Annotated in this window: 52 protein-coding genes and 9 pseudogenes (1 of these 61 only partly in view); 39 read left to right on the top strand and 22 right to left on the bottom strand. The window is 67.5% G+C overall.

The genetic code is table 11. From position 1 onward, the window contains the following. Positions 1 to 388, top strand: partial view of a hypothetical protein gene (locus BEK98_RS00675; protein WP_244201684.1) — the 3' portion only. The gene continues 284 nt to the left of window position 1, outside the view; only the last 388 of its 672 coding nucleotides appear in the window; its start codon lies off the left edge, out of view; the stop codon is at positions 386 to 388. A gap of 306 nt (positions 389 to 694) precedes the next feature. Then, on the top strand, positions 695 to 1168 hold the full coding sequence (locus BEK98_RS00670) for a hypothetical protein (protein WP_143684060.1): 474 nt from the start codon (positions 695 to 697) through the stop codon (positions 1166 to 1168). A 162-nt stretch (positions 1169 to 1330) separates the two neighbouring features. On the opposite strand, the pseudogene BEK98_RS00665 reads toward BEK98_RS00670, so the two are convergent. Continuing rightward, a pseudogene (locus tag BEK98_RS00665) lies at positions 1331 to 2205 on the bottom strand (IS701 family transposase); the annotation flags it as partial. Between the two features lie 155 nt (positions 2206 to 2360). Here BEK98_RS00665 and BEK98_RS48495 point away from each other — a divergent pair. Together BEK98_RS48495 and BEK98_RS00660 are read left to right on the top strand one after the other, a co-directional pair. Further along, positions 2361 to 2819, top strand: a complete 459-nt coding sequence (locus tag BEK98_RS48495) for a hypothetical protein (protein WP_143684059.1) — start codon at positions 2361 to 2363, stop codon at positions 2817 to 2819. 366 nt (positions 2820 to 3185) lie between these two features. Then, positions 3186 to 3947, top strand: coding sequence for a hypothetical protein (locus BEK98_RS00660; RefSeq protein WP_094214317.1), 762 nt, complete (start codon positions 3186 to 3188; stop codon positions 3945 to 3947). On the opposite strand, the gene BEK98_RS00655 is transcribed toward BEK98_RS00660, so the two are convergent. Next, a protein-coding gene (locus tag BEK98_RS00655; protein ID WP_244201683.1) for an IS5 family transposase occupies positions 3918 to 4756 on the bottom strand; the annotation gives its coding sequence in 2 pieces (ribosomal slippage) (positions 3918 to 4436 and positions 4439 to 4756; 837 coding nt in all). The two genes, BEK98_RS00660 and BEK98_RS00655, sit on opposite strands and share 30 nt — an antisense overlap. A gap of 931 nt (positions 4757 to 5687) precedes the next feature. Between BEK98_RS00655 and BEK98_RS48490 the strand changes: the two genes are divergently transcribed. Next, entirely contained in the window at positions 5688 to 5978 is a 291-nt protein-coding gene (locus tag BEK98_RS48490) for a hypothetical protein (protein WP_143684058.1), read from the top strand. A 38-nt stretch (positions 5979 to 6016) separates the two neighbouring features. Continuing rightward, positions 6017 to 6830, top strand: a protein-coding gene (locus BEK98_RS00650; RefSeq protein WP_094214315.1) for an IS5 family transposase whose coding sequence is annotated in 2 segments (ribosomal slippage) — positions 6017 to 6366 and positions 6365 to 6830 — 816 coding nt in all. Because the reading frame shifts where the segments join, the coding sequence is not laid out codon by codon here. 278 nt (positions 6831 to 7108) lie between these two features. Here the strand turns inward: BEK98_RS00650 and BEK98_RS00645 are convergent. Further along, a pseudogene (locus tag BEK98_RS00645) lies at positions 7109 to 8108 on the bottom strand (IS481 family transposase). Continuing rightward, positions 8108 to 8905, bottom strand: a complete 798-nt coding sequence (locus tag BEK98_RS00640) for an alpha/beta fold hydrolase (RefSeq protein ID WP_094214314.1) — start codon at positions 8903 to 8905, stop codon at positions 8108 to 8110. Before BEK98_RS00640 ends, BEK98_RS00645 begins: the two are co-directional and overlap by 1 nt. A 36-nt stretch (positions 8906 to 8941) precedes the next feature. On the opposite strand from BEK98_RS00640, the gene BEK98_RS00635 reads away from it, so the two are divergent. The 12 genes and pseudogenes from BEK98_RS00635 to BEK98_RS00585 all read left to right on the top strand — a co-directional run bounded on the left by BEK98_RS00635 (position 8942) and on the right by BEK98_RS00585 (position 15804). After that, on the top strand, positions 8942 to 9562 hold the full coding sequence (locus BEK98_RS00635; protein WP_094214313.1) for a TetR/AcrR family transcriptional regulator: 621 nt from the start codon (positions 8942 to 8944) through the stop codon (positions 9560 to 9562). A gap of 305 nt (positions 9563 to 9867) precedes the next feature. Continuing rightward, positions 9868 to 10062, top strand: coding sequence for a hypothetical protein (locus BEK98_RS00630; RefSeq protein ID WP_094214343.1), 195 nt, complete (start codon positions 9868 to 9870; stop codon positions 10060 to 10062). Positions 10063 to 10235: 173 nt separating this feature from the next. Further along, positions 10236 to 10403: pseudogene (locus BEK98_RS51220) on the top strand (DUF4158 domain-containing protein); the annotation flags it as partial. A 31-nt stretch (positions 10404 to 10434) separates the two neighbouring features. Next, positions 10435 to 10632: pseudogene (locus BEK98_RS50780) on the top strand (DUF4158 domain-containing protein); the annotation flags it as partial. Between the two features lie 414 nt (positions 10633 to 11046). Beyond that, positions 11047 to 11265, top strand: coding sequence for a hypothetical protein (locus BEK98_RS48485; RefSeq protein ID WP_143684056.1), 219 nt, complete (start codon positions 11047 to 11049; stop codon positions 11263 to 11265). A 159-nt stretch (positions 11266 to 11424) separates the two neighbouring features. After that, positions 11425 to 11766, top strand: a complete 342-nt coding sequence (locus BEK98_RS00615; RefSeq protein WP_094214310.1) for an ArsR/SmtB family transcription factor — start codon at positions 11425 to 11427, stop codon at positions 11764 to 11766. Continuing rightward, entirely contained in the window at positions 11763 to 13502 is a 1740-nt protein-coding gene (locus BEK98_RS00610; protein ID WP_094214309.1) for a SulP family inorganic anion transporter, read from the top strand. Before BEK98_RS00615 ends, BEK98_RS00610 begins: the two co-directional genes overlap by 4 nt. Beyond that, complete coding sequence (locus tag BEK98_RS00605) at positions 13499 to 13912, top strand: pyridoxamine 5'-phosphate oxidase family protein (RefSeq protein ID WP_094214308.1); 414 nt, start codon at positions 13499 to 13501, stop codon at positions 13910 to 13912. Before BEK98_RS00610 ends, BEK98_RS00605 begins: the two co-directional genes overlap by 4 nt. Further along, positions 13909 to 14340, top strand: coding sequence for an ATP-binding protein (locus BEK98_RS00600; RefSeq protein ID WP_094214307.1), 432 nt, complete (start codon positions 13909 to 13911; stop codon positions 14338 to 14340). Before BEK98_RS00605 ends, BEK98_RS00600 begins: the two co-directional genes overlap by 4 nt. Before the next feature lie 47 nt (positions 14341 to 14387). Further along, a complete protein-coding gene (locus BEK98_RS00595) occupies positions 14388 to 14789 on the top strand; it encodes an STAS domain-containing protein (protein WP_094214306.1) in 402 nt (133 codons plus the stop codon). 38 nt (positions 14790 to 14827) lie between these two features. Then, on the top strand, positions 14828 to 15178 hold the full coding sequence (locus BEK98_RS00590; protein ID WP_094214305.1) for a zinc ribbon domain-containing protein YjdM: 351 nt from the start codon (positions 14828 to 14830) through the stop codon (positions 15176 to 15178). A gap of 275 nt (positions 15179 to 15453) precedes the next feature. Continuing rightward, a complete protein-coding gene (locus BEK98_RS00585; protein WP_094214304.1) occupies positions 15454 to 15804 on the top strand; it encodes an ArsR/SmtB family transcription factor in 351 nt (116 codons plus the stop codon). Positions 15805 to 16180: 376 nt separating this feature from the next. Here the strand turns inward: BEK98_RS00585 and BEK98_RS49770 are convergent, their stop codons facing one another. Further along, entirely contained in the window at positions 16181 to 16402 is a 222-nt protein-coding gene (locus tag BEK98_RS49770) for a hypothetical protein (RefSeq protein WP_244201682.1), read from the bottom strand. On the opposite strand from BEK98_RS49770, the gene BEK98_RS49765 reads away from it, so the two are divergent. After that, the gene (locus BEK98_RS49765) at positions 16401 to 16607 is read left to right on the top strand and encodes a hypothetical protein (protein ID WP_244201681.1); all 207 of its coding nucleotides are present in this window, start codon (positions 16401 to 16403) and stop codon (positions 16605 to 16607) included. The two genes, BEK98_RS49770 and BEK98_RS49765, sit on opposite strands and share 2 nt — an antisense overlap. A 248-nt stretch (positions 16608 to 16855) precedes the next feature. On the opposite strand, the gene BEK98_RS48840 is transcribed toward BEK98_RS49765, so the two are convergent. Both BEK98_RS48840 and BEK98_RS00570 read right to left on the bottom strand, forming a co-directional pair. Further along, positions 16856 to 17005, bottom strand: coding sequence for a hypothetical protein (locus BEK98_RS48840; protein WP_167444063.1), 150 nt, complete (start codon positions 17003 to 17005; stop codon positions 16856 to 16858). 364 nt (positions 17006 to 17369) lie between these two features. Beyond that, positions 17370 to 17822, bottom strand: a complete 453-nt coding sequence (locus tag BEK98_RS00570) for a YbhB/YbcL family Raf kinase inhibitor-like protein (RefSeq protein WP_094214342.1) — start codon at positions 17820 to 17822, stop codon at positions 17370 to 17372. A 172-nt stretch (positions 17823 to 17994) separates the two neighbouring features. Here BEK98_RS00570 and BEK98_RS00565 point away from each other — a divergent pair. After that, positions 17995 to 18243: pseudogene (locus BEK98_RS00565) on the top strand (IS982 family transposase); the annotation flags it as partial. A gap of 17 nt (positions 18244 to 18260) precedes the next feature. On the opposite strand, the gene BEK98_RS00560 reads toward BEK98_RS00565, so the two are convergent. Together BEK98_RS00560 and BEK98_RS00555 are read right to left on the bottom strand one after the other, a co-directional pair. Continuing rightward, a complete protein-coding gene (locus BEK98_RS00560; RefSeq protein WP_094214303.1) occupies positions 18261 to 18656 on the bottom strand; it encodes a VOC family protein in 396 nt (131 codons plus the stop codon). A 122-nt stretch (positions 18657 to 18778) separates the two neighbouring features. Next, positions 18779 to 19270, bottom strand: a pseudogene (locus BEK98_RS00555) (transposase); the annotation flags it as partial. A 528-nt stretch (positions 19271 to 19798) separates the two neighbouring features. Between BEK98_RS00555 and BEK98_RS48480 the strand changes: the two are divergent. After that, positions 19799 to 20278 (top strand): DUF6193 family natural product biosynthesis protein, encoded by a 480-nt coding sequence (locus BEK98_RS48480; RefSeq protein ID WP_143684055.1) that lies wholly within the window; start codon positions 19799 to 19801, stop codon positions 20276 to 20278. A 338-nt stretch (positions 20279 to 20616) separates the two neighbouring features. Here the strand turns inward: BEK98_RS48480 and BEK98_RS00550 are convergent, their stop codons facing one another. The 3 genes and pseudogenes from BEK98_RS00550 to BEK98_RS00540 form a co-directional block, all read right to left on the bottom strand. Next, a complete protein-coding gene (locus BEK98_RS00550) occupies positions 20617 to 21969 on the bottom strand; it encodes a hypothetical protein (protein ID WP_244201680.1) in 1353 nt (450 codons plus the stop codon). Between the two features lie 121 nt (positions 21970 to 22090). After that, a pseudogene (locus tag BEK98_RS00545) lies at positions 22091 to 22537 on the bottom strand (phosphotransferase); the annotation flags it as partial. 219 nt (positions 22538 to 22756) lie between these two features. Beyond that, a complete protein-coding gene (locus tag BEK98_RS00540) occupies positions 22757 to 23353 on the bottom strand; it encodes a TetR family transcriptional regulator (protein WP_094214301.1) in 597 nt (198 codons plus the stop codon). A gap of 224 nt (positions 23354 to 23577) precedes the next feature. On the opposite strand from BEK98_RS00540, the gene BEK98_RS00535 reads away from it, so the two are divergent. The 5 genes from BEK98_RS00535 to BEK98_RS00515 all read left to right on the top strand — a co-directional run bounded on the left by BEK98_RS00535 (position 23578) and on the right by BEK98_RS00515 (position 28518). Then, entirely contained in the window at positions 23578 to 24549 is a 972-nt protein-coding gene (locus BEK98_RS00535; RefSeq protein WP_244201679.1) for an alpha/beta fold hydrolase, read from the top strand. A gap of 485 nt (positions 24550 to 25034) precedes the next feature. After that, positions 25035 to 25622: a TetR/AcrR family transcriptional regulator gene (locus BEK98_RS00530; RefSeq protein ID WP_244201678.1), complete on the top strand. Its 588-nt coding sequence runs from the start codon at positions 25035 to 25037 to the stop codon at positions 25620 to 25622. Positions 25623 to 25919: 297 nt separating this feature from the next. Beyond that, positions 25920 to 26741, top strand: a complete 822-nt coding sequence (locus BEK98_RS00525; protein ID WP_094214299.1) for an alpha/beta hydrolase — start codon at positions 25920 to 25922, stop codon at positions 26739 to 26741. 277 nt (positions 26742 to 27018) lie between these two features. After that, positions 27019 to 27699: an alpha/beta hydrolase gene (locus tag BEK98_RS00520; protein ID WP_094214298.1), complete on the top strand. Its 681-nt coding sequence runs from the start codon at positions 27019 to 27021 to the stop codon at positions 27697 to 27699. A 165-nt stretch (positions 27700 to 27864) separates the two neighbouring features. Next, a complete protein-coding gene (locus tag BEK98_RS00515; RefSeq protein WP_094214297.1) occupies positions 27865 to 28518 on the top strand; it encodes an FMN-dependent NADH-azoreductase in 654 nt (217 codons plus the stop codon). 26 nt (positions 28519 to 28544) lie between these two features. On the opposite strand, the gene BEK98_RS49760 is transcribed toward BEK98_RS00515, so the two are convergent. From BEK98_RS49760 to BEK98_RS00495, 4 genes are read right to left on the bottom strand one after another with little or no spacing between them, the layout of a single operon-like run. Then, positions 28545 to 28853, bottom strand: a complete 309-nt coding sequence (locus tag BEK98_RS49760; protein ID WP_279635436.1) for a fumarylacetoacetate hydrolase family protein — start codon at positions 28851 to 28853, stop codon at positions 28545 to 28547. Between the two features lie 50 nt (positions 28854 to 28903). After that, positions 28904 to 30085 (bottom strand): NAD(P)/FAD-dependent oxidoreductase, encoded by a 1182-nt coding sequence (locus tag BEK98_RS00505; protein WP_094214296.1) that lies wholly within the window; start codon positions 30083 to 30085, stop codon positions 28904 to 28906. Further along, positions 30082 to 30420, bottom strand: a complete 339-nt coding sequence (locus BEK98_RS00500; protein ID WP_094214295.1) for a bifunctional 3-phenylpropionate/cinnamic acid dioxygenase ferredoxin subunit — start codon at positions 30418 to 30420, stop codon at positions 30082 to 30084. The genes BEK98_RS00505 and BEK98_RS00500 overlap by 4 nt, the downstream gene beginning before the upstream one ends. After that, complete coding sequence (locus BEK98_RS00495) at positions 30417 to 31610, bottom strand: cytochrome P450 (RefSeq protein WP_094214294.1); 1194 nt, start codon at positions 31608 to 31610, stop codon at positions 30417 to 30419. The genes BEK98_RS00500 and BEK98_RS00495 overlap by 4 nt, the downstream gene beginning before the upstream one ends. 127 nt (positions 31611 to 31737) lie before the next feature. On the opposite strand from BEK98_RS00495, the gene BEK98_RS00490 reads away from it, so the two are divergent. The 3 genes from BEK98_RS00490 to BEK98_RS00480 all read left to right on the top strand — a co-directional run bounded on the left by BEK98_RS00490 (position 31738) and on the right by BEK98_RS00480 (position 35350). After that, positions 31738 to 32658, top strand: a complete 921-nt coding sequence (locus BEK98_RS00490) for a LysR family transcriptional regulator (protein ID WP_167444062.1) — start codon at positions 31738 to 31740, stop codon at positions 32656 to 32658. A gap of 343 nt (positions 32659 to 33001) precedes the next feature. Beyond that, the gene (locus BEK98_RS00485; protein ID WP_094214293.1) at positions 33002 to 33772 is read left to right on the top strand and encodes an SDR family NAD(P)-dependent oxidoreductase; all 771 of its coding nucleotides are present in this window, start codon (positions 33002 to 33004) and stop codon (positions 33770 to 33772) included. Positions 33773 to 33871: 99 nt separating this feature from the next. Then, positions 33872 to 35350, top strand: coding sequence for an APC family permease (locus BEK98_RS00480; RefSeq protein WP_094214292.1), 1479 nt, complete (start codon positions 33872 to 33874; stop codon positions 35348 to 35350). Positions 35351 to 35366: 16 nt separating this feature from the next. Here BEK98_RS00480 and dmpG read toward each other — a convergent pair. Next, a pseudogene (gene dmpG / locus BEK98_RS00475) lies at positions 35367 to 36242 on the bottom strand (4-hydroxy-2-oxovalerate aldolase); the annotation flags it as partial. A 26-nt stretch (positions 36243 to 36268) separates the two neighbouring features. On the opposite strand from dmpG, the gene BEK98_RS48835 reads away from it, so the two are divergent. Beyond that, positions 36269 to 36421, top strand: coding sequence for a hypothetical protein (locus BEK98_RS48835; RefSeq protein ID WP_167444054.1), 153 nt, complete (start codon positions 36269 to 36271; stop codon positions 36419 to 36421). A gap of 227 nt (positions 36422 to 36648) precedes the next feature. Here the strand turns inward: BEK98_RS48835 and BEK98_RS00470 are convergent, their stop codons facing one another. Then, positions 36649 to 37263, bottom strand: coding sequence for a TetR family transcriptional regulator (locus BEK98_RS00470; protein ID WP_208642963.1), 615 nt, complete (start codon positions 37261 to 37263; stop codon positions 36649 to 36651). Between the two features lie 96 nt (positions 37264 to 37359). Between BEK98_RS00470 and BEK98_RS00465 the strand changes: the two genes are divergently transcribed. Beyond that, positions 37360 to 38184, top strand: coding sequence for an SDR family oxidoreductase (locus tag BEK98_RS00465; protein WP_208642962.1), 825 nt, complete (start codon positions 37360 to 37362; stop codon positions 38182 to 38184). 378 nt (positions 38185 to 38562) lie between these two features. On the opposite strand, the gene BEK98_RS00460 is transcribed toward BEK98_RS00465, so the two are convergent. Beyond that, positions 38563 to 39525, bottom strand: coding sequence for an NAD-dependent epimerase/dehydratase family protein (locus BEK98_RS00460; protein ID WP_094214290.1), 963 nt, complete (start codon positions 39523 to 39525; stop codon positions 38563 to 38565). Positions 39526 to 39663: 138 nt separating this feature from the next. Here BEK98_RS00460 and BEK98_RS00455 point away from each other — a divergent pair, with 138 nt between their 5' ends. Both BEK98_RS00455 and BEK98_RS47800 read left to right on the top strand, forming a co-directional pair. Further along, a complete protein-coding gene (locus BEK98_RS00455; RefSeq protein ID WP_094214289.1) occupies positions 39664 to 40398 on the top strand; it encodes a TetR/AcrR family transcriptional regulator in 735 nt (244 codons plus the stop codon). Positions 40399 to 40448: 50 nt separating this feature from the next. After that, positions 40449 to 40571 (top strand): annotated as a pseudogene (locus tag BEK98_RS47800) (hypothetical protein); the annotation flags it as partial. A 231-nt stretch (positions 40572 to 40802) separates the two neighbouring features. On the opposite strand, the gene BEK98_RS00450 reads toward BEK98_RS47800, so the two are convergent. Continuing rightward, positions 40803 to 42524: an amidohydrolase gene (locus BEK98_RS00450; RefSeq protein WP_167444061.1), complete on the bottom strand. Its 1722-nt coding sequence runs from the start codon at positions 42522 to 42524 to the stop codon at positions 40803 to 40805. 203 nt (positions 42525 to 42727) lie between these two features. Then, positions 42728 to 44470 carry an amidohydrolase gene (locus tag BEK98_RS00445; protein WP_094214287.1) on the bottom strand — a complete coding sequence of 581 codons (1743 nt, stop codon included), beginning with the start codon at positions 44468 to 44470 and terminating at the stop codon, positions 42728 to 42730. A gap of 389 nt (positions 44471 to 44859) precedes the next feature. Here BEK98_RS00445 and BEK98_RS00440 point away from each other — a divergent pair, with 389 nt between their 5' ends. From BEK98_RS00440 to BEK98_RS00415, 6 genes are all read left to right on the top strand, one after another. Beyond that, on the top strand, positions 44860 to 46146 hold the full coding sequence (locus tag BEK98_RS00440) for an aspartate aminotransferase family protein (protein ID WP_208642961.1): 1287 nt from the start codon (positions 44860 to 44862) through the stop codon (positions 46144 to 46146). A gap of 308 nt (positions 46147 to 46454) precedes the next feature. Continuing rightward, positions 46455 to 47072: a TetR/AcrR family transcriptional regulator gene (locus tag BEK98_RS00435; protein ID WP_167444060.1), complete on the top strand. Its 618-nt coding sequence runs from the start codon at positions 46455 to 46457 to the stop codon at positions 47070 to 47072. A gap of 241 nt (positions 47073 to 47313) precedes the next feature. Continuing rightward, entirely contained in the window at positions 47314 to 48324 is a 1011-nt protein-coding gene (locus BEK98_RS00430; protein WP_094214285.1) for a phosphotransferase enzyme family protein, read from the top strand. A 76-nt stretch (positions 48325 to 48400) separates the two neighbouring features. Beyond that, on the top strand, positions 48401 to 50059 hold the full coding sequence (locus tag BEK98_RS00425; protein ID WP_094214284.1) for an amidohydrolase: 1659 nt from the start codon (positions 48401 to 48403) through the stop codon (positions 50057 to 50059). 173 nt (positions 50060 to 50232) lie between these two features. Then, the gene (locus BEK98_RS00420; protein WP_094214283.1) at positions 50233 to 52647 is read left to right on the top strand and encodes a SpoIIE family protein phosphatase; all 2415 of its coding nucleotides are present in this window, start codon (positions 50233 to 50235) and stop codon (positions 52645 to 52647) included. Further along, entirely contained in the window at positions 52644 to 55520 is a 2877-nt protein-coding gene (locus BEK98_RS00415; protein WP_244201677.1) for a helix-turn-helix transcriptional regulator, read from the top strand. The genes BEK98_RS00420 and BEK98_RS00415 overlap by 4 nt, the downstream gene beginning before the upstream one ends. A 257-nt stretch (positions 55521 to 55777) precedes the next feature. Here BEK98_RS00415 and BEK98_RS49755 read toward each other — a convergent pair. Continuing rightward, the coding region (locus tag BEK98_RS49755) for a class I SAM-dependent methyltransferase (RefSeq protein ID WP_244201676.1) at positions 55778 to 55972 on the bottom strand (195 nt) is incomplete at its 5' end.

The raw sequence follows: 55972 nt of genomic DNA, 5'->3' as shown, positions 1-55972 counted from the left end.
GGACATGCAGCTCCGCCCAGACCTGGCCGACCTCTGGCCGCTGCCCGAAGGCATGACCTTCCATCTGAACCTGACCCCGCCCTTCGGCGGCCCGGAAAGCGAGCCTGAGGATGACTGCACCGAGGAGGAACTGGACCGGATGGTCTCCGTACTCGGGCCACTGACCATGAACGTTAGCTGGGGTTGCAGCTGGCGGGGCGTGCCCGACTTCAAGAACTGCGGCATCCAACTCTGTCTGAACAGCGTCTGGACCGAGCAACACCCCGAGCCGGCCCCCGGTGAATTCGGGGTCTGGGTCGCCCTCGGCTCCCGTGCCGACTGGAGCCCGGCGGGCAAGGCATGGCTGCGCGACTCCGGACTGATCCTGGGCAAACCCCAGGCGGGCTGATGACGCCAATGGAGCGGCCGCCCTCTACCGAACAACGCCAACTGCGGTAGGCGGTGGTCCGGCCACTCAACCTTCGCTGAGAATGTTCAACCTTCGCTGCGAGAGATCACGAGAGTCTGCATGCGAGCATCCTTCCAGGGCGTTCTGACAATGGGGCTACCGACGGAACTCGCCGACCTGGGTCCTGTGGCGTTTCCTCGTGTGGCGATCCCGTGATGGGATCGTCAAGTTCCCGGCAAGCCGGTCCGACGATGTCGGCGACGTCAAATCATGGGAACGCCGTTCGCAATCCCGCATTATCACCATGTGAGACGTGTACCGAAATGGGTTGGACTGCTGTATGTAGTCATGGTCGGGGCGTTCCTGGCGTGGTACATCGCACGCGGCCGCCAGGTCGAAGATCTGGTCACCGTGGCGTCCGCCTTCACCGTCCTGCTGGCGCTACCTGCCGCAGTGATCGCCGTGCTTCACCGCGACAAAAGCAGGCTGGCACCCTCCCGGCTGAATGAAGTGGCCGACCAACTCGCCCAGGGGGTGCGCCGACAGTGGGAGGCCGAGGCACAGGTGCGCCGCCTCAATGACCCCTTTCCGCTGTCGGTCGAATGGGTCGCGGCCGACGCGGACCTGGTGGAGTCGTGGCCGCACTTGAAGGAGCTCGCCGAAGGCTGGCCTGGCCAGTCCTCTGAAGCCGCCTCCGCGTGGGCTGTGAGCCCAGAGGACTGGCCGGTCAGGGGGGTGAGATCGCCAAGACCTTCGAGCGCGTTCCCACCCGCCGTCTAGTACTGCAACGGTGCTTGTTCTGATCGCTGGGCAGCTTTGAGGGGCTGTGTCCGCGTTGTTTGTAATGGCTGATGCGGGCTTGGTGTTGGCGTCGTCGCCGCCAGTGTGACCAGTGCAGGATGTGGTCGACGGTCATAGTCCGGCGGTCGGTGAGGCGGGTGATCAGTCGTCTGATCTCGGCGAGGCTGAGATGGATGAGCTGGGAGGATCCGTTTCTGCATTGTCGGCATCCAGTTTCGTAGGACGGTCAGGCAGGCGTGGGCGGCCATGGCCAGGGTCATGTGGCGGTGCCGGCCGGGATAGCGTCGGACCTGGTAGTCGTCCAGGCCGCATTCCTGCTTCGCGCTATGGAAGCATTCCTCGATGGCCCACCTGCTGCCCGCGATGCGGATCAGGTCGTCCAGGGTGGTGTCGACCGGGCACTAGGCGATGTAGTGGGAGATCTCCCCGGGTCGGCGACGCTGCGGCGGGCGATGACCCAGTGGCGGCGATCGGGCCGGTGCCAGGGCCGGACCGCGATGCGTGCCCAGTCGTAGATCCGCAGGCCGTGAGACCCGGTGTCGCAGGAACGGCGCTTCCACTTCTGCCGCGGCAGGCCGTTGAACAGGTCGTGGACGGGATGGTCGATCGCCCAGCGGGTGACGACGGGATCGTGGCGGGTGGTGGCCATGACGCGGAAGACATCGGCCTGCTCCAGCTCGAACCGCCAGCCCTTGGAAAAGCCGTAGGCGGCATCCGCGGTCACCCACCGAAACGGGATCCGGTCCGCGATTGCGCGGCGGATCATTGCCTTCGCCATGGCGACCTTCGTCTCGAAGGCGACGTTGTCACCGATGCAGGCCCGGCGGCACCGCTCGCGGTGCTCCATCCAGGAGGTGGGCACATACAGCCGTCGGTCGATCAGTGTCCGTCCACGCGGGGTGGCATATGCGAGGAAGGCGCCGATCTGGCAGTTCCCCGTCCGTCCTGCCGTGCCGGAGTACTGCCCGCTGCACCCCGGCCGACCGCAGCCCGAGGCGTAGCCCCGATGGGTCGACGTCGACAGCCCCTCATGATCGACCTGATAAGGATGAGGCCAGATCGCAAGGTCGGGGATACCTGCAGACGCTGTCTTCACCTGACGGGCGGCGCCTGCTGCCGTGCCTCGGTCATTGGGACTCCACCGACCGGTCCGACGTGCTAAACCGTTGTCATGGACCAGGGGTTAGCAGCGTTGATCGCGGCACTGGCGAGCCTGATCGGTGGCCTAGTGGGTGCTCTCATCGCCAGAGGTGCAGCAGTACGAGCGGCAAGAATCAACGCGGAGGCATCGGTCGCCACAAAACGCTACGAGGCCCAGCTTCTTGCATACCAGGCCTTTCAGACCTCACTGAATCTACTGCGACGCTCCATTACAGCTACCGACGTTGTTCTAGCAGATCTCGAAGCAGCCGATCAGGTAGTCCACGACAACATTAACGTGGTCTCGAGTCTGGCGCCCAAGGACGTGGCTGACATCGCGATCGACATCGGCTGGACGTGCAGGACTATCAGAGAAGGCATCCAATATGGAGATATCGCCTCTCCCGATGAACGAAATGATGCGTGGCGAACACGGATCCAGCCGAAGCGAGAGGCTCTGAACGTGGCCATCCGTGAGCATAGTGTCTAACAGCACGAGCCCCCTTTCGGGCCGCCCTGAGGCCGGGGAAGGGCACTGAGCAATGACAGAATCTGACATCTGGTCACCGTCTGTCTCAGTTTGCGTCTCATTTGGCGGCGTTCGCGGTCGTTCAAGCGGGACTCCGATCCCAAAACCGCGCAGCGCCGGCATGAACGCAGGAGAACGCCCTGGCACGAGGCCCTTAGAGCTCGTAACACGATCTTGGTCGTGTCGTCGAGGCATCACGTTCGCCGGATCAACGCTGGGCTGCTCTGGCGAGCTGCCAAGCTACGGATTGGTCCTGGAGGGCGGCGCTCTCTGGCGGACTGGTGGTCTCTTGGCGATGCGGCTCGGGCTTCCGATACGTTCTGTGGCATGAGTGGCAGCTTCGACGTAGCCCATGCTCTGGATGGCGGGATTTCCGATCGGGAGCGGGCCTGGCGATTCATCCGCACCTTTGCTGCCGCTTGGGGCGATGCGCTGGCCGAGGACGACGGCACGCCCAGGGCGGGGCTGGCGCAGGCGGAGGCGATGCTCGGCCGCTCCCTGCCGACTGCGCTGCACGAGTTCCATGCGCTCGTGGGTGGCCGGCCCGACATGGTCGCCAACCAGGACCCGCTGTTGCCTCCTCACGAGGTGTTCGTGCATGACGAGGGTGGCGGTGTCCTCGTCTTTCGCAGTGAGAACCAGGGCTGTGCCTTCTGGGGTGTGCGCCTTACCGACCTTGACCGGGACGATCCTCCGGTGCTGGTTCAGGCGCGGCACGGCTGGGTGCCGTTCTTGGACCGGGTGGCCTTGGCCTGTGTCGAACTCGTACTGAGCGAGGCACTGTTCGGCGGTGGGGGACGGCTGTACAACGCGTGCGAGCTGCCCGTGGATCTGCTTGGTGCGGTGCCCGAACACTTTCAGCGGGTCCAGTTGCCGGACTACGCAATGTGGACGGGTCCGGAGGAATTCCCTGTGCGTTGGTTCTCTGCCCCGGGCAAGCTGCTGCGCCAGGATGGCCTGGGCGTCCACAGCTGGCTTCACGTCCGGGGCCGGACCCGCGCCGATTTGGATGCGATCTGCGCCGCCGTTCCTGGGCGGTGGTCCCTGGGATATACCGAGTCACTCAGCTCGGAGCCGCTGCCCTTCTGATCTGCTGCTGACCTTCTTGAGGCGTCTCCAGCAGATGAGGCCGCAGGCGAGGGAGACGAGAGCGTCGTGCAGGTCGAGGCGCCGTTCCCAGCGGACAGCCAGGCGCTTGAAGTGGTGCAGGAGCGAGAAGGTCTGCTCGACGACGTAGCGGAGCTTGCCCAGGCCCTTGATGTTGGGGGCGCCCTTGCGGGAGATCACCGGCAGGATCCGGCGCTTGCGCAGCTCGCGCCGGTTGGGGTTGCTGTCGTAGCCCTTGTCGCCCAGAAGCGCGTCGGGGCGCCTACGCGGCCGGCCGGGCTTTCCGGCCACGGGCGGGATGCCGTCGACCAGCGCCAGGGTCTGAGTGACGTCGTTGACGTTGGCCGCGGTGGTGATGACCTTGAACGGGGTGCCCTTCCCGTCGCAGATCAGATGGTGTTTACTGCCCGTCTTCCCGCGGTCGACCGGTGACGGGCCGGTCGCCTCGCCCCCTTTTTCGCGCGGATGTGGGAGGCATCCACGCAGGCCCGGGTCCAGTCCAGGGCGTCGGCCGCATGCAACTCAGCGAGCAGGATGCCGTGCAGCGTCTCGAAGACGCCGGCCTCATGCCGCCGACCTAGCCGACGCCAGCACGTCTGTCCGGAGCCGAACCCCAGCTCCAGCGGCAGCAGTTGCCAACTGACGTCGTTGTAGAGCACGTGCAGGATGCCCTGCAGGCACCGCCGGTCATCCACCGGCCTCGGGCCGGGAGCCTTCCGCGGCCACGGCGGCAGCAACGGCTCGATCAGCTCCCACAGTTCATCCTCCACGTTCCACGGCCGATTCCCCACGCCTCACGAACGGTGGAATCGTCGTACCGGTCACGCCCGACCAGCACCCATCCGCAAGATCGTGTTACGAGTTCTTAGCTCATCAACACAGTTGGAAAGCGCGCACCGCGAAGAGCGCGCCTGACGTGCTGACCCGCGTGCGATGGATGGTCTGTTACCGCCAGCCACGCGCCCTGCCCCGTGCCTGCGAGGTGGCCCACACTGGATGCCCGAACGCGAAGGAGTTCACGGAAGGGGGAGGGGGATCGTGGGTGAGTAGAAGCAAGGGAAGTGCGGTTGGCCTACGACGGTGGGAGGCCGCTGTCGCAACAAGACGCTGAAGGGCACGTCACGGTGCTACCTCCATCAAGGTGAGTGGACGAAACGCGGCCAGGCCGAACTGAAGACGAGGGCGAGCAGGCGTGGCAAGAAGTGAGCCGGCTCCGGCCCCGGAGACCTCAGCAGCTTTGGAGGGGCGCCTGTCGAACTTCACGAGCTCCCGGACCGACGTGGCTCGGGGATCTCTTCTGAGCCACGCCCCTTGGTCGCGCTCTCCTCTTACCGAGACAGCAGACCGCCCCAATGCTCCGTAGAGTACGGGCAACCACTGACACCTCCCGTGCCCCACAAGCCGCACCAGATCGGGCGGGGAACAGCGGGGAGCCACCGTGAATGCCACGGTGCCGCCCCAGGCAGGGAGCCAGTCGTTCACCCAGGTCAGACGTTAGATCGGCCCCGATATTGCAGTTTCCCAAGCTGATGTTCGCCACCGCGCACCCCTGTTGCACTCCCGCTCGATCGGCATGGCGCCTTCACCAGCGCCAAGACCCGCGCCACAGTGTCTAGAGCCGCGGACTCAGTATCAAGCCGAAGGTGAGAAGTTCCTATGCCAAATGGTGACCACATCGTACGTGGGTACTTCGGTCTCGGCGATAACGAGAGCGTCGTTCATGTGACCAGCGATGAAGGCTTTCTCCTGCACATCTGGGCCAGGAATATCGAAACCTCGCAAGGTGGCGTACAAGTGCTGACGCCCCCAAGTCAGTTTCGAGGAAGTGGGGCGACGGGACCTCAAGATGGGTTGGTCCTTGACGTCCCTGCCCAGACTGGCATGACCCTCGGATGCATTGGGGCACAGGCCGGCGAGACCATCGATCTCTCGAATGCTTTTGGCGCCAGAGTGACTGTATTTCTAACAGTTGTCACGGCACGCGGTGCAGCGGTGACGATGACCAGTGAATGACACCGTGCCCTACATGGTCAGTAGGTCGTTGGCCGAGCATGGGGAGTGCGCGGTGGGGATGGATCGTGCCCGATGGGCTCTGGGAGATCGCCAGACCGTTGCTGCCGCCGGCGCGAGTACGGCCGCAGAGCGGCGGGGTGGCCAACATCGATGACGAGGCGGTGTTCGCGGCCATCATCTACGTCCTGGTCAGCGGCTGTGCCTGGCGGGCTCTGCCGCCGTGTTTCGGGGCGTCGAAGTCGACGGTGCACCGCCGGTTCCTGATCTGGTCGCGGGCAGGTGCCTGCGGACGGCTGCACCAGAAAGTAATCGAGATGCTCGCCGGCCAGGGCCTGGTCGACCTCTCCCGGGCAGTACTCGACTCCGCTCACGTCCGCGCCAAAAAGGGGCGAACTTGCAGGTCCGTCGCCTGTGGACCGGGTCAAGCCAGGTTCGAAGATGCACGTCCTGTCCGACGCGAACGGACTGCCCCTACGCGTCGGCCCCTCTGCGGCCAACACCCATGAAAGCCTCGGACTGAAGCCGATGGTCGCCCATTTCCACATAGGACACGAATCCCACAGCGACCAATCCAAGCCCCAACGGCTCCAGGCCGACAAAGCCTACGCCCTCCCCGACCTGCGGCAATGGCTGCACCACCAACACATTGGCGTCCGCATCGCTCGCAAGGGAATCGACTCAAGCGAACGGCTGGGCCGCCGGCGGTGGGTCATCGAGCGCACGATCTCCTGGCTGACCGGCTACGGCCGCCTGTCACCCCGCTACGAGCGTCATCTCCGCAACTATCTGGCCTTCCTCGGCCTCGCCGCGACCCTCTGCTGTTACAAACGCCTCCTCAAACTGACCATGTAGGACACGGTGTAAGTCATGCTGGGGCAAGGCCATCGCGTCACCTCTCGCTTCAACGAGCTTCGCTACTCGGCGAGTTGCGCGATGGTCACCCCATGACCAGGGGCTATGCGGTGATCGCTGCTACGCCACTCGTCGGGAGGCCATCCCTGTAGTGGTGGAACGCCGGTGTGCTGACTGTCCGTCGGGGCGGGGAGTTGGGCCAGGGATCGCTGTTGCCGGGCCTGATCCACGCGTAAGTAATTCCGTCGATCGCTCAGGCGGCGGCCCGTAGGGTGCCCCTAATTGTATGAGGCCATGACGTTGGTGACGGTCTGCCCGAGTGTTGCTGCGAGTGGTTGTCCGTCGAGGGCGGTGTGGGGTCGGTGGTAGTTGTAGTGGATGTTCCACACCGCCAGCGCCTGGGCACGCTGTGTTTCGGAGGTCCAGGTACGCGCGTACAGCTTCTGCCAGGGTCCGGTTGTACCGTTCCACTTTCCCGTTGTGCCGGGGTGTGTACGGTCGGATCCGTTGGTGCCGTGAGCCGAGTAGGGCGCGGGTGAACACGTCGGCGTGGTAGCAGGCGCCATTGTCGGTGACGAGCCGTTCGATGCGGGTGATGCCGTGTGCGGCAAATCACGCCCTGGCTCGGTGCAGGAACGCGATCGCCGTCGAGGCTTTCTCATCCGGCAAGGGCTCGGTGTAGGCGAGGCGGGTGTGCCCGTCGATCGCGGAGTGCAGGTATACGTACCCTCCGCGGCCGGTCTTCTTCTTGTTCCGGCTGACTGCCCGCGAGTAGTCGCTGTTTCGGCCGTGGGCTCGCCATCCGCCGCCGTCAGGTATCCGTCCGACCTTCTTCACGTCGATGTGCACCATGTGTCCTGGCCGGCGAGCGGTGATTGTGCGTGGTTTCCGAGTGGTGTGGCCGTCGGGGTCGATGAATCGTCGTCTGCTCAGACCGAGATGGGCGAGGTGCCGGGTGACAGTGCGTCGGCTCACGGCGTGCGCGGTTTGACTGAGTTCGAAGGCGATCCGTCCTGCGGACCACTTGTGGTTTCGGTGCATCTGCTCGATCCGCTCCACTGCCTCGCCCGGTGTGGCTGTGGGTTGGTGGTGGGGTGTGGATGATCGGTCGTGTAGGCCGAGCTCACCGTGACGACGGTACCGGTTGACCCACTTGGAGGCGCATGCCCTGGAGATGCCCATCTCTGCAGCAACGTGGGCGATCGGACGTGACTTGCATCGCTCGACGAGTCGCCTGCGGCCCTCAATGGAGAGCGGCGCATTGGCAGGGATGCCCATCAGGTGGCGGCGAGGTTGTTGAGCAGGTGACCAAGCCCTGCCGGCGCCTGAATGTGGGCCAGGTGACCCTGGCCGGGGAGTTCGTGGATTCTGGCGTGAGCGACGTGCTGCCGTACGTTGTCGAACGACGTTCCGTAGGGGGCTGCTCCACGGTTGCACTGGCCGATGATCAGGTCGACTTGATCTGCCTGTCGCGCCATCACATCCAGAGGCGGCGCCGTGTTGAGCGCGTCGAGTTCGGCGTACAGCGGTCCGCTCAAGCGGCGCAAGACCGCCCAACCGTGCTGATCGGCCCGAAGATCCTCGACATGCGCAGCGGAGAAGCCGGAGATCTGACGATTGACGATCTCGACGCAGCGATCCCAGTCCGTCGTCTCCGCCGCGCTCTTCAGATCCGGCAGCGCATGGCGTCCGAACGGCTGCATCACCGGCTCGTAGGCGATCACCTGGGGAATGGGGCGATCGTTGGCGGTCAGCAAGGTGATCAAGCCGCCGTAGCTCCAGCCGAAGAGCGCCCTCGCGTTGTCGAACTCGTCAAGGACCACGCCGAGGTCCTCGACCTCTGTCCGCAGCGAGTAGGAATCGGTCAATGGTCCCGAGGAGGCACGTCCCCGGCGGTTTACGACTATCACTGAGGGCCAGGCCGCGATGGCGCCCGCAACGCGGCGCCACGTATGTGCATCGCTCATCACGCCCGGGACGACGACGAGGCCCGGGGCATCCGGCTCCCCGTACACATCAACCGTGACCCAACTGTCCCCGCCGACTGCAAGCTTCTTCTGAATCGTTCGCTCCATAAATCTATTATGGAGCGAGCGATCTACAATGCAAGCGTGACCGAACGCCACCGTGGACGCCCCCGAGCCTTCGACCGCGACCGCGCGGTCCTCGAAGCCGCTCGCCTCTTCTGGCGACGCGGCTACTCCGGCACCTCGACCCGCACCCTGACCGCAGCCCTCGGGCTCTCCACCTCCAGCCTCTACGCCGCCTTCGGCAGCAAGGCCGGACTGTTCGAGGAAGCGGTACGGGCCTACGCCGAGCGTTACCGCGAGATCTACCAGCAGGCTGTCGCCGAGAAGGACATCCAGACCGTCATCGGACGCATCCTGACCGACTCGGTCCACGAGTTCACCCAGCCAAGCGACACACACCCGGGGTGTCTCATCAGCAGCGCCGTGATGACCGACAGCACAAGCACGCTCGATACCAGCGCCTACGTCGCCGAACTGCACAGCTCGAACGAGCAGGCCCTCCTCGTGCGCATCGAGCGAGCGGTCCAGGACGGGGAACTAGCCGCAGGCACCAACGCAGCGGTCCTGGCCGGGCTCATCCAATCCGTCTGGCACGGATTGTCAGTGCGGTCCAACGTCGACACGGCTCGCGAGAACCTGCTCGCGACGGCGCAACTTGCTCACCAGCTGATCTGCCAACAACTCACGTCACCAACGTCCTGACCCGCAACACCTAATGCTTTCGCCAGGTTGCCCGGAGGGACAGCTGGCGCGGCGTGAATTCGCGGACCGGTGTTCGAAGACCGGCTGGCCGGGTCGAGGGGAGTGGACGGATGACGGCTTTTGAGTGTGCGGAGTGCGGTCGGAGCCTCAGCCGAGACGTCGAACTGCTCGCGCAACTGGCGACGCATCACGCCGATGGGGTGGGGCTGGGCGAGATGCCGGAGCCTACGATCCCTCGCGGCCGCTACGCGATTGACCCCAAGCCGTTTACTCACGCGCGGGTGCCGGGTCCCCCTGGTGACATCGTGCTTCACCCTGAGGACTCAGTGGGGCTACGGGAGCACCCGGACGAGCGCCGGTCGGAAGGCTGTTGCGGCCCGGAGGGCCTGTTCGGCATCAACCGCATCTGCCCCTGCGGGGCCGAGGTGGGCACGCTCCTGGCCGACTGCTGGACGGCCTCCGAGCTGCACCTGCACCCGACGCGCGTCCGGGCCGCCTGAGCAGCGTGCAGCACCCGAGCTGCCAGGAGCGGGCGGCCGTCTCGGCGCGGACGAGAGTGTGGGGCCCGACCTGCCGCCAAGCGCGAGTCAGGGTGCCTACACTCGGGCGGCCCGGAGCGCCGGCGGCCTGGCCCCCTCAGCTTTCTGGATCCAGTCCCGAGTAGGTGGCCCTGATGGTGACGGCCATGTCTGTGAACTCCCGCGCGAGCTCACGGGAGGCCGTGGAGCTCTCCAGCGCGATGGCCGCGCTTGTCGCGCGGAACAGAATCGGCTGGGCCGTCCAACTCGGTACCGTCCGCTACCTGGGCACCTTCCTGAACGACCCCGAGAAGGTGCCCGCCGTGGCGGTCGCCTGTCGCCGAGCAGCTCGAGGCCCGCTGGGACCACCAGGAGCAGATCTGCGCCGGCTACGGGTACACCAAGTTCGAGTTCGACCGGTGGTTCGCGCTCGCCCGCTGGCTCTATCAGCGGGCCTGGATCGGCAACGAACGCCGCACCCTGCTGTTCGACCTCGCGATCAGGCGCCTGGTGGACAAGAAGGTGGTGCTGCCCGGGGTGGCCGTGCTGGAGCGGCTGGTCTCCGGCACCCGCGAGCGGGCCGAGAAATGCCTGTGGACCTCCCTCGCCGCGGCGCCGGCCGCCGAGCAGGCCGAGCGATTGCGGCAGCTGGTCGGAGGTCTCCACCAGGAGTCACTCAGGGTGGTAGTTGATACCTTCGGCCTCACTTTGGTGGATTCGAGGTTCCTGAACTTGCTGCTGCGGATTCACCACATGACTGATCTGCGTGTGGCCGGACCCAGAGGCCGCAGCTGCAGCACGTGCTGGAGATCACCGGGGCTGGTGCGGTCCTGGACGTGCGGGCGACAGTGGAGGACGCTGTGGCATGCCCCCGCGTGGTGTCACGGTGAAGCCGGCGCCGTCTCCAAGCCCGTGCGGTGCTTGGCGAAGCTATCTGTCGGCATGTTTCCGGCGCATGCTGGTGGCATGGATGGGCGCCCTCCGGTGGTTGTGCTCCCGCCCGCGCAGGACGGCGGACGGCGGGTGACGATCCGCGGTGAGCACATGGGCAGTGCCTACAGCTTGTTCGACGTTCTCGAGTTCCTGCACCGCGCTGGTCTGCCGACCGCGGACATGGCGATCGACGATCCCGAGCTGATCGAGTGGCGCGGCGGCGGGCCGTACGACTGGCCCGACAGCGTGTAGGCGGCCCCTCATCCATGCAAAACGGAGCAAGTCGGATATCGGAATTGCGAAATTTCGCAATTGGTTAGATGCTGTGTTTGCTGTGCTCGCAGGTGGCCAGGGGCACAGCTTCTATGCGTTCGCCCCTGGCCGGGGGCTTTGCGAAGAAGTCGAGGTGTCGTGTCGGTTCCGCTGTATCAGGCCAAGGCCGAGTTCTTCCGGATGCTGGGGCATCCCGTGCGGATCCGGGTACTGGAGCTGTTGCAGGATGGGCCGACGCCGGTGCGGGATCTGCTGGCCGCCATCGAGGTGGAGCCGTCCAGCCTGTCCCAGCAGCTGGGGGTGCTGCGCCGCTCGGGGATCGTCACGTCCACCCGCGAGGGTTCGACCGTCGTCTACGAGCTGGCCGGTGGTGACGTCGCCGATCTGATGAAGGCCGCGCGCCGAATCCTGACTGAGATGCTCGCCGGGCAGGGCGAGCTGCTGGCCGAGCTGCGGGAAGCTGAGGTCGCCGCCGGATGAGCACGATTCTCGTCCGGGAGGCCCTGGCTCGGATCACCTCGCTGCTGCCCTCCCGCTCCGACCTGGCGGAGGTGCGGCGTGATCCGCGTCGGGACCTGCTCGCCGGCCTCACGGTGGCGATCGTCGCGCTGCCCCTCGCCCTCGGGTTCGGCGTGTCTTCCGGACTGGGTGCTGAGGCGGGCCTGGCGACTGCTGTGGTCGCCGGCGCGCTCGCAGCCCTGTTCGGCGGTTCGAACCTCCAGGTGTCCGGGCCGACCGGGGCCATGACCGTCGTCCTCGTACCAATCGTCGGCCAGTACGGGCCCGGCGGTGTGCTCACTGTCGGCCTGATGGCGGGTGTCATGCTGGTCGCCCTGGCTGCACTGCGGGCCGGGAAGTACATGCAGTACGTGCCCGCGCCCGTGGTCGAGGGCTTCACGCTCGGCATCGCCTGCGTGATCGGGTTGCAGCAGGTCCCGAACGCACTCGGCGTGCCCAAGCCCGAGGGCGACCGCGTCGTCGTCGTCACCTGGCGCGCGGTGGAGGAGTTCGCGAAGGGGCCGAACTGGACCGCCGTCGGGTTCGCCGTGGCGGTGGCCGCGGTCATGCTGGTCGGTGCCCGGTGGCGGCCGACGGTCCCCTTCTCCATCGTCGCCGTGATCGCCGCCACCCTCGTTGCGCAGGTAGCCCACCTGGACGCGGCCAAGCCGATCGGCGACCTCCCTGCCGGCCTGCCTGTCCCCTCGCTGTCCTTCCTCGACCTCGGCTCGTTGGGCACTTTGCTCGCCCCGGCGGTGGCCGTCGCGGCTCTCGCCGCCCTGGAGTCCTTGCTGTCCGCGTCGGTCGCCGACGGCATGACGGTCGGGCAGAAGTATGACCCGGACCGTGAGCTGTTCGGCCAGGGGCTGGCCAACATCGCCGCCCCGCTGTTCGGCGGCGTACCGGCCACCGGAGCGATAGCACGCACCGCGGTCAACGTACGGACCGGAGCGAACTCCCGGCTGGCCGCGTTCATGCACGCCGCGGTCCTCGCGGTGATCGTCTTCGCCGCGGCACCCCTGGTGGCGAAGATCCCGCTGGCGGCGCTGGCGGGCGTCCTGTTGGCCACCGCCATCCGCATGGTCGAGGTCGGCTCGCTGAAGGCCATGACCAAGGCCACTCGCTCGGACGCGCTGATACTCGTCCTGACCGCTGCCGCGACCCTCGCCCTCGACCTCGTCTACGCCGTCATCATCGGCCTGGTCGTCGCGGGCGCCCTTGCCCTGCGCGCCGTCGCCAGGGAGGCCCGCTTCGACCAGGTGCCGCTCGACCGGGGCGACCACACCGCCGAGGAGCACGCCCTGCTCGCCGAGCACATCGTGGCGTACCGGATCGACGGGCCGCTGTTCTTCGCCGCCGCCCACCGCTTCCTGCTGGAGCTGACCGAGGTCGCGGACGTACGGGTCGTCATCCTGCGGATGTCCCGGGTGTCCACGATGGACGCGACCGGCGCCCTGGTCCTGAAAGACGCGGTCGAGAAGCTGAAGCGGCGCGGCATCCTCGTTCTGGCCTCCGGTATTCGCCCCGGTCAGCGCCAGGTCCTCGACTCCGTCGGCGCGCTGGACCTGCTGCGCCACGAGGGCCGGGAGTACGCCACCACGCCCGAGGCGATCCGGGGCGCCCGCGACCACCTGGGGATGGCCGGAGTACTGCCCGCCATCCCCGCCCAGAAGACGAGCCCGAAGACCACAGACGCCAAGGAGGAACCAGTCCGATGAGCACGCCCTCCAGCACCCCGCGCATGGTCGAGGTATCCGGCGCGGAGGCGCTGTGGCTGCTGGAGGGGGCGGCGCTGGGACGGCTGGTGTTTGTGCAGCGTGAAGTGACCGTCGTACGGCCCGCACGGCACGTGTGGGAGTACGGCCGGCTGATCGTGCGCACCCCGGTCCAGCCGACTGTGGTCCCCGAGGCCGTGACGTACCACCTGGACGAGGTCCGGGCCGCCACCGGCACCGGCTGGACGGTGACCGTCGCCGGCCCCGCCGAGGTGATCGCCGATCCCGACGAGGCCGCCCACTATCGCCGCACACTCGCGGGCTGGACGCACGGCCCGCACGACACGATCCTGCGCGTGCACCCCAAGACGGTGACGGGTTTCCGCCTCGCCCACGGGGTGGAGAGCCGATGACCACGCAACTCGAGGCGCTGCCGCACCGCCACGTCCTCACTCTCCCCGCCGAGCCGTCGGCGGTTCGCGTGGCCCGCGAGACTGCCGAACAGGTCCTGGTGGAATGGGGCATCGGGCTGCGCCACCCCGCCGTGGGTCCCGCCCTGCTGATCCTGAGCGAGCTGGTCACCAACAGCGTCCGGCACGCCACCATCCTGTCCCCGCAGCTCACCGTGTTCTACGCCGCGGGCAGGGACTGCCTGGCCTTAGCCGTCCACGACCGTCACCCCTACCAGCCCCCGCTGTACGCGTCGGTCAGCGGCACGGGCAACGGTGCCGGGGGCCTCGGCACCGTCATGGAACTCACGCTCGGTCTGGGCGGCACCGCAGTCGTGCGCGGCGACGGCGACGGCAAGGGCAAGAGCATCTGGATCACCCTGCCCCTCTGACCCGGCACACGGGGCCGACGGGCTGACTGCACAAGGAAATTGACGACATGACCATCGATTGGCACTACGCCCTCGTCGAGGGGGACCTGGGCATTCTCTCCGTCGCCGGATACCTGGGCCCGGAGGCGGCCCGTCGCTTCGGCGGCGCGATCGGCTGGGTCGTCGCCCGCGGCACCGGGCCGGTCATCGTCGACCTCAGCGAACTGCGCAGCTGGTCCGCCGAAGGCCAGCTGGCCATCGCCGAGGCCGCGCGCCGCCTAGCCCAGGCGGGCCGGAGTCTGGAGCTGGCCGCCATCCCAGCCGACGGCTCCCTCGTCCCAGCCGGCGACTGCCCCGACATCCCCGTCCACAGCGACCTGGCCGCCGCCCTCGCCACCCACGCTCAGCCAACGTCGGCTCCCGAGGACGGGCAGCAGCAGGCGTGGCGCACTGACGGCTGGCCCAGCTGACGTCCGTCTCGACCCTTCGACTGAAATAGGATCGCGTAATGAGTGAAAATCTTCCTCCTTGCCCCGAATGCTACGGTGTGTACGCCTACGAGATGGGTGTGCTCCTCGTCTGCCCGGAATGCGGCCATGAGTGGTCGCCCTCCGACGAGCCGGCCGGCGAGGGCGGGGACAAGGTGATCAAGGATGCGGTCGGCAACGTGCTCGCCGACGGCGACACCGTGACGGTGGTCAAGACACTCAAGGTCAAGGGCAGCCCGACCGGAATCAAGGCAGGCACCAAGGTGCGCAACATCCGCCTCGTCGACGGGGTGGACGGCCACGACATCGACTGCAAGGTCGACGGGTTCGGCGCCATGCAGCTCAAATCCAGCGTGGTCAAGAAGGTGTGATCTGCCGAGCGGGACGGCCCACCGAACGACAGCCTCGCCGTACAGACGTTACTGAAGCGCGCAAACCTCCCTCCCCCCGACCTCAGTAATTGCTAATGTCCGCAATTACTGAGGTCCTCACCGCTGGATTCAGCGGCTCCGCTCCTCGGTGCGGATCCGGTCCTGCCGGTGCCGCACGGGAGGATGGGCCGCATGTTGCTGACAAGTGGGTGGTTCCGATGCGCAGAGGCCCGGCCGATGCGGCTGTGCCGTTGTGTCGGGGAGGTGACGGGTCGGTGAGTACGCCGCTGTACCAACTGAAGGCCGAGTTCTTCAAGACCCTCGGCCACCCGGCCCGCATCCGCGTGCTGGAGCTGTTGAGCGAGCGTGAGCATGCGGTCGCCGAGATGTTGCCCGAGGTGGGCATCGAGCCTGCCCATCTGTCCCAGCAGCTCGCCGTGCTGCGGCGGGCGAACCTGGTCCGGACTCGCAAAGAGGGTTCAAACGTGTACTACTCGCTGACCAGTCCGGAGGTGGCGGAGCTGTTGCGAGTGGCGCGCACGATCCTGTCGGGCGTGCTGGCGGGACAGGCGGAGCTGCTCGCCGACCTGCAGGCGGCCCAGACGGAGGGGAAGCCGCCGTCGTAGCGACGGCCCTCGACCGGCGCTTCCGCGAGCTGGACAGCGCTCTGCGGCACCGGGAGGCGGTCGACTGCGGGGAGTTCAGCGGCGGGTACGGCGTCGAGGGCGCGGTCTCCGATGTCGTGCCGGTGGATCTGGCCGTGCCTGAGTGCCCGCCGGAGCCGGAAGCGATCGTGGCGGCGCTCAGGAGAGTGACCGGAGGGTGAGCGCGATTCCGGCCCCCCTCGCGACGGCCACAGGGCTGGGCGGCGCGGGCGCGCTGGCTGGACTCGGACTGCCGCACAGGGTACGCATCCCGGTCGTCGGAGTTCTGACGTCAGGTGGGGGGAGCGGGTGGTATGGCGGGCGTGGCTGCACTGGGCGGAAGCCGGTAGGCGGCCGTCTACTCCAAGCTGTTGCCGCTGGTGGGGCGCATGTGGCGGTGGATGCGCTGGCGGGGCTGTTCATGGCGGTGACGGGAGTCGTCGTAGCCGCGGTCGCGGTGTACGGCATCGGCTACGCGGCCGGGCACGGCGCGCACCATCGGGTCACGGTCGGCGCAGATGGTGCTGCCATTGTTCGTGCTCAGCCTCGTGCTCGTGCCCGTGGCGGCATCGTTGTCCATGATCCTGATGCTGTGGGAGCTGATGGCGCTCGGTTCGCTGCTGCTGGTGCTCGCCGAGCACAGGGAGCGCCCTTCGATACGGCAGGCCGGCGCCCGGGGCGCCGTGATGACCCACCTCGGCCTGGTCCTGCTGCTGGCCGGGCTCGCGCTGCTCGCCGCCTACAAGGCGGTGGACCTGCGCGCCGACGCCTCGGGCGCGCTGTGACTGGCGGCCGGCGGGCGGCCTCAGACAAATACGGGCACCCGGCGGCGCCGGGAACGCAACTCCTTGGCCCGGGTTGAGGAAATACGGGGGCAGCCATCACGTATGGGCCCCAAGCCGCCGGTCGCACTCTCGCCGATTTGAGCAGGGTCTGACCGGCGACGGCACCCATGCCGGGTCAGGGCACGGGACATTCTTCGGGACTCGCGGGCCATGGAGACCGTGATGGGGACGTCCGGGCATCGGCTCCGTTACGTCGGCCGCATGTCGAGGCCGAACTGGTTCAGCAGTCCTTCGGCGAGATCGGTGGCACCAGCGATGAGGGCCTCATCGTCGGCGAAGGGGGCCAGATCGCTGTGGGCGGGTTGAACGGTGCGCGGCTGCCGTGCCCACTCGGCCACCTCGGGGCGCCCGTGATCGAGGACGACGGGGGTGAACCGGAGTCCGCTGCTGGGCTGGGTCTGCAGGACGGCCCGGAGCTCGATGGGAGTGTCCGCGCAGAGCCAGGCGGTGCTCGTGGACCAGGGCGACGGTCTCGAAGACCGCGCTGATGAGTACCGGTGAGGACACCGGTAGTGGGACTGCCGGGTGACTGGGCGGCAGGGCGAGGTGGGAGAGGTCGACGGCGGTGACGACGGTGCCGTCGTGATGCAGCTCTACCAGCAGGCCGCGCCGACGTGTGGCGCGGGCCGGGACGAGCATGTTGGTGTCCACCCAGCGCCGCAGGCCCTTGCGCGGATTGTTGTCGAGCAGATCGGGGAAGAGTCAGCGCTGATAGGTCCCGACCAGAGTGCCGGAGGCCAGCTCCCTGCCCTTCAGGGCACGGTGCACGTCCTCGACGCCCGGGCGGTCGTGCAGCGGCAGCGGCTCGGACAGGGCGTACAGGCGGAAGAAGTACCGGTGCGGCCCGTGCCCCGGTGGAGGCATCGGCCCTCCCCAGCCCACGCGCCCGAAGCCGTTGGGCCACGGCAGGCCGCTCTGGGGCTCCTGGCCCTCCGCCACCCCGGTCGTCCCCGGATCGACGCCGGTCACCAGCCAGTGCAGGAAGGTCGTCCCCGGCGCGTCCGGGTCCTCGCACAGGAGCACAAGCTCCGCGGCCTCCTGCGGCACCCCCGACCAGGTCAGGGGAGGCGAGATGTTCTCCCCCTCCCCGCTGTACCGGCGCGGGATCACCGCTTTGTCGTCGAACGCAGTGCTGCTGAGTTCAATTCCGCTCATGCGCGCCGCCATACCCGAACAACAGTGGCGCCCACACCGGTCCGCACGCCAAAACCCCCGTTCGGCCGAGACCACCCGGCCGCCCTCAGGAGCGGCGTTGAAGATGGCAGCATGCCGACGAGGATCCTGCTCGAGGGCCGCCCCGGCGCGGGCAAGACGACCGTCAGCTCATTTGGGGCCGACCCGCAAGGGCGAACCGGAGCGGCCCGGAGCCGAGCTGTTCAAACCACTGCGGCAGGTCATCGAGTCGGTCAACGAGACCTTCAAGGGCCAGCTCGACCTCGAACAGCACCATGGCCGCACACCTGCCGGCGTCGTCGCCCGCATCATGCAGCGCGTCCTCACACTGACCACCGCCATCTGGCACAACGACCAGAGCGGACAGCCCGTCCTGCGCTCACTGACCGCCTACGACCACTAACCCTTGGGAGTGAACATCTAGTTGGACGGTGCCAGGGTGCGCACGACGTCGAACTCGTTGCCCTCGGGGTCGGCCATGACCACCCAGCTCCGGCCAGGGCCCTGGCCCACGTCCGCCTTTGTGGCGCCAAGGCCAACCAGCCTGGCCACCTCGTCGTCGGTACTGCCGTCGATCGGGCTGACGTCCAGGTGGAGCCGGTTCTTCATGGTCTTGCCCTCGGGCACCCGGATAAAGAGCAGGGTGGGCGGCATCTGGCGGGCCCGGACCTCCTCGACGGTCGGCTCCCAGGAGCCGATCTCGACCTTGCCCTCGCTCCGGTCGATCACCTTGAAGCCCAGGACTGCGCACCAGAAGGCCGCGAGCCGTTCCGGATCGTGGCAGTCGACAATCAACTCGGTGAACCTACTGGTCATTACTCCCCCAGAGTGTGCGGACGGGTGCTCAGCCTATGGGGCCGCGCCGCCCCTCCGGTCCGGAATCGCTACGACCACGAACCCTTGGAATCGATCATCTAGGGTCAGTGGAATGACACACTGCCGACCGCCAGGACCGGGGTGCGCATCCCTCGGCGGGCGCAGTCGCGCAGCAGGTCCGGCCAGGACTCGCCCGACTCGCGGTAGCCGACCTTCAGCGCGACCAGCTCCTTGGAGCCGTCGGCGCGCACGCCGACCAGGGCGAGGACGCAGGCTTTGGCCTCCTCCAGGCGGACGTTGAGGTGGATGCCGTCGGCCCAGACGTACACAGAGTCGGCTTCGGACAGGTCGCGGCCCATGAAGGCGACGTGGTCTGCCTGCCACTGCTGGGTCAGCCGCGTCACCGTCGCCGGCGGCAGTCCGGCCGCGCTGCCGAGGAACTGCTCCAGGGCGGGCACGAAGTCGCCTGAGGACAGGCCGTGCAGGTAGAGCAGCGGCAGCACATCGCTGATCTTCGGCGACTTGGGGCACCACGTCGGCAGGATCGCTGAGGAGAACCGCTTGCGCTCGCCCGTGGCCTCGTCGACGCGCTTGTCGTTCACCCGCGGCGCCTGACGGCGTACGGTCCGCCACGTTGAGCGGGCCGTTGGCCAACCGCACCGGGCCCCGAAAGCGGTTGGCGGGGTGCCTCCCGTTCTCAAGAAGTTCGATTTGGCCGCAGCGGACCGCCTTTCGGAGTGCTGTACCTCTGCTGTCGGAAGTCGTGAACAAAACCAGGCCTGGGAGCCTTGCCGTGTCCGGCTCGCCTGCCCGGACACCATAGACAGCAGTCTCATCTGGCTGATTCGACTTCTCGATGGTCAGATGGTCGAGATGTGGACCTATCGGCTCAGCACTCCATGATGCCGCCGATCCACAGGTATTGACGATTGCTCGCCAGGGGACCTCGACGCAGTGACTGCCGACCTGACCTTGCCCTGGAGCTCCGGGGTCGTCGAAGGACACGTAAACCGGGTGAAGACGCTCAGGCGGGCCATGTACGGCGGCGGCTCGTTCCGACTCCTTCGGATACGCATTCTCACCCGGCCATGATCTTCGTTATGAGAGCACCGGTTTCAGGCAACGGCCGCGACACTATGACAGTGGACGCGAATGACGAGACCTGCGATCAGCAGTTGCCCCTGCCTCCGAGACCAGTTCTGCCAGACATGGCTGCAGCACGCAGTCGCGGGCCGGCTGACGTTGTCGAGGCCCATTGGCAGTCCCTACGACTCAGCTGGCAGTGGAGGCATGCAGTACACCAGATCCGCTCGCCTGGGCGCCCGTATCCGGGCATCGTTGCGCTGCTGGAGGCCGCCGCCGCTCAACCACGACTCCGGCGGCTGTATCCGTTCACGAGCCACTTCGCCCTGCTCTTCAGCAGCTCCACCAGCTACCCTTGGACTGTGCAGGCCGGATCGATCGAGCCCCTGGACAACGGACGGTTAAAGGTTCGCCGACGCAGTCCTTTCGGCGTGATCGGCGAAGTCGGGACCGCCGAAGAGGCCGTGGCCCTGGTGCTTGAACTCCTGCCCGCCGGCCCCGAGCCCGTCATCACCGCCTCCGCGGACGAGCACGTGTGACGGTGCGTAGCCACGCCCGTCGATATCAGCACCCCGCGGCCTCTACTCGAGATCAGTCACGAATGAGCGGCCAGAGCCTTGAAATCGGCCGCCTCCCGCTCGACGGTGACCCAGACCTGCTCAGTGGATCTCCCCACGTCGCGTGACAGCCGGCCGGGTCCAGGGCCGGGGCGGACCGACTCGGCCGCCGACCGCCTGCTGAAGGCGGCTTGCGCCAGAGCCCGCGTACGCGTGAGAGCTGGTGCCTGGGGGAGGCGGCCCTTCATAGCGGTGTGCGCGCACCTGGCGGTACGGCGGAAGGCCCGGACGTGACGGTTGGCGGGAGGGATTCGCAGGACTCAGATATGGGGCCAGTCCTGGCTGGTGGTCACCTCGCGTGCGATGCGACGCCACTGGGTCTCTCCGCCGGGCAGGGGCCAGGCCCAGGTCAGCTGTTCGGCGGTGTTCAGTTCGTGGAGGAGGCGGACGAGCTGTGGGCCGGCGGTGGCGGCGCCGTCCGGGACTGTGGGGCCGTGGACGGCGCGGAGTTCGGCGAAGCGTGCCAGTTCGTACTCGTAGAAGTCCACGGCCTCATCGGTGCGTGCGGCCAGGTCATCGCGCGGCACTGTGCGGTGCAATTGCAGTAGCGGAGGCTCGACGGACTCGGCGATCGCCGCGGCGAGCCGCGCGTGACCGTCCAGGATCAGATGGCAGTCCAGGCCGCTGACCCACCACAACAGGACGGGTGGGAGCGTTCCTTCGCGGGCCTGCTTGCGGTAGGCCTTGACCCGGCTGTCGTCGGCATCGGGCATCGGCCGCAGCGGAAGGACCTCCCACGAACCGGAATGGACGAACCAGTCGATGTATCCGTCCGGATGGCCGTCGACGAGCATCGAGCTCCAGTACTCGGCATGCGAAGTATCAGCGTGGCGCCAGCGCCGGAGCGGACTCTCGTGCGAGAGCAGCCACCGGCCCTCGTGCAACGGGCTGTCCGGCGAGTCGATGAGGTACTGCGCAAAGCGGTGAGCCCAGCGTTCCGGGCTGCCCGCCAGGGCGCGCGCTGCATCGGCGCGCAGTGGCGGGACGAAGGAGCGGTACTCGTCGGTGCGCCAGAAGTCCACGCCTAGGAGGTGCTCGTCGACAGCGGCGAGCAGCACAGGCTGCGACAGCTGGGAGACCAGCAGTCGGTGCCCGGCAGTGAACACGCACAGCCCCGGCTGGTGGCGGTCGTGTACGTCCAGGGACAGGCCCACCCACGTGCCGTCGTCCCGCGTGACATCGCTGCGCTGCATGCCGAGAGCGTAGACGGCTGCTGCGGGGGACCCCGATGGCGCAGCGGTTCCAGCTTGGTTTGAACGGCTGACGTCGACGCCCAGCATCTCGCCGACCTGCCGGGCCATGACCGGTCCGGCGGCCTGCCGCACGGCGGCGACGATGCGCTGGTAGTCGGGCGGGAGCATGGTCTCCTCCACGTCCGGCGTACGGTGCGGAATCAGCATCACCGCACGGCCGCCCGCCTGCCCAGGTCCGAGGCCGGCCGAGGCGCGTTCGTCGGCGAGCTGCTCGCTCACCCGATCAAAGACCCGTTCGGCGACGGCGAGTTCGTCCCGCTCGGCCCGTACCCCTGCCAGCTCCTTGGCCAGCTGTTCTTCGAGTTCGTCCAGTTCCGCGCACCGCGCGGTGATCCGTTCCAGCAGTTCGGGATCCAGCATGCGTCGGATCGTAGAAGTCCGTCCGACCGCCACGGGAAGGAACCGGTGAGCCTCTCATCCGTCGGGCTACCTTCTCGACGTCGGTGACCGAAGGGCCCAGACCGAGGTACTGCCAGCAGACACGAGCGATGTCGTGGATCCGCGCGCCAGGCGCAGCAAGGTCCCAGTCGATGAATGCCACCGGCCGAAGCTCGCCACCGCACAGCTGATGGACCGTGTTCTTGGGCGACAGGTCGTTGTGACACACGACCTCTTGATCTCCGGCCAGCGGGGTGCCAGCCGTCAGGTCATGGAACTCACGCACGAGCCGGGCGACCGTCACTAAGCTTTCGTCCGATGACACAGCAGCAGGTTGTCGCGGCTCCCATGCCACGTGGCCATCGAGGTAACTGAGGACTTCACGGCCCTCGTCGTCCACACCGAGATGCCGCGGAGCACCACCCCAGCCACTGGCTTCAAGCAACCTCAGCAGATCACCCACAGACTTCGCCGAGGCTGGACGGTGCACCGTGTCCCCGACACGAACGACCGCATTGACCAAACCTCCAGGCAAGGACGACTCAGGCATCCATCCGCCTTGCCTGATCGCTACATCTGACGCTCATGACTTGTCCCGACGTTTGATCCGCCCCAGGACAACTCCGCCAGATGATCTACTCCGCAGACTGCCGCCCACGACCAGCGCGAGCACCGCGATAGACGAGCACACCACCCCTTTGACCTGCGACGTAAAGTTGGCGGGGGCTCAGTCCGCCGTCCTCTTCCATTCCAGCCTCGACCCGCACCGTCAGGAGTTGGAAGCCGAAGATGGGGTGCTTGCGGTGCCTGCGCCGGCCTGGCGCAGGCAGCACTTCAGTCGCTCCAGGTAGCCGTCGAAGGGTTCATCCGGACCCCATGTCTGGTACGCCGTGTTCTGCGCCGCGAGTGCGACGTTGAGCTTCAGGGCCGCCGGCATGGGATCGCCCTCGGGGGTACGCGATGTCGTCCACTCGCGCAGGTCGGCGAGGAACTGCTCACCCACCACCTCCCAGCTGGACTGCGCAAGGGCGGGGGAGCGGTCCTTCAGTCGCCGTTGCAGCGGAATCCGGTCCCCGAGGAGCTGATTGAAGCCGACCAGGATCGCCGTCAGGGAGTCCCACAGAGGCTCATCGGCCGGGCGGTCGGCCATCAGAGCCCGCCAGTGCTCCCGCTGCTCGGGATCCTGGTCGAAGACCACGGCTTCCTTACTGGCGAAGTAGTTGAAAAAGGTGCGGGGAGAGACGTTCGCGGCGGCGGCGATCTCCTCGACGCTGACGGCCTCGAACCCGCGCTCCTCGAACAGCTCGAGTGCAGCGGTCCGGATGGCGCGCCAAGCCGCCAGCTTCTTACTTTCACGCAGACCCATGGCTCATCCTCCCGACTCGATCATACCGAACTGCACTCTCTGCATGTTTGCAGGCGCTGCAAAATTCTGTATGGTGGAGCCCGCCGCGACCGGATCTCCCCGGGATCGACAGCTCGTTCGCATCTGCCGCGTTGTCCTGAGTTGCCCGCGCCCCTTACCACCGTCCGCAATTGCGCGCGAAGTCGCGCCGGCAACTCGCCCACCACAGCCCACGATCGACACCTATGACAGAAGGACGCATCACCACCATGAATGCCTACTCCGAAGGACCCACGACCGTCGCATCCGTCGAGTCGGAAGAGCCGCTCAGCCCCGGCTACGACGCGGCCACAAAGGACGACGCCGAGTTCAACAAGGACTTCCGGCACTGCTTCACCACCATTGACGACGTGCAGATGCACTACGTCATAGGCGGCGACGGCCCGCAGGTCATGGTCCTGCTGCACGGCTGGCCCCACAGCTGGTACGTGTACCGCGAGATCATGCACGCGCTGCTGCCCGGCCGTACCGTCATCGCGATCGACCTGCCGGGCATGGGCGACTCGACCGGAAACCCGTCCTCGATGGCCCGCACGGTTCTGGCCACCTACGTCCACCGGCTGCTCGACCACCTCGGCTACCGCAAGAACGTGCAGGTCGTCGCCCACGACTTCGGCGTCGGTGTCGCCTACGCGCTGGCCGCCCAGTACCGCGAGCAGGCAGCGGGGCTGTTCCTCATGGACTACGTACTGCCTGGCAAGAACGCGAAGGCCGCCAACCTCGAATCCATGCTGTGGCACTTCTCCTTCAACAAGCAGAACCCACTCGCGGAGGAACTGGTCAACGGCCGGGTCGAGACCTACCTCACCTTTTTCTTCCAGGCGTCCAAGTCCGGCGTCGGCGAGCCCGTCTCCGAGCGCGAGCTGGCCGAGTGTGTCCGGGTGTACTCCCGACCCCAGGTCCTGCACGCCGGCATGGAGCTGTACCGGGTCTGGGCCCAGGATGAGGCCGACAACACGAAGCTGCAGGAAACCCCACTGACCATCCCGGTCCACCTGCTCACGCAGGCCGGCTTCGCCCCGATCATGCTGCCGGCCATCCAGGACGCCGCCCCCGACGCCACCGGCAGCGAAGCCCCCGGCGCCGGGCACTACCTCGTCCACGAAGCCCCCGACCGCGTCCTGGCCGAGATCAACGCCTTCTTCCCGGTTCCCTGATCCGCACCCGCTGACCGACTCCACGGTCAAGGGCCCCAGCGTGCCACCAGCGGCGCTCGGGGCCCTACCGTGCTGCAGGCAACGAGTGCGCCTGGTCCCAGACACTCATGACCGGATACGCCAGTTACGCCGTCAAGGTGATCAACCGCATCCCACCGGGCCGGCCAGCTAGGCCCCTCAGGAACTGGTCCTACCCCTACCCGCCGACGACCGCTTTCAGCCCGCGGCCGGAGATTGCGCCGACAGGCTATGTACTCGGGGAAATGCGTGGCTCTATCGCCGCGCCGTGTGCGTTCGATCGTTGGTGCCTTCGGCGAGGTGGACGGCGGTCACGTGGACCGGTGGGTAGCCACCACGGCGGGTGGTACCGAGCCGGTCCGCCCCATGTGGACGCATCGACCCTTGGAGTCGCAGCGACCGAATGCCACTCCCAGCGAGGAGCCTTGCTTTCCCCTCATGGAAAGAACGTTCCATATACTTTCTGTATGTCGAACGTGGAGAACATGCCTGTGCAGGGTCGCCGGTCAGAGGCGCGCGAGCGGCTGTTGGCCACGGCGAGCAGGCTCTTCTACGCCGAGGGCATCCGGGCGGTCGGGGTCGACCGTGTCATGGCAGAGGCCGATGTCGCCCGCGGCACCTTCTACCGACACTTCGAGGGCAAGGACGACCTCGTACGCGCCTACCTCGTCGCACGGGACCAGCGCATACGCGCCGACTTGGCCGCCGCCAAGCAGGCGGCCGTCAGCCCGACGGCTTTCCTCGAGACCGTGGCGCAGGGTATCGGCGAAGAGATGTGCGGCGTGGGTTTCCGCGGATGTCCGTTCATCAATGCCGCCGCTGAGTACCCGGAGCGGAACAGTGCGGTCCACCAAGCGGTACTCGCGTACCGGGACCATTTCCACGAGGTGGCGCAGGATGCGTTCCGGCAGGTCGGTGTGACCGACTCCAAGCGGTCGGCCGATGCGATGGTGGCTCTGCGTGACGGCGCGATGATCGCCGCCTACCTGGGGGATCCGCAGACGGCAAGGGGCACCCTGGTGCATGGCGTCGCCGCCCTTCTGTCTGATCGCTGACGTGTGATCCCCGTTCTGGTCGAGGGGGCGATCTCCTGATGTCTGGCCACCCCCGCAGATCAACCCCCGCAGTGCCAGCCCTCCTCACCCCCGAAACTCCCTGACCTCCCTCGGCCTCGCCGCAGTCTGTGCCGCCACGAACGACTCCCCGCTGGTGAGCTGATCGGATCGCGACGGCGGGCCACGCCGGGACGTCCGTTGCGCGTGTGACGAAGCCGTCACCCCCCTCCGCTTGTCGCTGGATCGATCGCTCGCTACTTTCAAAGTGAACAGAACGTTCTATCTCTTGGAGCCCTGATGACTGGCCCCCAGAACGACACAGCGGGCACCGTCGTACTCGTCCACGGCCTCTGGATGACCCCTCTCAGCTGGGAGAAATGGGTGCAGCACTACCAGGCGCAGGGCTACCGGGTCCTTGCACCTGCCTGGCCCGGTCTGGATGGCGAGGTGGAAGAAATCAGACGTGATCCGGCGCGCATCTCCGGACTGGGCCTACGCGAGGTGATCGCTCGCTACGAGGAGGTCATCCGCAGCCTGGAAGAGGCGCCCATCATCATGGGGCACTCCTTCGGCGGCGCCATCACTCAGATTCTGCTCGACCGAGGCCTGGGCAGTGCGGGCGTGGCCATCGACTCGGCTGCCGTCAAGGGTGTGCTCCCACTGCCGTACTCCACCCTGAAGTCAGCCTGGCCGGTCCTGCGTAACCCCGCCAACAGGAACAAGGCCATCGCTTTGACACCGCGGCAGTTCCACTACGCCTTCACCCACACCCTCAGCGATGAGGAGTCCACCGCCGCCTACGAGCGCTACCACGTGCCCGGATCGGCACGTGTGCTCTTCCAGGGAGCATTCGCCAACCTCACCCCCCGCGCCGCCACGAAAATCAACTTCCGCAATCGGCGGCGACCGCCCCTGCTGTTCATCGCCGGCGAGGCCGATCACATCGTGCCACCGAAGGTGAACAAGGCCAACGTGCGCCTTTACCGCAAGTCCCCCGCCGTCACCGAGTACCAGGAGTTTGCCGGCCGCTCCCACTTCATCGTCGGCCAGGAAGGCTGGGAGGAAGTGGCTGACTTCGCGCTCAACTGGGCTGCTCAGCACACCCGCTCCCGCACCTGACTGCGTATGCCTGCGACACCCCAGGCGAATGGGGTGCTCAACGACCGCCTCTCCCCATCGGTGTTCCCGCCGCAGTCGGCGCCACTTCAACCATCTGACTGAGCAGGACTTCCCCAGTCCTCCTCGGCCACCTCGCGCAGCCGCCGCCAACGCTGCAGGGCAGACGATCGTCCTTCACCGCGAGCGCCACCTGACTGTGCAGGGCACCGTCGATCGACCAAGCCCTGTCGTCAACGCCCTTAGTCAACGCCCATCTGACAACTCTTCTGGAGTTCCCATGACCAATATCATTCTCGTCCACGGCCTATGGGCCGACGGCTCCTGCTGGAGCGAGACGATCACCGAGCTGCAGACGCTCGGGCACAGGCCCGTGGCGGTCCAACTCCCCCTGGATTCCCTGGAGCACGACGTCGATGCCGTACGCCGGACACTGTCGACCGTCGACGGACCGGTGCTGCTGGTCGGCTGGTCGTACGGCGGCGCCGTGATCACCAACGCGGCTCAGGGGCAGGACAAGGTCCAGGCGCTGTCGTACATCGCCGCCTTCATGCCCGACGAGGGCGAGTCGGTGAGCGACATCGTCCGCCGACGCGCCGGCAGTGTTCTTCCCGAGACTCTGAGGGTCACCGAGGACGGCCACTCCTACATCGATCGTCTTGCCTACGGCACCGCCATCGCCGCCGACGCTCCTGCCGAACGCACCGCACTCGCGAGCGCGGTGCAGAAGTTCGCCCGTCTCGGCATCGACGGTTCCCCATCCGGCACACCGGCCTGGCGAGACCTGCCGTCGCACTACCTGGTCGCCTCGGAGGACCGCGTTCTGCCCGCAGCAACGCAGCGTGAGCTGGCCGTCCGCGCGGGCGCCGAGACCACCGAGTGGGCAACTGGACATGGCCCTATGTACGCGCGGCCCAAGGAACTGGCCGCCTACCTCGACGGCATCGCGAAGGGTTTGTGACGCTGTCCTCGGTGCCGCCATTTGCTGACGACGAGCGTGTCGCAGGCCATACACGGTCCTCAGTGGGCGTGAAGAAGTAAATGCCTATGTCATCCATAGGTACGCACGGAAGGGGTGACCTCCCTAGCCGGCGCCCCTTTCGCATTCGGAACATTGGAGATCCTCATGGCAACCTTGCTGCACTTGGACTCGGCCCTGTGGCCGGAGTCCGCCTCCGCCTCCCGGGCAGTCACGGCCGCATTTCGCACGGCCTGGGAGCAGCAGCACCCTGACGGCACTGTGATCTATCGGGACCTCAACGCGGATCCGGTGCCGCATCTGGGCACCCTTGCCGCGTCCGCGGGTTACGCCGACCCCACCGAACACAGCCCCGAGCAGGCGACGGCATTCTCCGCGCGGCTCAAGCTGATCGAGGAACTGGAGACCGCGGATGCCGTGCTCATCGGCGCCCCGATGTACAACCTCACGGTCCCCTCCACGCTGAAGGCGTGGCTCGACCAGGTGATCCTCATGGGTCGCAACGCAGGAGTGGAGAGCTCCCCGACGAAGGGCATACCGGCATACGTCGTGGCCAGCCGTGGCGGTTCCTACGCCCAGGGCACCCCGCGTGAGGGCTACGAGTACGTCCAGAACTACCTGCAAGCCGTCCTCGGCGACATGCTCGGCATGGAGGTCGACTTCATCGTCCCTGAACTCACCCTGGCCCACACCGTCCCGGCAATGGCCGAACTGATCCCGCTTGCCGAGGCTTCCAAGGCCAAAGCACACGAGGATGCGATCAGCAAAGGCGAGGCGGCGGCGCTCAACGCTGTCGCCTGACATCTACTCCGCTCGGTCCCGGCGTCCTACCGGGACCGAGCGTCTGCCCGCCGGAGGCAGGCCCTTGAGGACCAGTTCGTGCCGCTACCGGGCCTGGGGCATGCCGGCATCCGGTGGGGGAGTAGGTGCGGGGTGACAGTCGGGAGGGCGACGGTGTCGCGGATCGTGCCGACCTCGTCGATCGTCATGGTCACTTCATCTCCGGGCTTGATCGGAGAGCAGCGCCGGCCCTCGCGTTCCCACTTGTCGGCCAGGCAGCCATTCCCCGTGGTTCCGCTGCCGATGATGTCGCCGGGGCGTACCCGGGTACCGCGGGACGCGTATCGCCTGCGGATACGTCTGGCGTGCGAGAGACGGGCACGGTCCTCGACCGGGAGTGCTTGGCCTACCGAGTCGCCCAGGCGCTGCGAAGTTCGCGTTTCAGCCGGCCGAATTCCCTGGGACTGTCGACAGCGAGCGCCCCCGAGATCGCGCCGTCGCGGCGGTACACAGCCGCGAAGCGGTCCTCGTAAGACCCTGCCAAGAGCTCCAGTTGGTCGTTGGGGCCGGGTCGGCCCGCTATCTGGAGGCGAACGCCGTACTGGTCCGACCACACATAAGGCAGCGGATCGTACACCGGCAGATCCGTGGGATCCTGCCCGCGCATCGTGGCCAGCAATGACCGGGCCGCGGTGACCGGCATGTCACGTGCGTTCGTCCAGTGTTCGATGCGCAGTCGGCCGCTGCGGCAGCGATACGCAGCCACGTCTCCCGCCGCGACGACTCCAGGCGCGGTGGTACGGCACCACTCGTCGGTGAGCACGCCGTTGTCACAGGAGATGCCGGAGCCTGTCAGCCACTCGGTGTTGGGCGCGGCGCCCACCCCGATGACCACCACGTTCGCGGGTAGCGAGCGGCCGTCGGACAGCGTCACCTGGCGCACCCTTTCCGGGCCGATGAGACCCGTCACGCTCACGCCGGTCACCAGGCGGACCGCGTGGTCCGTGTGCAGGCGGCAAAGGATCTTGGCGGCTGCCTGCCCCAACTGGCGCAGCAGAGGGGTGCGTTCGTACTCCACGACGGTTACCTCGTGTCCCAAGGCACGCGCGGAAGAGGCGACCTCTGCGCCGATGAATCCACCGCCTACCACGACGACCCGACCCGGGCGGGACAGGTCCTCGCGCAACCGGAGTGCGTCGTCGAGCGTGCGCAGCGAGTGGACTCCCCGCAGGTCCGATGTTCCGGGGAGGCTGCGAGCGCGGGCTCCGGTCGCGATGATCACCCCGTCCGCGGGCAGGGTGCGGCCGTCGGCCAAGGAGAGCGTTCGGGTGGCCGGATCGAGAGCGGTGGCTCCTGTTCCGGACAGCCATTCGGCATCGAGCGCCGCACGCTGCTCTTCATCCGTGAGCGCCAGGTCCTGGCCGTCGGACTTGCCCAACAGGACCTGCTTGGACAGCGGAGGCCGGTCGTATGGCGCCGCGGTTTCCTCGCCGACGAGTACGAGACGTCCGCCGTATCCCTCGGTTCGTAGGGCTTCCGCGGCTCGGACGCCGGCCAGTCCGGTACCCACGACAGCGATCGTGGTCATCGCGCTGCCTCCCGGGCCACCGCCACTGACGCCTCGTCGACACACACCATGCCGGCGACGACCTCGACATCGTGGGTACGGATGGGGCGTCGCGCGGGCGGGCAGTCGGGCTTGCCGGTGCGCACGTCGAAGCGCGACTCGTGCAGGGGGCATTCGATCTCGTGTCCGTCGAGCCATCCGTCGGAGAGCGACGCAGTCTCGTGCGAGCAGGTGTCGTCGACGCAGAAGATGCGTTCACCGACCTTGATGAGTGCCAGGGGGACCGGCAGATCGGGTGTAGCGATGCGGGTGACGGTACCGGGGGCGAGATCCTCGACGGGGCAGAGCTTGATCACTGTGCCGCTCCCTTCGTGCGACCGGCGCCTTGGCGCATGTCGACCGACTCCGGCCCGCGGAACATCCAGCCGGCCAGATTTGGAGTCCGGGCGACGCGCAGCCCGGGAAGAGAGGCGAGCAGCACCGGAACCGCGGTCCGCAATTGCTCGCGCGCCAGATAGGTGCCGAGGCAGTAGTGGGCGCCGAGCGAGAACGCGAGGTGATCGGGAAGGTCTGGTCGGTCGATGTCGAAGGTGTCCGGGTCGGCGAACTTGCGCTCGTCCCGGTTGGCCGACGCGGCGAGCGCCAGCAGCTTGTCCCCGGCGCGCAGGGTTACGTCCCCGACCGTGTAGTCGACGGCGAGCTGCCGCGGGAAAGCCCCGACTGGTGTGAGCCAGCGCATGGTCTCCTCGATGGCGGCGTCGAGGGCGGCCGAGTCGGCCATAACGCGGTCCATGAGCTTCGGCTGCTCACACAGTTGCCACACCAGAGTGGCCAGCGCGTGCCAGGGCTCGTTGAACCCGCCGGCGATCATCAGGCGCACCTGGGTGGCGATCTCCGCGGCGGTCAGCGGCTCGGCGATGTCGGCGTGCACCATCGCGGAAATCACGGTGTTGTCCGGAGCGGACGTCACGCGGGTGATGGCTTTGCGGACCCGTTCCCCCACTTCTGCCCGAGCGCGTCCTGCACGTGACCAGACCACCGGGTCGTCCTCGTGATTGGCCAGGCCGGCGATGAAGGCACCCGACCACTCGACCACCTGCTCGGTCGATACGTCGGGCAGCCCCGCAGTCCTCATCAGCGCCTGAGCGGCGAACGGTGCAGCGAAGTCGGCCACCAGGTCGAACTCCGGTTTCTTCGCCACCTGCTCGGCGAGTTCCTTCGCATGCGAGGTGAGCCCCGCCGACCACTGCTGGCGCACGTTGCGGCGCTTGAGGGGCCCGTCCACCGCGGAGCGCAGCCTGCGATGGACGTCGCCGTCGGTTCGGATCATGACCAGCCCCATGGTGCGCTCGGCGAGCGAGTTCTCCTGGTGGGCGGTGAAGATCTCGGGATGCTCGTCGACGAAGACGACGTCCTCGTAGCGGCTGACGAGCCACATGCCGAGCCCGTCCGACCACGCCCAGGGCTCTTGGCCCCTGAGCTCGCGGTAGATGGGATGCGGGTCGGCGTAGAGGTCTTTACTGGTGAGTTTCCTTGCGATGGGCATGGCGGCTCCTCACAGAGGGTCGGCCAGATCGGCTTGCGACGACTGTGGAGCACGCCGCCTGACCGGGGAATACTCTGGAATCTGCGAATCAACCGGAAACAACCACAGGAATCCTGGGGTATGGACCATGACGCTCTCGCTGCGACAGCTCCGGTACTTCGTGGCGGCGGCCGAGGCCGGAACCATCGCGGGCGCCGCGGCGCGCGAGCACATCTCCCAGTCGACCGTCGCGCTGGCCATCGGCGAACTGGAGCGCGCCCTCGGAGTCCAGTTGTTTCTGCGACGGCAGGCCAAGGGGCTGACCATCACCCAGGCCGGACTGGCGGTTCTCGCCGACGCGCGTCCGCTGCTCGCCCACGCGGACGAACTGGTGTCCAGCGCGCGCAGCTTGGGTGGGCGGCTCTCCGGGAACCTGGTCATCGGCTGTTACACGACCTTGGCTCCGTTCCTGATGCCCGGCGTGCTGGAGGGCTTTGCCACGGAACATCCGACGGTGCGGCTGAGCTTCATCGAAGGCTCGCAGGTAGAACTGCAGGCGAGACTGCTTGACGGCAGCTGCGAGATGGCGCTTCTCTACGACCTCGACCTGCAGCCGGGCGTCCACCACGAGGCGCTGTACCACACCCGGCCCCACGTGCTGCTGCCCCGTGGGCATGCGCTGGTACGAAACGGCCCCGTGAGCTTGTACGACCTGGCGGACGAACCGATGATCATGCTCGACTATGCGCCGAGCCGGCACTACTTCACGCAGCTGCTGGAGTCGCTGGAGCTACGTCCTTTGATCCGCCACACGACGAGCAGCTTTGAGACGGTGCGGTCGCTGGTGGCTCGGGGCCTCGGCTACTCACTGCTGATCCAACAGCCCGCCCCCGCTGTCAGCTACGAGGGCCTGCCGCTGGCGGCGTGCACGATTCGGGAGGACGTACCGGAGATGCCCGTACTGCTTGCCTGGCCCGCCCGAGCGAAGCTCACCAGACGCGCCAAGGCGTTCGCCGAATTCTGTCATCGGACGCTTGCGTCCGGGCCGGTGCAGCCCGGTCCACGATGAGCACACGGACGTCTCGACCGAGACGCTGTGCGCAGCGGTACCAAGCGATGTTCGTGAAAGGTGAACGGAGAGTTCAAAAAACTTCCGCTCAGTATTGACTCGGGGTTGGCGGACTGCGACCATTCGGGGACCAGCAGGGCGCCGTCGAGAGGACCCGGTAGATATTCCTTGTGCCTCCACTGCAGTGGCGGCCGCGCCAGCGACAGTCCGACCCCTCTGGCCGGGGTGTCGCGAATTTCATCGATTGAAATGCAGATTGCTCGATGTCGAGCGCACCGCGATCCAGCATGCACAATTCGCCCTGATGATTTGTTGAGCATCCTTACGTGAAAAGGGTTTAGGAATGATCAACCTTGGATTCAAGGACCGGAATGTCCTCATCACGGGCGGTACCTCGGGGATCGGTCTGGCCGCTGCGCACCTCTTCGCCGGCGAGCAGGCGCGCGTAGGGATCATCGGGCGCTCTGCGGAGCGGTTGGAGTCCGCCCTGAAGAGGCTGCGCGCGTCGCACCCGGAAGCGAAAATCGTCGGATACGTCGGCGATGTGGCCGACGAGGAGTCGATGCGGACCGCGGTCACTGCCATCGTGGCCGACCTCGGCGGGCTGGACCATGTCGTCAACAGCGCCGGTATTGCGGGACCGCTCGGAGATGCCGTCGATCAGGTACGAGCGGAAGACTTCCTGGAAGTCCAGCGAGTTAACGTTCTGGGTGCCTTTCTGTCTGTCAAGCTCACGCTTCCCTATCTGAAGGAGGGAGTCGATCCGACGTACACGCTTGTCGGTAGCGATTCCGGGTTCGTTGCCGCCCCCGGAATGCTCGCCTACAACGCTTCCAAGGGTGCAGTGGCGCAACTGACACGTGCGCTTTCCGTGGAATTGCATGAGCCACACGGTGTGCGAGTAAACAGCGTCTGTCCGTCGATCGTGGATACGCCGATGTCTCGCGATGGAATGGGAGTTGAATCCTTCGCCGGGGTGGACTATCCGGTGAGCACCCCGGAACAGATCGCATGGCTTGTTCTCAGTTTGGCGTCACCGAATTCTGTTGCGGTGAACGGCGTTTCGTTGCTGGCGGACTACGGCTACCACGCCCGTTCGTCGTTCCCCGCCTGAGTGGAACCCGGCAATTCGGGTCCGCGGGAGCGTCCTTCTCTTTGCCCAAGGATTTCGGGGCCTCTGTCGAACTGTCGTCCAGACTGAAGGAAGCGCACTGTGAACGATGCTGCTGACATGTCAAGAACGGATTTCCAACTCCCTTCGGGTCCACCTGCGGCCGTGGAGGCCGGCGCGCTCCGGCAGAGCCTGGGCGCATGGCACCTGATCTTGCTGGTGGTCGCGGCGGCGGCTCCCATGGCGGCGGTGGTGGGGATCGTGCCCGTGGCCTTCGCCTTTGGCAACGGTGCCGGGCTTCCGCTCACGGTTGTGGGCGTTTCCCTCGTCCTCGCGCTGTTTTCTGTCGGGTACTCGGCAATGAGCCGCAGAATCGTGTCCACGGGTGCTTTCTACTCCTACGTGACGCACGGACTGGGTGGCATTGCCGGGCTCGGGTCCGCGTTCGTGGCCATGTTCTCCTATGTGGTGGTCGTTACCGGTGCACTGGCCTATTTCGCCTACTTCAGCCAAGTGGCGGTCGCCGGAATCATCGGGTGGTCCGGCTCGTGGATCTGGTTCGCCGCCGTGGGAGGGCTGCTCGTCGCCGGGCTCGGCTACCGGGGCATCGACCTGAGCTTCCGCGTCATCGCGGTGCTTCTCGCCGCCGAGTTCGTCATCCTGCTGTGCCTCGTCGTGAGCATCATCGGGCGCCTGGGGATGCAGGCCTTTCCGGTGAAGTCGTTCTCGTTCCAGGCGGTTGGCTCCGGTACACCGGGAATCGCGGTGATGCTCGTCTTCCTCTTGTTCATCGGTTTCGAGTCCGCGGCCCTGTACTCGGAGGAGGCACGTGATCCGCGCCGGAGCGTGGCGCGCGCCACCTATGGTGCGGTTGCCGTGATGGGTGCCTTCTACGTCCTGACGACGTGGGTGACCGTCGGAGCCGTCGGCGCCGACCAGATCACGCAGACGGCCCGCGGGGCCACTGGAGATCTGTATTTCAACCTGACCGCGAACTATTTGGCGCCGTGGGTCAGCCAGCTGATGGCGGTGTTCGTGGCCACCAGCATGTTCGCCACCGCACTGGCGCTGCACAACGTCGCCAGTCGATACCTGTTCTCGCTCGGCAGACAGCGGTGCCTTCCCGCAGCCGTGGGCAAGGTCCACACCCGGTACGGCGGTCCCCACGTGGCGAGCATCGTCGTGTCGGTCACCACAACGTTGATCGTCGCGGTCGGCTTCCTCTGCGGGACGTCACCCATGGTCGGCCTGGGGACGGTCGCAGCAGGTCTCGGTACCGTCGGCGTCATGGTGCTCCAGTGCTTGGCGAGCTTGGCGGTCATCGGCTACTTCCGCAGGCACAGCGAGGGTGCGCGGTGGCCCACGCTGATCGCTCCGTTCCTTGCACTCGGAGGTATGGGTTTCGGCGTCATCCTCGCCATCAGCAGGTTCGATCTGCTCAGTGGTGCGAGCAACACCTTTGTCAACGCGCTGCCGGTGTTGATCGGAGTTGTCTTCCTCGCAGGCGCCGGATACGGCCTGTGGCTCAAGGTGCGGCGGCCGAACCGGTATCGGCAGGTCACCGAGCAACTCGGTGAGTGAGCTCCGATCCACATCGCTAGCACGTAGAAGGCGCATCGCCCCTCAGGTCGAGCGCGATGTCCACGATCATGTCTTCCTGTCCGCCGACCAGGCCTCGGCGGTCGACCTCCAGCAGCAGGGTCCGGGCATCGACGTCGTAGCGTTGTGCGGCGAGCTCGGCGTGGCGCAGGAACGAGGAGTACACACCGCCGTAGCCGAGAGTGAGAGTTTCCCGGTCGACTTGGACGGGGCGGTCCCGGAGCGGGCGGACCAGGTCGTCGGCGGCGTCCTGGAGAGCGAACAGGTCGCAAGCGTGCTTCCAGCCCTGCGGGTCGGCCACGGCGATGAAGGCCTCGATGGGGCAGTTGCCGGCGCCCGCGCCCTGACCGGCGAGGGAAGCGTCGACACGGGTCACGCCCTCCTCCACGGCTACGACGCTGTTGGCCACGGAGAGGGAGAGGTTCTCGTGCGCGTGCACACTGATCTCCGTAGTCTCCTCCAGTACGTCCCGGTAGGCGCGGACGCGCTCGCGTATGCCGTCCATGGTGAGGCGGCCGCCGGAGTCGGTGACGTATACGCAGTTAGCGCCGTAGGACTCCATCAGCTTGGCCTGGGCGGCGAGTTCAGCGGCCGGGGGCATGTGGCTCATCATGAGGAAGCCGGAGACGTCCATGCCCAGTTCGCGGACCTTGGCGATGTGCTGGGAGGCGAAGTCGGCCTCGGTGCAGTGGGTGGCGATGCGCACCGAGCGGACGCCGAGGGCGTGGGCCCGGCCGAGTTCGGCGATGGTGCCGATGCCGGGCAGTAGAAGGGGCGGTGAGGACCGCGTTGCTGATGTTGTCCGCTGCGGCTTCGATCCACTCCCAGTCGGTGTGGCTGCCGGGGCCTAGTTGAGCGATCCACCGGCCTGGCCCCGCACTGGGGCTGTCCGCCGTGGGTGTGGCCACCCAGACGCGCCCGGGCAAGGCACCGCTGGGCGTCCAGCTCATCGGACGGGCCTTCGCCCAGGAGACGGTGCTCGATCTGGCGGAGGTACTTCACGCGAACTCCGGCATCGTGACGCCTGTCGAGCCCGTTCCGCATCCGGCGTGACCGAATCACTGGCGATCGGCAGCTCTGGCCTGTCCCACTGCGCGACCCTCCGGCGGTAATGACGATCAGCCAAGGCGGGTCGAGCGCGCGGGCAGGCGTCGGCTGACCTGTTCAGCCCAAGCCGGCGTGGGGTGCCGGCCACGGTCCTGATGCCGAGGTCTCGGCACCCTGCGTCGAGCAGGCACCAACCGCCTCTCCACCGTCCGGTGGCGGCACAGGTCGCCGGCTCACGCGGTCAGCGCTCCCATCGCGCGGTCGATGAGTACGGCGAGGGGAACGGCGCCGTTGCAGGCCGTCCAGGCGTCGGTGGCCGCGTCCTTGCAGGCGAGGGCTGAGGAGACGAGTGCGCGGGCACGGGGATCCTCGGCGGCGGCCGGGTCGGTGCCGAGCCGACGGGCTACCTCCGGCACGAGCAGCTCCTGCCAAGCCTGCTGCTTTTCCCAATGGCGGGCCTTCAAGGACGGGGCCTCGTAGAGCATCCGCACGTATGCCAAGGCGTTTTCGGGTTCGTCGGCATTGAAATCGGTGAGGGCGTCGAAGGCGCGGCGCAGCGAGTCCCAGGGCCGCTCGTCCGCGGGGCGCTCGGCGAGACGCCCGGCGACATCGCGGCCGAGGTCTTCGAGATCACCGAGGACGACGTCCTCCTTGGTCCCGAAGTACCGAAAGAAGGTGGCACGCGACAGTCCCGCCTCGGCGGCGATCTGATCGACGGTCGTCTTGTCGAAGCCCTGCTCAGCGAAGAGACGGAACGCCACGGCGCTCACCTCGGCTCGCATCGCCTGCCGCGTCCGGTCACGCAGCGTCGACGGCGTGGCGCGGCGTGGTCTCGATGTGTCAGCCATTCCGAGAACTCTACACTCAAGACTCATCTTGAGACTGAGTCGCATAAAGAGGTAGTGTCTCTTGTGTAGACCTCGTACCACCTGTGGAGCTTCCCCTTGAGCAAGATCTGGTTCGTCACCGGTTCGTCCCGCGGCTTCGGCCGTCACTTCGTCGAGGCGGCCCTGTCTCGCGGCGACAAGGTCGCGGCGACCGCCCGCAATACCGAATCCCTGTCAGATCTGGTCGCTGCGCACGGCGACGCGATCCTGCCGCTGGCCCTGGACGTGACCGACAAGGCCGCCGTCACCGCAACCGTCAAGCAGGCCCATGAGCACTTCGGGCGCCTGGACGTCGTCGTCAACAACGCCGGCTACGGCCTGTTCGGCGCTGTCGAGGAGCTCAGCGAGCAGGAGATCCGCGATCAGTTCGAGACCAACTTCTTCGGCGCGATGTGGGTGACCCAGGCGGTCCTGCCGTACCTGCGCGACCAAGGCGACGGCCACATCGTGCAGATCTCCACTGTCGGCGGTGTCGCCACCTTCCCCACTCTGGGTGGCTACGGCGCCTCGAAGTGGGCGCTGGAGGGGCTGAGCGATGCCCTGGCCCAGGAGGTCGCCTCGTTCGGGGTCAAGGTCACCCTGGTTGAGCCCGGCGGCTTCGCCACGGACTGGGCGGGCTCGTCGGCGGCCCAGGCTCAGCCGCTGCCCGCCTACGACAGTGCCCGCGACGCTGTAGCCGCCGCGTTCGCAGGTCTGAAGATCGGTGACCCCACGGCCGCGGGCCCGGCGCTGCTGAAGATCGTCGATGCCGAGAACCCCCCGCTGCGCGTCTTCTTCGGCACCGCCCCCCTCCAGGTTGTGCCCCAGGTCTACGCCGAGCGGCTCAAGACGTGGGAGGAGTGGGCCGAGCTGTCGGCCGAGGCCGAAGGCGCCTCCGTCTGAGACACGGACACCGGTGACCTGGGCTGCGGGCAAGGCGCGCGGCCCAGGTTGCTGGTTTGACTGCCGGGGCCTCGCAGGTCCAGCGGGCCTTGCTCCGAAGCCATGATCGACCTTATGGCCAGCAGACTCACCGGCGAAGCCACCCTGTAACTGGCGTGGAACCTGACCTGGGACCAAACACTCAGCAAGTGGGGACCCGTTCAGTAACCGGATCAAATGACCTGGCGGGCGTGGGGCGGGCTGGACGGCGAAGCTGAGGCAGGCACCGTGGTTGATGGCGGCGGTGCGGTACCCGGCGTCCCTTCACGCCTTGGTCGCGCGGGGGTGGGCGGCGGTGATTCGGGACACCATGCAGACGACGGCCGCGCTGTCGGAAGCTCAGCCGGATGCTGTTGCCGAGAAATCGGTATGTGCAACTGGGCCGTCGCGCAGTCCCGCGACAGTCTCGCGCAGCGCCACGTCGATCGGGATGGGGTGGATGCCGAAGGCTGCGGTCGCGGCAGAGGAGTCCAGCACGAACGGCCGACGGACCTGGTACTGCGTCTCACGCAGCTCACGGACCAGCGGGTTGCCCAGTCCGCCGAGCCAGAGCACTGCCGTCGGCATGGTGGACAGCCGGGGCGCAGGGGCGTCGGCCAGCTTGCACGCGTGGGTGGCGAGGTCACGGAGGGACACCGGCGCGGCGCTCGGCACGTGCCAAGCCCGGCCCCAGGCGTTCTCGTCAGCCGCGACGGTGACCAGTGTGCGGGCGACGTCGCCGACGTAGGTCCAGCTGTGCGGCGCGTCCAGATCCGCGGGAACGCGCACGCGTGCTCCCGCCAGCACCTTGGGCAGGACGGCCATGGTGAGCATCGATTGGGTACCTGCGCCGAGGTAGTCCGACGAGCGCACGTCTGCGGTGCGGAGTTCGCCGGCGTCGTGCGCGGCGAGCGCGTCAGTCCACATCTTTGCCCGGACGCGGCCCTTCGTGCCGGTCGCCCGCAGTGGATGTTGTTCGGTCATCGCGCCGTCCACCGGGCCATAGCCATAGACGTTGCCGGTGCTGACGAGCACGGCGCCGCTGTCTCGACTCGCATCCAGGAAGGCCGCGGCCAGCGGCGGCCAGTCAAGAGGCCACCGGTGGTAGGGCGGGCTCGCGCAGTTGTACAGCGCCGCCGCCCCCGCGCACAGGCGGGCGAGGGCCGACGCGTCGGTGGCGTCGGCGGCCACCCGCTCGACGCCGGGGTGTTCGGGGCCGGTGCCGCGCCGCGTCACCACGCGGACCTGTTCACCCCGGTTGGCGAGAAGGCGTGCGGTGGCCGACCCGACCGGTCCGGCACCGACGATGACGTGCAAAGACATGGTGTCACCTCCGAGAGTGCACAGTGTTTCGTTCAGAGAACGCTGTTCTCGCAGTCCATTGTGGACTCGCCGACCCGATTGTCAAGAACACTGTTCTCTCTTCGGTTCGCCGTTCTCGCGCTGTGCGAGAATGCCCTCATGTCGGTGCCATCACTGCGCGCGCGAGTCCGCGCCGAGACGGCCGAGGAGATCCGCGCCATCGCGAAGCGGCACTTGGCCACGGAGGGTGCGAACCTGTCCCTGCGTGCGGTCGCGCGAGATGCCGGCCTGGTCCCGTCGGCGCTGTACCGCTACTTCCCGAGCCGCGACGCCCTGTTGACCGCCTTGATCACGGACGCCTATGTGGCGCTGGCGGCCAGCGCAAAAGATGCCGAAGCCGCCGTGACCCGCGACGACCTGCGGGCACGGTTCCTTGCGCTCAGCCACGGCGTGCGCTCGTGGGCTCTGGACCACCCTGCCGAGTACGCCCTCATCTACGGCAGCCCAGTCCCGGGATACGCGGCGCCGCCCGAGATGGTGGGCCCGGCCTCGGAGGTCGTGTTGACGCTGATCGGCATCCTGTTCGACGCCGCTGAACGCGGGCTGCTCCCGACGATCCCGCCTCGACCGCTGCCCGCGGCGACCGCCGCGGACCTGCGCCGGCTGCTGGACGAGTCGCAGGGGCCGAAGCCCGCTTGGACCGAGCCGACACCCGAGTCGGTCATCGCCATCGCCTTCACCCTGTGGACGCAACTCTTCGGCCTGGTCACCTTCGAGGTCTTCGGTCGGCTCGACGACTTGATCGATGCGCGGCGGGAGTACTTCGAGCACCAGATCCTCGTGATGGCCGACCTCGCCGGGCTCGACGCGGGTCCCGCGCCCGGCGACAGGTGAGCGAGGGGGAACAGCGACAGCTCTGATGCTGCGGCACGGTCGCCGAGGGGAATCTGACGAGGACGACGGAGCGGTTGCGGCACGGTTCGCCTTGTCTCAGCCAGCAGATCAAGTCTCTCGAGCGTGAAGTCGGCGCTGCGTTGTTCCGGCTGAGCTGTCCGGGAAGAGGCTGACCGGCGTCGGAGAGGCTCTCCTGCTCGTGGCGCCCGCTGTTGCCGGATCCTCGACATCGGCACCGAGCCGAGGCGCCGGCCGTGAACACCGTCCACCACGGCCACCCAAGCCGACTCGTGTTGCCGCTGATTGAGCGGTGACGACTCGTCTCCTGCAGGTTTCCCAGCAGGCAACTTGGCCCGGCGCGACCATGCGGGCGCGCCGGACCAAGTTGGGGGACGACGGCGTATCTACGCGAGGCTGCCGTGCACGGGCTCGCCCGCCAGCAGCGTCGCCCGTACCTCGGTGGCGGGCAGGTCCTCGAGCGGGCAGGTCAGCGGATTGCGGTCGACCACGCAGAGGTCGGCCCAGTTGCCGGGCTCGAGCGAGCCGATGCCTTCCCAGCGCAGGACGTGGGCCGCGTCGCGGGTCCACATCGCCAGGGCCTCCCTGCGGGTGATGCCGGGGGTCGGGGCCTTGGCGCCGCTGCCCGCGTACGTGGGCTCCACAGCGAGCGCGATGTGCTCGAAGACGTTCTTCGGCCCCCAGTCGGTGCCGCAACCGACGCGCAGCCCGGCGTCGAGCAGCCTGCGAAGCGGGATCAGATGTTCGAGCATGTGCTCACCGATCCGCCCGCGGGCCAGCTCACCCTTGCCCCAGGAGAACGACATGCTGGTTGTGACGTCAAGGCCGAGGGCAGCGGCCCGTCGTGCGTGCTCCGGCTCGAAGAAGTACAGGTGCTGGAAGATCCAGGCGCGGCCGTCGGTGTCCAGCGTGCCACCACCTGCCAGCTTCTCCAGCACGTCCAGGTTCACGTCGTGCTCGGCGGTTCCGGCCGTCACGATGTTCAGGCGCAGCCCATGTTCGTGCGCGAACCGGATCACGGTCTCCGCTCGTTCGGGGCTCAGGAACGAGGCGCCCAGGGTGAGGTTGCCGTCCGCGTCCCTGTAGGGGTCGCGCATAAGGATCATGCCGGAGGAGATCGGGCCACCGCGCCCGAACGAGATGCCGTCGACGCGCAGCATGTCGTCCTCCCGCTGAACCATGGCGGCGGCCTGTTCCAGGCGGATGAGGAGCGTCTCGTCGTCGATGGGCGCACTCCCCGGCAGGCCGTTGGGCTGCGCCTCGGGACAGCACAGGACGCGCAGTGTCGAGGCGCCCGCGTTGCGCAGCGCCTGATAGGCGCTGATCTCGGGGAAGTCCAGGGAATGACCCTCGTAGACGGTCGTCACGCCCAGGGCGTTGTACTCACGCATCGCCTGCTGGGTTCCCGGCAGGACGTCGGCGGGGTCGAGGATGGGCAGGTTCCGCATCAACTGCTCGGTGAAGGCATCCCCGCTGTAGATGTTGTTGACCCGGCCCCGCAGCCGGCCGGTGGGAATCCCGTTCGAGTCCTTCTCGACCTCTACACCCTCCACGCGGTCGGGGGTGCTGCTGTCGATGCCGACCGCCCGCAGACCGGCGGAGTTGAACACCATCACATTCGGCGTGGTCGGCCCCCACGCCTGGATGAGCACGGGGTGCTCGGTGGTGGCACGGTCCAGGACCTCGCGGGTGGGCAGTTCGCCTTCCCTCAGGTCGCGCCAGGAACGGCGGATGAAGTATGAGGGTTCACCGACGGGCATGGTCATCACCCACTGGCCGGCCGGCGTCTGCGCGGCCTTCGCCGCGATCCTCGCCACGATGTCGTCGTGGTCGACGGCGTCGGCCAGGTCGACCAACGGGTACGCCATGACCCCCAGATGCAGCACGTGAGGGTGCGTGTCGATGAGTCCGGGCAGCACGGTCGCGCCGTCCAGGTCCACGACCCGGGCTTCGGGCCCGGCGGCCGAGCGGACCGTGTCCGCATCGCCGACGGCCAGTACTCGGCCGCCGGCGATCGCGATCGCCTCGGCCTCGGTGTCGTCACCGTCGCAGGTCAGCACGGTGCCGCCGGTGAGGACGATGCGGTTGCCCGTGCCGTGGTCGGGCATTTTGGGACGGCTGGGGTCCCCACCCCGGTCAGTTGACGAGGTCACTGTTTGCTCCATGATCTGGTGATTGCTTCGTGCGGGCCGAACGGCCCTTCTGCGTCGGGTGCCGTCCCTGCGTGCGGCCCGTGGTGCGCGACAGGCCGTCACGCAGGGACGGTGACGTGGCGCTGGGAGCAGTGGGTCCAACGCCACGTCGTCTTCGGCTACGCGTGAGCGGGGAGCGCGCCGTTGTCGTGGACGAGGCGGCCGGCGATGTGGGTGCGGAGCACGCGGGTGGCGGGGAGGGCGTCGATGTCGCAGGTGATCGGGTTGCGGTCGACGATGGCGAGGTCGGCGTGGTTGCCGGGGGTGAGGGTGCCGATGCCGTCCCAGCGGAGCACCTTCGCGCCGGCGCCGGTCCACATGTGGAACGCCTCGGCGCGCGAGATGACCTGGGCGGGGCCCGCGTTGGTGCGTCCACTCGGGAACATCTGGTGGGTGACGGCAAGCTGCATCTGCTCGAAGGGGTTGGTGGGTCCCCAGTCCATGCCGCCGGCGGCGGAGAGCCCGGCGTCGAGGTGCGTGTGGAAGGTGTTGAGCAGCTTCAGTGCCTCGGGGCCGAACCGTTCGGCGATCATGTCGCCCTTGCCGAAGGTGAAGCTCGAGCTGACCGTCAGGTCGAAGCCCAGTTCGGCGAGTCGCTTCGACTGGCCCGGGCGGGTCATCTCGGCGTGCTGGATCACGGCGTCCAGGCGGTCGAGGCCGTGCTTGCGGATCGTCTCCTCGGCGAGCGCGATGTTCTCGTCGTGCTCGTCGGGGGTGATGGAGACGACGTTCAGGCGCAGCCCGTGCTCGGCGCAGAAGTCGAAGGCGAGCCGCATGTTCTCTTCGCTGATCGCGCGGTGGCCGTGGGTGAGGTTCCCGTAGGGGTCCAGGTAGCCGTCGTGGGAGAGGACGTTGCCGCTGTAACAGGTGCCGTAGGTGCAGGCGGTGACACCGTCGACGCGTACCCAGTCGTCGTCGAGTGTCCGCATCGCCAGGGCCGTCTCCAGCAGCGCACGTACCTCCTCGGCCGACTTGGGCCTGTCTGCGGGCAGTGCCGTGCCCTGAATCTCCGGGGCCGTCTGGACGCGCAGGTTCAGCACGCCCTGCGCGCCCAGGGCGCGGTAGAGCTCGATCTGCCCGATCTCGATGGCGTGGCCCTCGTAGACCGTGGTGATGCCCATGGCGTTGTAACCCTGGACCGCCTGCAGCAGCGCGTCGACGACGTACTCGCGCTGGATCAGCTCGGGCATCTGCTCCCGCAGGCTGTTGAAGAACGGGTCCTGGTTGTAGTAGCTCGTGACGCTGCCGCGCAGGATGCCGGTGGGCACACCATCGGCGTCCTTCTCGATCCACACGTTGTTCACACGGTCGGGAGTCGACGCATCGATACCGCACCTGGCCAGGGCCGCGGAGTTCATCGCCACCACGTTCGGCAGCACCGGGGCCACCGCCTGGATAAGCACCGGATGGTCCGCAGCGGCCCGGTCCAGGACATACCGGTCGGGCAGCGCGCCCTCGGCCAGATCACGCCAGGACCGCCGGTGGAAGTAGTGGTACTCCCCGACCGGAGTGGTCAGGATCCACTCCCCGGCAGGGACCTCCCCGGCCTTCTTCCGGATCGCCGCGACGATGTCGGCGTGATCACGCGCCTGGGTGATGTCCACGAGCGGAGCCCGCATCGCGGAGAAGTGCATCAAGTGCGGGTGGGTGTCGACCAGGCCGGGGATGACAGTGGCCCCGTCCAGGCTTTGACGCTCGACTCCCGTACCCGCGGCGCTCAGAACCTCGGCGTTCGAACCGACCGCGGCGACACGGCCTCCGCGAATGAGGATGGCCTCGGCGGCTTCGCCGCGAGAATCGACCAGCACCTCCCCATTCATGTAGATGACATCGGATTGTCCGGCATGCGTCACGTGACTCATTGTCACTCTCCTGGCCGAAGGTGGATGTGTTTGGAGGGGATCATCCCCGGGAAACTTGTACGAGGCGTTCAAACATTTGTCAAACCATGTTGATTCTTTCCTTATGGGAAACTTATAGTCGCAAGCACATCTTGGAGGGGTGACGAAGATGCCTGAACGGTGCGGCGGCCCGGAGTTGCCGTAGCCGTCGTCGGAGGCTCGGTTCGCGCCGTCGTGTCGACCGGGCGTATGGGGGTGACGAGTGTCACGGATCGGCGATTCTTCGCCCGCCGGGAACAAAGGGTGCTCGGCGGGTCAGAGGGTGCGATCGCCGTGAAGATCAAAAACAATGCACTTTACGAATAGTGTGAAATATTTCCTATCCGTTCAATCTTGACTACGGAGACGCGATGATGACCGCCAACCCGCAAGGCGACAGAGAGTTGCTGGCCCGGCGAAGGGCGACGCTGGGTCCGCACTCGCCCACGTTCTACGACGAGCCCCTTCACGTGGTCTCGGGCCAGGGAGTGTGGCTCCGTGGTGCGGACGGGATCGACTATCTCGACGCCTACAACAACGTGCCGCACGTGGGGCATTGCAATCCTGTGGTCGTGAGGGCGATCGCCGAGCAGGCCGGTCGTCTCAACATCCACACGCGTTACCTCTCCGAGCCGGTGGTGGAATACGCCGAGGCTCTGCTCGAGACGTTCGCGCCGCACCTGGACAAGGTGCTGTTCACCAACAGCGGGTCCGAAGCCAACGAACTGGCCTTGCGCATGACTCGCCAGCACACCCGGAGCACGGGCGTCCTCGTCACGGACTTCAGCTACCACGGCAACACGGCCAGCCTCGCCGAACTCACTACGGGCCTGCGGGTCAAGGAGCCGTTCGGGTCCCATGTCCGCGCCCTGCACATACCGGACCTCGACAGTGACCCCCGGTCGGAGGAGGTCCTGCTGACGGAGGCCCTCGCCGAGGCCGAAGCCGCTATCGCCTCGTTGAAGGAGGCAGGCCACGGCGTGTCGGCCCTACTCTTCGACCCGCTGTTCTCGACCGAGGGACTGCTGCGGCCGCCCGCCGGATACATCGCGGCCCTCACCGACTTGGTTCGGTCTGCCGGGGGTCTGATCGTCGCCGATGAGGTCCAGTCCGGACTTGGTCGCGCTGGATCACACTTCTGGGGCCACGAGTTGTACGGCATTGCCCCCGATCTGGTCACCCTGGGTAAGCCTTTGGGCAACGGCCATCCTCTGGGCGGCGTGGTGACCACCACCGACCTGCTTGACGAGTTCGGCGCGGCCAACCTGTACTTCAACACCTTCGCCGGGAATCCGGTCTCCGCCGCCGCAGGCATGGCAGTACTTCGGGAGACGATCGACCGCGGCCTGCAGCGCGGCGCTCATGATGTCGGCAGCTACGCGCATGACCTGCTGGAGAAGCTGGCCGCACGACAGCCCCTGGTCAGGGCAGTGAGGGGCACGGGGCTGTTCTTCGGCCTCGACTTCGTCGACGAGACCGGCCGTCCCGCCACGGCGCAGACGAAGCAGATCGTGGAGGCCATGCGCCGCAAGGGCGTCCTGATCAGCAAGATCGGCCCGCACGACAACGTCCTGAAGATCCGGCCGCCGATGGTCTTCACGCGCGAGCACGTGGATCTGCTCGTCGACCGACTCGCGGCGAGTCTCGACGAGCTGTAAGGCGCCGTGATGCGGCGGCACGCCATCGTGGGCGGGAATCGACGCGAAGAGAGGTGGAACCCGGATGCACCCACTGGCCGTTACGGTCCGGGAGACCATCTTGAGGGGCGGTGGGGGCGATCATCCCTCGGCAGGTTTCGCGGATGATCGTCAGCTGGGCATTCGTGCTGCCCCGGACGGCGGGCAGCACGAACGACAGGCTCGTCACCGCGGCACTGCGCCCCAGGGGAGCGGGCCCACCCGGTATCGTCGTATCACCGAGGACCGGCAGCTCAGAAGACCGGCGGAACAAGAGGAGGAGCTCTCCGATGGCAGGCAAAGCGAAGTCGGAGAAGCGCCCCGCCCCGCTGTCGCTGCGCGAGCGCAACCGGCTGAGGACACGGCGGGAGCTGCTGGACGCAGCTCTGGAGGTCTTCGCCGAATCCGGATACGGATCGGCGACCGTCGAGAACATCGCAGCCCGCGCGGGCGCCTCGAAGGTCACCCTGTACACCTACTTCCCGCAGGGTCGCGAGGAGCTGTTCCGCGAGCTGTACGAGGAAGTCAACCAGGAGATGATCGAGAAAGCCTCGGCGATCTACGCCGAGGACGGCGATCACCGCGTCCGGATCCTCGCCATGGCCGGGGCGCTCATGGACATCGGCCAGCGGCCGCTGATCGGCCGCCTCTACTCGATCGACGACCCAGCACTCGACCAAGCGCTCAATCCGGTGCGCGGCCACGCGTCGAGGGTGTGTGCCGACCTGATGACCGCGGACCTCGCGGCCGCTCAGCAGGCCGGCGTGGTGAAGACGAAGGCATCGCCGGCGGCGATAGCCGAACTGCTGGTGGGTGCCATGCGGACGGCTCTGTCCGACATCGCGCGGGAGCAGGTCGAGCCCGCGGAGATGCTCGATGCGATGGAAGCTCTCGTCAGCAACCTCTGAAAAAACCCTGAACGAAGGGTTCAATATTTTTTCGTGAAGTATTGACTTCGGGTTGGCGCGCTGCGAATACTCCCCTGAGCAGGCGCCGCGTCCCTCGGATCACCCGGGTGCGAAGCCGCCGCTCACATCGAGGACCTGCCGCTCCCGGGCGTCGGCGCCGTCGTCCGAACGGTGCAACGAGCCCCCTGTCGGCAGAGACAGCTCCTCGCTCCTCATCGCACCTGAGAGGACAACCCCGAGCATGATCACCGACGTCGAGACCGCGCAGAGAGTCGCGGTTCATGCACTGGCCCAGTACGGCATCGAGCAGGACGCGGTTCTCACCTTCGTGAAGTACCGCGAGAACTACGTCTTCAAGGTCGAGGCGGAGAGCGGCAGCTACGCCCTGCGCCTGCACCGCAGCGGTTATCGCACCGATGCCGAGATCCTCGAGGAGCTCGACCTGCTCGCCGCCCTCGCGGAGGGAGGCGTCTCGGTCCCCCGCCCTCGCTTCACGGCGAAGGGTGAGCCCTTCTCCCGGGTCGCGGATGAGCACGGGGACGTGCACCAGGTGGACGTGCTCGAATGGGTCGCCGATGCCGAGCCTCTCGGTGACGTCGTGTCGGCCTTCACCGGCGAAGCCATCGTGGATCCCGCCGACTTCCACGCACTCGGCGTCCTCATCGCCGAGCTGCACCAGAAGGCGTCCACGCTGCAGCGGCAGACGCCGTCTGTGCGGCCGGCGTGGGACGCGGCCGGAGTGGTCGGCGGCGCCCGCGCCGTCTGGGGCGACCCGCGCCGTGCCTTCCACGACGGGGCGGCCGGACGTGAAACCGTCGATCGGGCGATGGCGTGGCTCGGCACCGAGCTGGGCGTTTATGGCAAGGCCCCCGACCGCTACGGGCAGATCCACGCCGACGTCACGCCAGAGAACGTACTCGTCCGGGTCGGCCGGATGACCCTCATCGACTTCGACGACAGCGGTGAGGGCTACTACCTCTTCGATCTCGCGACCGCGGCCTTCTTCTACCTTCCGCATCCGCGCTTCGACGACGTCGTGTCGGCCCTCTTCGCCGGCTACCAGACGGTCAGGCCGCTGAGCGCGGAAGACCTCAAGCTGTGGCGGCCCATGCTGCTGGCGCGCGGGCTGACGTATCTCGCCTGGGCGGCCGACAGGATCGGCGACGAGACGTCCGACTTCATCTTCGAGCACCTGCGGCCCCTGGTCGTAGAACTCGCGGCGGAACTCGTCGCGTCGGCCGTTTCGCAGTAACCCTTCCTCAGCCAGACCCCCCGCTCCTTTCCCTCCCTCCTCCCCTTACTTTCTTCTTGTGCCCGGAGGCACCGTCATGAGCCAGCGCGCGGATCTGATCGTCACGAACGCAGCCGTCTACACCTGTGATCCAGCCCGGGAATGGGCCGAGGCTTTCGCGGTCGCCGGTGGCGACATCATCGCGGTCGGAAGCGCGGACGAGGTCCGGGCCCTGGCCACCCCCGGAACGAAAGTGCTCGACGCCGGCGGGCGCATGGTGATGCCCGGCTTGTGCGACGTCCACACACACCTCGGCTACGGCGGCAGCAAGATCGCGCACGAGCTGGGTCTGCTGCCCACGGACACACTCGACGACATCCTGGCCAAGGTGAGGGACAGGGCCGCCGAGCTCGGGCCCGACGAGTGGATCGTCGGCGGGACCATCACCAGCTCCGTCCTCGCGGACGTTTCCAAGGGTGGGTACCTGGCGGCGTTCGACGAGGCCAGCGGCGGCCATCCGGTGATCCTGCGCGACGATTCCATGCACAATCGGTGGGTCAATTCGCGCGCCCTCGAGCTCATCGGAGTCGGGGCGGACACACCCGACCCGGAGGACGGCACCTACGTGCGCGACGCTGACGGGCGCCTCACCGGGGTCCTGCTGGAGATGGCGTCCAAGGTGGTCGAGGACGCGATGAACGCCTCCATCGAGAACCCGGAGGAACGGCTCAGGGTCGCCTTCAAGACCGCACTGCGTATGGTGAACTCCTTCGGTATCACCGCCGCTCAGGACGCCGGCACCCTGGAGCACAGTCTCCGTGCGCTGGCCGGCCTCGACGACAGCGGCGAGATGACGGCCTGGGTGGTGGGCTCCATGCCCTCCCGGACGTTCTTCGAGGAGGGCGCGGTCGGCGAGGAGCTCTACGCGGTCGGCGGGTCCTACCGGCGTCCCCATGTCCGGCCCGACTTCGTCAAGCTGTTCCTCGACGGCGTCCCGATGACGCGTACGTCCGCCCTGCTGACCCCCTACATCTGCCACGGGGACCACGAGGACCCGGACTTCAAGGGCGAGTCGTACTGGTCGCACGACGACCTGGTGAAGACGCTCAAGCGCTGTTACGAGCTCGGACTCGGCGCGAAGCTGCACTCTACGGGCGACGGCTCCGTACGTCTGGCGCTCGACGCGATCGAGACAGTCCGCAAGGCCCTCGGTGACGGACCGATCTTCCAGATCGCCCACGTGATCAACGTCCACCCCGACGACGTTCCCCGATTCGCCGAACTGAACGTCGTCGCGGATGCCTCTCCGTACATGTGGTTCCCCAGCGTCATCATCGACATCACCGCCGAACAGGTCCCGCAGGAGGTGGTTGAGCGCAGCTTCCCTTGCAAGGACCTGGTGGACAGCGGCGCCGTGCTCGCCGCGGGTTCGGACTGGCCCGTGGTGCCGCTGCCCAATCCGTGGCTGGGCATGGAGACGCTCGTCACCCGTGCCAACCCGGATCCGGCGGTTCCCGGGGAGCTGGGACTCGCCCAGCGACTGTCGCTGCCCGAGGCCATCGCCGCCTTCACCAGCAACCCCGCCAAGGCCATGGGACTGGGTGACACCACGGGCGCGATCCGCACCGGGCTGTCCGCCGACTTCGTCGTGCTGAACCACAACCTGTTCGACGTCGAGCCGGGCGAGATCCACCAGACGCAGGTCGAGTACACCTACTTCAAGGGTGCCAAGGTCTACGAGAAGTCCCCCGAGTAGCTCCGCGCACGTCGGGTACGACGCTCACTCTCCCGCCGCCTCCAGAAGTAGCTCGAACGGGGCCACTGAGGTCGGACCTCTCGCCGCCGTGGCTGAGTCAGTGGCGGTTCGATCAGCCGAGCGGTTTCATGGGGGTGGCGGGCAACGTCGCTCCCGACGGGAGATGAGCAGCGATGACGCGGTTCCGCGGGACCAGAGGGCTCACCGAGAACGCCCTGGCGGGGGTCGACATCCCCGCAGCTGTCGCCGATGAGCGCGGGATCCTCACAGGATGGAGCGAGGGGGCCCGACGCCTGCTCGGCTACGACGGCGAGGACGTCCTCGGACGGGCCGTGTGCGATCTGCTCGTTTCGGGCGATCCGGACGAGGCCTGGCGCGTCCTGGCCGGGCGGCAGAGCTGGAGCGGCAAGGTGGGCCTGCGGCACCGGGACGGGCACCAGGTGCCGGGAGAGCTGGTGGCGAACCGTCGGGTTCAGGCGTGGGGTGTCGACTGGCTGCTGGTGTGGGGTGCAGCGCACCAGGTGGAGGATGCCGACTCGCTGCTGGAGTGGGGGTTCGAGCACATGCCCGGTCTTCTTGGCGTGTTCGACGCGGACCTGCGGGTTGTCGTGGGGAACGCGGACATGGAGCATGCACTCGGCCTCACCAGCGATCAAATGCGAGGACTGCGCGCCCCCGAGTGCAACCCGGCCCCCGAGGTCGAGGCATTCGAGCGCGCCATGCGCGAGGTCCTGCGGAGCGGCGAGCGGCAGTACGTGGACACCTTCGCGAGCCTTCCGAGTGAGAGACGCCATCACCCCTGGTCGATCGTCCTTGCCCCCTTGCGGGACGCAGCCGGCCAGACGCGCGGTGTGTGCTTCGCCGCCCGGGACATCACCAGGGAATACGAGGCCCGGGAGCGCCTGCTGCTGCTCAACGAGGTAAGCAACCGTATTGGTACCAGCCTGGACATGACCCGTGTCGCACAGCAACTGGTCGACGTGACCGTCCCGCGGTTCGCCGACTCCACATCGGTGGATCTGTTCGTCGGTATCGAGGCCGGCAACGAACCGCCCGGCCGAGTGGAGAGCGGACCGGTCACTCTGCGTCGCGTCGCCCTGCGATCCACTCTGGAAGGCGCGCCGGAATCCGGTGTGGCGCCTGGCGACGTGGCGACCTACCCCGCCTTTTCTCCCGCCGCCGAATGCCTTGCCGCAGGTCGGCCCGTGATTCTGGAGCTGACGGATGCGGCCTTCGCCTCGTGGAAGGCATACGATCCCGCCCGCGTCGAGCGGCTGCGAGCCGCCGGAGTCCATTCGGCTCTGCTGGCACCCATGGAGGCCCGTGGGAACACGCTCGGTTTCATCGCCTTCCTCCGCATCCGACGCCCAGAACCCTTCGAGGAGGAGGATCTGATCCTGGCTGAGGAGATCGCCGCCCACGCGGCCGTTTGTATCGACAACGCCCGTCGCTACGCCCGTGAGCACACGACAGCGGAGACCTTGCAACGCAGCCTGCTTCCGCTCGGCCTGCCCGACCACTCGGCCATCGAGATCGCCTCCCGCTACCTTCCCGCAGGCTCCCCGGCCGGCGTCGGTGGGGACTGGTTCGACGCCGTACCACTCTCCGGAGCCCGCGTCGCCCTGGTCATCGGTGACGTCGTCGGCCACGGCATCCAGGCATCCGTGGCCATGGCCCGACTGCGCACAGCGATGCGCACCCTCGCCGACATCGACCTGCCGCCGGAGGAACTGCTCACCCACCTGGACGACGTGGTCATCCCGCTGACCGCCGAATCCGGCGGCGCAGCCTCCGACCCGCAGATCACCGGGGGCATGGCCGCGACCTGCCTCTACGCCGTCTATGACCCCGCCTCTCGCCGCTGCACCTTCGCCCGTGCGGGCCATCCGCTTCCCGTTGTGAAGCGACCGAACGGCACGGCAGACGTCGTCGACATCCCCGTTGGCCCCCCGTTGGGGCTCGGGGGCCTGCCCTTTGAGTCCGTTGAAGTGGAGCTGCCCGAGGGCAGCCTGCTGGCCCTCTACACCGATGGTCTCGTCCAGGCGCGCGGCCGTGATCCTGACGAAGGGCTGGCCGCGCTGCGCCGAGTGCTCAGCGGCCCCGTTCAGTCTCTGGAAGCGGCCTGCGACGCCATCTTCGCCGACCTGCTGTCCGAGCCGCCCGACGACGACGTCGCCCTGCTCCTCGTGCGCACCCGTGCGCTGGGAGCTGACCAGGTGGCCGCCTGGGACGTGCCTTCCGATCCGGCGGTCGTCGCCCGGATGCGGCAGAACGCCTCCCGACAGCTGAGCGCATGGGGGTTGGAGGACGCGGCCTTCATCACGGAACTCGTGGTCAGCGAGCTGGTCACCAATGCCATCCGCTACGGAGAGCCCCCCATCCAGTTCCGGCTCATCCACGACCGACGCAGCCTCATCTGCGAGGTCTCCGACGCGAGCAGCACATCCCCTCACCTGCGCCGGGCCCGTGTTTTCGACGAGGGCGGACGTGGTCTGCTGCTCGTCGCCCAGTTCGCCCAGCGGTGGGGCACCCGCCATGCCCGCCAGGGCAAGACCATCTGGGCCGAACAGGACCTCACTCGTCTATGACCAACCATTCCGAACAGCACAGCACCATGATCGGTCGGGTCGAAGAGGCCGCTGCCCTGGCCCGCAAGCTCGGCGTCGCCTCCGGCGGCCGGGCTTCCATCGTGCTGATCCAAGGCCCCGCGGGGATGGGAAAGACGCTTCTCGCCGACCATGTGCTGCGGAGGCATGCAGCAGGCGCAAGCTCCCCGGGCGGGGAATCTCTCAGCGTCCTGCGGAGCAGGGGGGTGCCGTGGGAGTCCGGGCTGACGTTCGGCGTGGTGAGGCAGCTGGCGCAGGCAGCCGGAACGGATTTCTCCGCGCCCGCCCCTGAGGACCGGCAGCCGGTGCTCCATGCTGCGGAGCAGTTGGGTCGGATCTGGGCAGACGCACAGCGGGAGCGGCCCCTGGTGGCAGTAGTCGAGGATGCCCACTGGGCCGACGCGGAGAGCCTGCAGGCGATCGACTCCGCCGTCCGCCGTATGACGACGGAGCGGATCCTTGTCCTGCTGATCGCCCGGGACGACCCGTTCGAGTTGCAGGATCCTTTTGAGGCACAGGCGCCGTACCAACTGCCCGAACAAGCCGCGCAACCCACAGGAGCAGTCCACGCGCCGCTCCTCGAGGCGCTGAGAGCCCTGGCGATCCTGGACAACTGGCGGGACGAAGCCCTGCGACTGGCGCCGTTCGGTGCCACGGAAATGCAGGAGTTGGCCGGGCTCAGCCAGGGTGTCCAGCTGGATCTCCCAGCGTCCCGAAGGCTGTCCCTGCACACCCTGGGAAATCCCCGGTACGCCGGCGAGCTGCTGCGTGAACTGCCACGGGACACCTGGCACGACTGGCAACCGCTTCTGCCTGCACCGGCCCGTTACGCGGCGGCCGTACGACACCGGCTCGCACGCTGTGGCGAATCCACTCGGGCGCTGGTGGAAGCCTGCTCCGTCCTCCCGGACGACGTACCGCTGACCGAGGCCGACCCAGTGGCAGGCATCGGTGACGCCTTGCCGGCGGTGGACGAGGCACAGGCGGCGGGACTGCTGAGAGCCACGATCGATCCGGGCCGCGTCCTGTTGTCCTTCACGCACCCCCTGGTGAAGGCCGCGGTGCTCACCGGCATAGGGCTGACCAGGCGCCGGGAGCTGCATCGCCTGGCCGCACGGAGTGCGGAGGACCCGGGCCGGCGCCTGTTGCACGAGGTGGCTGCCGCCACGGGACCGGACGCCGGGCTTGCCAACGAACTCGACCGGCACGCGAGTGACCGGGCGTCCGCCGGCGAGTGGGGCGCGGCGGCCGACGTACTGATCAGGGCCAGTCGCTTGAGCCCGTCCCGGCCCGCGCGCCAGGATCGGATGCTGCGTGCCGTCGACGCTCTCATCGGCGCCGGGGATGTTCCGCAGGCTGCGGTCTTCGCCGCTGAGCTGGAGAGCTTCCCGTCCGGGACGCTGCGTGACGCAGTCCTCGGCTATCTGGCCATCATGCGCGGTCGTCCCTCCGAGGCGGACACCTTCCTCAGCCGGGCCTGGACACGCTGTGACCCACAAGAGCGGCCTGACCTGACGGCGAAGATCTGCCAGCGTCGCGTCCTGCACGCTCTGGGGCGCTGCGACGCCTCAGAGCTGGTGGCCTGGGCCCGTCGCGCCATCGAAATGGCAGATCCGTCCGATCCGTCCGTGGTCGAGTCCAAGGCGGTTCTCGGCATCGGGCTGGCCGCCATCGGGCGTCCGGACGAGGCAGCCGCTCAATACGAGGCAGCCGCAGCCGACATGCCTGCCAGCGCGCAGTCCCAGCGGTTCCAGCTCGGCCGCGGCTGGGTGGACTTGGCCCGGGACGCCCCCGAGACCGCGCGTCGCCGACTCGAAGCGGCGGTTCCCACCGGCTACCGCATGGGCTCCACGCGCATCTCGCTGTGGGCCCAGGGCTGGCTGGCTCGAACCCAGTTCGCGCTGGGTGCATGGCAGGAGGCCGTCGAGAGCGTGGACCGCGCGGCCAGCCGCCTCGGTGAGGCGCGTATCGAATTTGTCCGCCCTTTGGTCCACTGGACCGGTGCGCAGATCCACGCCCTGCGAGGGGACTGGGAGAAGGCTGATCACCACCTCAACGAGGCCACCGCCGAGCTGCACCACTACGAGATCATGCTGGTACCGGCGTGCTTGGCACGTGCCCATGTCGCCGAGGCACGAGGCGACTACGAGAGGGCCGTCGAGGCGCTGGCTCCCGTGCTCCAGCTGGCGTCGCGGCAGTGGATCGACGAGCCCGGTTTCTGGCCCTGGCAGGACGTGTACGGCAACGCCCTCGTGATGAGTGGCCGCGTCGATCAGGCGGATGCGTTTCTCACCCCGCACGAAGAACTGGCCGTACAGCGGGGGCATCACTCCACCCAGGCTCGCCTGGGCCTGGTCCGCGGGCGGATCTCCGCCGCACGCGGCGATATCGACGCCGCCCGCAAGGAGTTCGAGCAGGCCTTGGCCCATCTCGACCGCCTGCCTCTGCCCTACGACCGCGCCCGCGTGAACTTCGCCTACGGTCAGTCCCTGCGCCGTGCGGGCAAGCGCAAGGAGGCGGACATCGTCCTCAAGAACGCGCGCGACGCGTACCTGGCCCTGGGGGCCGAAACGTATGTGGAGCGGTGCGACCGGGAACTCAAGGCGGGCGGCCTCCACGCGCCCCGCGGCACGGCGGACATGTCCCGCCTCACTGCTCAGGAACAGGCTGTGGCCCGGCTCGTCGCGGGTGGGGCGAGCAACCAGGAGACCGCTGTTGAGCTGTTCATCTCCGTCAAGACCGTGCAGTACCACCTGACGCACATCTACGCCAAGCTCGGCATCCGGTCCCGCAGCGAACTGGCCGCGCGTTTCCGCGAGGACCCCTCCTGGGGCATGGCCCCGGCACAGGACTGAACGGCCGGGTGGCCCACGTCAGAGAACGGGCTGCTCGGGATGGGGACAGAGTTGCTCGGCTTGATTCCCCAAGTAGACCCGCGCTGACTAGCGGCTGGGCGACACAAGGGAGGCTGCCCGCCTCGACCGAGGGCGCCTCGCCGTCGGGCAGCGCCACGAGCACCGCCCGGTGTGCGTGAACGGCGCGCTCGCGGTTGGGCACCTCGAAAGCCGACGCCGCTCGGCTGCCTGCCGGCGACGAAGCGGCCCTAGAAGCGCTACGGAATCTTGAAGCCCCGGTGCAGGGCCACGATCCCGCCGCTCAGGTTGCGCCAGGCCACCTTCGACCAGCCCGCCTTGCGCAGCCGTTCGGCGAGGGCGGGCTGGTCGGGCCAGGCGCGGATGGACTCGGCCAGGTAGTCGTACGCGTCCGGGTTCGAGGACACCGCGCGGGCGACCGGCGGCAGGGCCCG

This window comes from Streptomyces diastatochromogenes, from assembly GCF_002242805.1.
GTDB lineage: Bacteria > Actinomycetota > Actinomycetes > Streptomycetales > Streptomycetaceae > Streptomyces > Streptomyces diastatochromogenes.
Note: the sequence above shows the minus strand (reverse complement) of the source record. Positions and strands in the feature narration are given on the sequence as shown.

What these genes read in the sequence shown, in the direction of transcription:
- BEK98_RS48495 (WP_143684059.1), top strand. Translation starts at nt 2,361, where the DNA reads ATGGACCAGGGGTTAGCAGCGTTGATCGCGGCACTGGCGAGCCTGATC.
- BEK98_RS00660 (WP_094214317.1), top strand. Translation starts at nt 3,186, where the DNA reads ATGAGTGGCAGCTTCGACGTAGCCCATGCTCTGGATGGCGGGATTTCC.
- BEK98_RS00640 (WP_094214314.1), bottom strand. Translation starts at nt 8,905, where the DNA reads ATGGAGCGAACGATTCAGAAGAAGCTTGCAGTCGGCGGGGACAGTTGG.
- BEK98_RS48485 (WP_143684056.1), top strand. Translation starts at nt 11,047, where the DNA reads ATGGATGGGCGCCCTCCGGTGGTTGTGCTCCCGCCCGCGCAGGACGGC.
- BEK98_RS00610 (WP_094214309.1), top strand. Translation starts at nt 11,763, where the DNA reads ATGAGCACGATTCTCGTCCGGGAGGCCCTGGCTCGGATCACCTCGCTG.
- BEK98_RS00605 (WP_094214308.1), top strand. Translation starts at nt 13,499, where the DNA reads ATGAGCACGCCCTCCAGCACCCCGCGCATGGTCGAGGTATCCGGCGCG.
- BEK98_RS00600 (WP_094214307.1), top strand. Translation starts at nt 13,909, where the DNA reads ATGACCACGCAACTCGAGGCGCTGCCGCACCGCCACGTCCTCACTCTC.
- BEK98_RS00595 (WP_094214306.1), top strand. Translation starts at nt 14,388, where the DNA reads ATGACCATCGATTGGCACTACGCCCTCGTCGAGGGGGACCTGGGCATT.
- BEK98_RS00590 (WP_094214305.1), top strand. Translation starts at nt 14,828, where the DNA reads ATGAGTGAAAATCTTCCTCCTTGCCCCGAATGCTACGGTGTGTACGCC.
- BEK98_RS49765 (WP_244201681.1), top strand. Translation starts at nt 16,401, where the DNA reads ATGATCCTGATGCTGTGGGAGCTGATGGCGCTCGGTTCGCTGCTGCTG.
- BEK98_RS49770 (WP_244201682.1), bottom strand. Translation starts at nt 16,402, where the DNA reads ATGGACAACGATGCCGCCACGGGCACGAGCACGAGGCTGAGCACGAAC.
- BEK98_RS00570 (WP_094214342.1), bottom strand. Translation starts at nt 17,822, where the DNA reads ATGAGCGGAATTGAACTCAGCAGCACTGCGTTCGACGACAAAGCGGTG.
- BEK98_RS00560 (WP_094214303.1), bottom strand. Translation starts at nt 18,656, where the DNA reads ATGACCAGTAGGTTCACCGAGTTGATTGTCGACTGCCACGATCCGGAA.
- BEK98_RS00550 (WP_244201680.1), bottom strand. Translation starts at nt 21,969, where the DNA reads ATGCTGGATCCCGAACTGCTGGAACGGATCACCGCGCGGTGCGCGGAA.
- BEK98_RS00540 (WP_094214301.1), bottom strand. Translation starts at nt 23,353, where the DNA reads ATGGGTCTGCGTGAAAGTAAGAAGCTGGCGGCTTGGCGCGCCATCCGG.
- BEK98_RS00535 (WP_244201679.1), top strand. Translation starts at nt 23,578, where the DNA reads ATGACAGAAGGACGCATCACCACCATGAATGCCTACTCCGAAGGACCC.
- BEK98_RS00530 (WP_244201678.1), top strand. Translation starts at nt 25,035, where the DNA reads ATGTCGAACGTGGAGAACATGCCTGTGCAGGGTCGCCGGTCAGAGGCG.
- BEK98_RS00525 (WP_094214299.1), top strand. Translation starts at nt 25,920, where the DNA reads ATGACTGGCCCCCAGAACGACACAGCGGGCACCGTCGTACTCGTCCAC.
- BEK98_RS00520 (WP_094214298.1), top strand. Translation starts at nt 27,019, where the DNA reads ATGACCAATATCATTCTCGTCCACGGCCTATGGGCCGACGGCTCCTGC.
- BEK98_RS00515 (WP_094214297.1), top strand. Translation starts at nt 27,865, where the DNA reads ATGGCAACCTTGCTGCACTTGGACTCGGCCCTGTGGCCGGAGTCCGCC.
- BEK98_RS00505 (WP_094214296.1), bottom strand. Translation starts at nt 30,085, where the DNA reads ATGACCACGATCGCTGTCGTGGGTACCGGACTGGCCGGCGTCCGAGCC.
- BEK98_RS00495 (WP_094214294.1), bottom strand. Translation starts at nt 31,610, where the DNA reads ATGCCCATCGCAAGGAAACTCACCAGTAAAGACCTCTACGCCGACCCG.
- BEK98_RS00490 (WP_167444062.1), top strand. Translation starts at nt 31,738, where the DNA reads ATGACGCTCTCGCTGCGACAGCTCCGGTACTTCGTGGCGGCGGCCGAG.
- BEK98_RS00485 (WP_094214293.1), top strand. Translation starts at nt 33,002, where the DNA reads ATGATCAACCTTGGATTCAAGGACCGGAATGTCCTCATCACGGGCGGT.
- BEK98_RS00470 (WP_208642963.1), bottom strand. Translation starts at nt 37,263, where the DNA reads ATGGCTGACACATCGAGACCACGCCGCGCCACGCCGTCGACGCTGCGT.
- BEK98_RS00460 (WP_094214290.1), bottom strand. Translation starts at nt 39,525, where the DNA reads ATGTCTTTGCACGTCATCGTCGGTGCCGGACCGGTCGGGTCGGCCACC.
- BEK98_RS00455 (WP_094214289.1), top strand. Translation starts at nt 39,664, where the DNA reads ATGTCGGTGCCATCACTGCGCGCGCGAGTCCGCGCCGAGACGGCCGAG.
- BEK98_RS00450 (WP_167444061.1), bottom strand. Translation starts at nt 42,524, where the DNA reads ATGCCCGACCACGGCACGGGCAACCGCATCGTCCTCACCGGCGGCACC.
- BEK98_RS00445 (WP_094214287.1), bottom strand. Translation starts at nt 44,470, where the DNA reads ATGAGTCACGTGACGCATGCCGGACAATCCGATGTCATCTACATGAAT.
- BEK98_RS00440 (WP_208642961.1), top strand. Translation starts at nt 44,860, where the DNA reads ATGATGACCGCCAACCCGCAAGGCGACAGAGAGTTGCTGGCCCGGCGA.
- BEK98_RS00435 (WP_167444060.1), top strand. Translation starts at nt 46,455, where the DNA reads ATGGCAGGCAAAGCGAAGTCGGAGAAGCGCCCCGCCCCGCTGTCGCTG.
- BEK98_RS00430 (WP_094214285.1), top strand. Translation starts at nt 47,314, where the DNA reads ATGATCACCGACGTCGAGACCGCGCAGAGAGTCGCGGTTCATGCACTG.
- BEK98_RS00425 (WP_094214284.1), top strand. Translation starts at nt 48,401, where the DNA reads ATGAGCCAGCGCGCGGATCTGATCGTCACGAACGCAGCCGTCTACACC.
- BEK98_RS00420 (WP_094214283.1), top strand. Translation starts at nt 50,233, where the DNA reads ATGACGCGGTTCCGCGGGACCAGAGGGCTCACCGAGAACGCCCTGGCG.
- BEK98_RS00415 (WP_244201677.1), top strand. Translation starts at nt 52,644, where the DNA reads ATGACCAACCATTCCGAACAGCACAGCACCATGATCGGTCGGGTCGAA.